The sequence below is a fragment of the uncultured Anaerococcus sp. genome (assembly GCF_963512375.1).
In the GTDB taxonomy this organism is placed as follows: Bacteria; Bacillota; Clostridia; order Tissierellales; family Peptoniphilaceae; genus Anaerococcus.
The window spans coordinates 1-47,077 of sequence record NZ_CAUPMI010000019.1 but is presented as its reverse complement, the minus strand read 5'-3'; the positions used below and the strand labels follow the sequence as shown (position 1 = coordinate 47,077).

Below are 47,077 nucleotides of genomic sequence, written 5' to 3'. Positions count from 1 at the left end.
GATCCAAAACCAGAAGATCCAAAGCCAGAAGATCCAAAACCAAATGATCCAGAAAAACCAGGCAAACCTGAAGAGCCAGGCACACCAGGCGAAAGACCTGAAAAACCTGTAGAACCAGGCAAGCCAAGTGAACCAGGTACACCAGGTGAAACTCCAGAAAAACCTGAAAAACCAGGTAAGCCAGGCCAACCTGAAAAACCAGAAGTACCTGAGACTCCAGGAGTTCCAGCAAGACCTGAAAAATCAGCAGAAGCCCAAGGAAATACAGAAAACCTAGCTGGAAACTTAGCTTTTGTTAATAAAGAAAATAAGACAAAGAATCCAAAAACTGGTATAGGCTCAGTTGCCCCAATCATAACAAGCATGGGTATATCAATAGCAGGACTTCTTGCTACTAAGAAAAAGAGAAAAGAAGACGAATAAGTTTTCATTAAAAAAAGTAGGTAGGCACTAAGCCTCCTACTTTTTTGCTAGGTCATTATTAAATTAAAAAGCTAAGAGCCTGCTGTCATTCCGACAGAAAAGCTGCCAGACTTTGACGAGGAAGCCCATAAACACAGGCCTTCTAGTTATAAAAGACCTAGCAATTACTAATCAAATCACAAAAAATCAGCCTCAAGCGCTTGCTTAGGGCTGATTTTTTTTTAGTAAGTTTTAAACCTATCAAATGGGTAGATCCTCATTAAGGCCTCTCCCATGAAATAATCTCTTGAGACAGGACCGAAGTTTCTGGAGTCATTAGACTTGACCCTATTATCACCTAGGAGGAAATATTGGTCTTCACCTACATACCAACCTACTATATCGCTTGTTGGCTCTGTGACCATACCCTTATCCAGGTAGTCTTCGTCTAGTTTTTCAAAGTCTATATAGACATCCCCATCCTTGATTTCAACGTTTTCACCAGGGAGACCTACGACTCTTTTGACGTAGAGCTTCCAAGGTTCGGTTGGGGAATTAAAGATTACTATATCTCCCCTCTTGTATTTTTTGCCAAAGTTTTTGGATATCTTATCTACTAGCATGATATCGCCTGTAGCAAGGGTGTGGTCCATGGAATGACCAGAGACAGCTGTAAGGTCGACTACAAAATATTTGAGACCATAGACTATTAGAAAAATTGCCGCAAAGGTCTTTATAAAATCCCAAAGCTTGGCCAAAAATTTGTTCTTATCTTTATTTTCTATCTTGTCTTTATTTTCTTCAAAATCCTTATTGTCCATTTTAATCTCCTATCTTTGAACAAAATGTACTAAGAGGTCAAAGAGGCCCTTGATTGCCTTCTCATGTGTCCTCTCATAGCCGTGGCTTGCTGCTACACCGCATCCTACTAGGGCGTGCCTATAGTCATAATCACTTGCCACAGCGGCAGATGCATCAGACCCATAAAATGGATAGATATCTACTCCATAGTCTATGCCGACCTTTTTGGCGGTGGCTATCAAATCATTGGTTAGGTCATAATTATAAGGACCTGACGAATCCTTGGCACAAATTGATACCTTTAGCTCATCGCAAGTTAGATCGTCGTGGACTACTCCCATATCTACTGCGACCATATCAGAGATACCAGCAGGGTGGCCTGAGCTTGCCCCATGTCCTACTTCTTCATAGACTGTAAACATCATATATAAAGGACGGTTTATCTTTATATCCTTATCCTTAATTTCCTTGGCTAGGGCAAGGAGGATGCCTGCTGATGCCTTATCATCTAGGTGGCGGCTTTTGACAAAGCCATTGTCTATCCTAAATCTAGGGTCAAGGGAGATGAAGTCACCATTTTCTATGCCTAGGGCCCTGGTTTCTTCCGCAGAATGGGTGATGGCATCTATTACTACTTCCATGGTGGTGTCATCACGTTTGGCCTCTCTTGGGTCGGATGAGCCATGGACTGCTGGATTATTTAGCCTGCAAACTCCAGTATATTCCTTACCAGATCTGGTGTGGATGGTGACATTTTCAAATTCTACAAAATTATAAGGAAAACCACCGATTGTGGTAAGCTTTAGGGCCCCATTGGCCTTTATTGACCTAACCATAAGGCCCAAAGTATCAACGTGGGCTGATAAGAGTAGGCCATTATCCCCTTCCATTTCATTTATTGGGACTATGACATTGCCCTTCTTATTTGTGTAAGGCTTATAGCCTAGCTTTTCAAACTCATCGCAAAGGTATTTTGTGGCCTTCATGGTAAAGCCTGTTGGAGATGGGGTATTTACTAATTCTTTTATATAATTTGTGATTGTATTCATATTATTCCTTTCTTTTCTCGGGTATAATCTAATATAAATACTATATTATAAATTGTGATAAAACCAAAGGAGTTTTATATGAAAAAATACTATTTTAAGGAAAAATTTTTCAAAATAACTGACAAGTACTGGATTATGGATGAAAAAAATGACAAGGCCTTTTATTTGGACCAGGATTTTACCTTTTTTGGCTATAGGTCAAGGGTTTATGATAGGGATATGAAGGAGGCCTTTAAGGTTGAGAGAAAGATCCTATCCTTTTTGCCTACTTATTTTGTAGATTTTAAGGATGGAAGCCAAATGACTATCAAGTCTAGGCTAAGTTTTTTGAGAAGGAAGGTCGATATAGAAACAGATTTTGGGACCATTAATCTTAAGGGATCTATTTGGGATTATGATTTTGATATTAGCCTTGATGGCAAAAAAATTGGGGAGATTTCTAAGGTGTTTTTCGCCATGACCGACCAATACGAGCTAAGGGTCTTAGATGAAGCTTATACTGAGGCAATGATCGCCCTTGTGATTTGCCTAAATAATATCAAGGATAGCGAAGCAGCCGCAGCTGCAAGTTCTGCTAGTAACTAGGAGGGGATATGATATTTATCTTAGCAGGGGTTTTTGCCCTTTTGGGTCTTTATAACCTCTATCTTTTTTCTGGAATTAAAATTAGGGTTAAATTTACCAAGGTGGACCTTGCAGTCTATCTTATGATGCTAGTCATGTTTGCCATCTACCAATGGGTCTTTAAGCCTTATATTATAAACACCCTAGCCATTGGCCTTGCCATAATTTTTTGGAACTATTCGGGCATAATTGCTAGGGGCTTTAGTAGGGATTTTCTTTATACCAATAAGCTTAACCCATTTTTAAATAAAAAGGTAAAGCTTGATGAGATTAAGTCTGTGACCCTATCAAGGGCTGAGAAAAACCTCCTTCTGATAGTAAATTTCAAGGAGGCCAACGCCCAGGATAATATGAGATTTGCTTATAAGAAGGAAAAGGACCTTATTAAACTTCTTAAGGGGCAGAAGGTCAATGTGATTAATTAAAAAATAGCTGGTAAAGGGATTTAGTCCTTAACAGCTTATAAAAAGACAAAATCCAAAAACGCTTTTCCGACTACGGAAATTTAGAAATTCTAAAACTCATAATCCTGTAATTCGCAAACTCGCTTACGCTCAAACAGTGCGAATTACGGTCGGATTATTTCGATTTGAATTTCTTGAAATTTCCTCCGAACGGAACGCTTTCTTTTGGATTTTGTCGATATAGTTATTTGCTGGTAAGGGATTTTGGTCCTTACCAGTTATTTTTTTCCTAAGTTTTAGCGGCCGCCGCCACCTCCACCACCGAAGGATCCACCGCCTCCACCAACAGATGTGGCACCGCCAAAGCCTGCGTTTGAAAAGCCTGTGGCCTCGCCATAAGATTGGTTGATGGATTTTGAAAAGCCTCTGGAGTTTGAAAATAAATATGGATAGTAGATGAAATTATTCATGTAATAATCATCCCTTCCTACTATTTTTTCAAAGCTTTCTCCAAGGCCTAGGATTTGGGCATAGATTAGAAAGTCCTTCCACTTAGGCATCTCTTCTTGGCTTTTTTCTCCAACAAGCTCGTAGTTTGCAAGGTAGGATTTAAACTTGCATAGGTCTTCATAAAGGCTTATACCCTTTTGGGTCAACCTTAGCTCAGTCCCTGTCCTTGATGAAGATAGGAAGGTCTTTTCGTACTCATAGTCTTCGATGTAGCCTTTTTCCTTGAGGGTCGCAAGAGAAAGGTCTTCTAGGTCCTCATAGAAATTATCGAGGGCGTCCTTATTTTTTTCTAGGTATTTTTGATAGGCATAATCTGTAAGGAAGCCATCATGGCTGCTTAGACTTGCCTTATAAAGGGTGTCGAAATATTTGCCCTCGAGGACTCCCATGTTGTCGGGTTTTTCTAGGATTTTGATTTTCTTTTCTGAAACTAGGCCATACTTATCCTCTCCAAGGTCGATTTTTTTAGCAAGGGCCCATTTGAGGATGAAGGCATTTACATAATCTTCAGCTAGATTTATAGAATTGATGTAGGTCTTTTCTATTATAAAGGCCAAGTCTTCGATGTGGCCATCATAAGGGATATCTTTTAAATATTCCCTGCCAAAGTCCTTTGGCTTTCTAAGGTCTTTGAGATTTGTTATTCTTTTTTCAGAAAATGCTAACTTAGCGGCACGGATGCCTGCAAAGGCTCCTGCAAGACCCGTGGCAGCTGCAAGACCTATTAGAATTTTGGCCCATATTGGCATTGGAGGTTTATAGGCCTTACCTTGGTTTTCTTCCCATTTAGACCCTTTCACAGCCTGGTCGGCATAATCTTTGAAATTCTTATCTTCCCTGTAGGAAGTAGCAAAGGTCCCCTTTGGGAATTTGATCATGACTGTGGCATAGTCAATCCCTCCAGTAGAATTAAGCTCTATGACTCCATCCTTATTTTCTATATGACCCCTAAGGCCAAAGCCCCAAAATTTCACATCCTTTCCTATTGGCTTGTAGGATGCGATTTTGATATTTACTTTTTCTGGCATGGGGTCAAAGTCATCTCCCACAAATTTGAAAAAGACCATGTCAGCATCATTTAGACCGATGGCTAGGGGACTTATCTTATATTTTAGGTCATAGCTATTGTCCCCATACTTGCTTATGCCCCAGCAAAGCTCGTATCCATCATCTTTTTGGACTGTGCCGTAGCGGTAGGCCTTTTCTTCAAAGGACTTGTCTATATCCCAAGGGTCTGCTTTTTCAAAATCCTTGCCAAAGGATGATACAGAAAAATTTTCGATTTTAAGGCCTCTAAGATTATTTATGGCCTTGTATCTTTCTGTATAGTCTGTGTCATTTTCATCTATATGCCAGCTTTCCTTTATAGAGCCTGTGCCCTTTTCATCTAGCTTTGCCTCTATATTTATTTCCTTAAATTCATCTGCCAAGGCCTCTTTAGGCAAGAAAATCATTAGGCTCATGGCAATTATTGTCAGTAGTTTTTTCATAGTCATCCTTTCTTTATATCTTCTTATATTTTATTTTACCCAGAATGAAAATTTTTGTATTAATTTTTAACAAATTGGCTTTGACAAATCGCTAAAAAACTGTAGAATTTAGCTAGTTACTCCCTTTCTTTTTGCGAAAAGGGGCATTGTTTTAGGAGTTAATATGGAAAAGAATTTTTTATCCAAAATATATGACAATATAACCCACAACCCGCCTATGGTCCTTACCCTGGGCTTTGCCATTGTAATCACAATTGGAACTTTGCTTTTAAGGATGCCATTTTTTTCTCGTAGTGGTAATGAAACGAGCCTTATTGATGCCTTATTCGTGGCAGCAAGTGCTTCTTGTGTTACTGGCCTTAGCCCTGTAAATACCCTCGAGCATTGGAACTCTTACGGTCATCTTCTACTTATTGTCCTTATCCAAATTGGGGGACTGGGGGTGATGAGTATTACCTCGATGATTCCTCTAATTTTGGGCAAGAAAATTGGCCTAAGCTCTAGGCAAATTTTAAAAGAACAGCTCAATGTCGAAAGTTTGGAGGGCATGATTGCCTTATTTAAGTATGTGCTTTTCTTCTCTTTTGGGGTGGAGCTAATTGGGGCTATGATTTTAGCTATTAGATTTGTACCGATTTTTGGCCTTGCTAAGGGGCTTTGGGTGTCTATTTTTCACTCTATATCAGCCTTTTGTAATGCTGGCTTTGATATTTTGGGCGATAGCATCTATCCTTTTAGGGATGATTTGCTTGTAAATTCCACCCTTTGTGGCCTGGTTATTATCGGTGGTCTTGGTTTTGTGGTGACAAGTGAGCTTTTTAAGAGGAGGTCTTTTGAAAAGATTTCAACCCACTCTAAACTTGTTCTAAGCCTTACAGCTATCCTTCTAGCTGTGGGTACCCTTGGATTTTTTATCCTTGAAAAGGATGGGGGAGTCCTTGTTGGGGAGGGCCTTGGGGCTTCTCTTACAGAATCCTTCTTCCAATCCACTGTAGCAAGGACGGCAGGCTTTTATTCGGTTAAGCTTGAAAATATCAAGGATTCTACAGCTCTTCTTTTGGCAGGCCTTATGTTTATAGGTGGCTCTCCAGGATCTACTGCAGGGGGGATTAAGACTACAACCTTTGGCGTCCTCATCCTTTCAACCCTTGCTGTTATAAGGGGAGAAGATGAGCCGGTTTTATTTAAAAGACACATAGGAGCTGATACTGTGAGAAAGGCCCTTGCTATCTTTGCAGTATCTGTGACAATTATCCTTTCTGTAAGCTTTATCCTTACTATTACAGAAAAGGCAGGCCTTGTAGAAATTTTTTATGAGACTGTATCAGCCCTTGCCACAGTTGGGGCAAGCATGGGAATGACCCCAAATCTTTCAAATATTGGCAAGATTTTAATAACTATTTGTATGTACCTAGGCAGGATTGGCCCAATGACCATGGCCTTTGCCTTTGGCATGAAGACTAGAAAATCACTAATCAGATATCCAGAAAGTTTTATATCTATAGGATAAAGGAGTAAATATGAAAAATGTTATCGTACTAGGCCTAGGCAGGTTTGGATCTGCCCTAGCCCGCAAGCTATCAGAAAAAAACATAGAGGTCATGGCTGTAGATATGGACTATAACAAGATCCAAAAGCTAGCAGACGATGTGGCCTACACCGCCCAAGCAGACATCACAGACCCTGATGCCCTAAAGGAGCTTGGAATCAAAAACTTTGACATAGCTATAATTGCTACAGGATCAAATCTTGAATCAAGTATAGAGGCGACCCTTCTTTGCAAGGATGCTGGTATTGAAACTGTAATTTCTAAGGCTACATCCCTTGTTCAGGCTAGGATTCTTAAAAAAATCGGGGCAGATAGGATAATTTTCCCAGAAAGAGACAGTGGGGAAAGGCTTGCAAGGCTCATTTCTGGATCAAATCTTATGGAATTTATCCAATTTTCAAATAAATTCTCCATGGCCGAGGTCAAGGCTCACGAGACTTGGGTTGGCAAGAGTCTAAAGGATTTGGACTTTAGAAATAAGTTTGACCTAAACGTGGTGGCCTTTGAGAGAAATGGCGATATGATCGTATCTCCTCGCCCTGATGAGGTCATAGAAGAATATGACCTCCTTGTAATAATTGGAGAAAATAAAGACATAGAAAAAATCGAAGAATGTGATAATTAGGAAAACGAAAGCTTTTATGCAAAGAGCATGGATTAAATATGAAAAAAAATTCATGAAATAGTTTGCATAAGATAAAATTTGTGTTATAATAATAGCAGCTATCAAATTAGCTAGGTTTTTCATTATTAATTCCTTGATGTTTTCCCTTATGAAAACAAGGACTAACTTATTCTTTTCTATGTGAAGGGGCCCTGCCGGGTCCCTTTTCATATTAAGTAATTCTTTTAAAAAACATTTTCTTATGTTATAATAATATCGTAATCTTCTATTAGGGGGAATTTATGAGGATACTTGTAATAGATGCCCAGGGCGGAGGTCTTGGCAAAGAGCTTATAACAAAATTAAGGGCCCGCCACAAAGACCTTGATATAACCTGTGTTGGGACAAATTCTCTAGCCACAAGCGCCATGCTAAAGGCTGGGGCAAATAGGGGAGCCACTGGAGAAAATCCGGTAGTGGTAAATGCTGCCAAGGCTGATATAATCCTAGGACCAATTGGGATTATGCTTACCAATTCCCTATATGGAGAAATCACAGAAAAGATTAGCCAGGCTGTATCCTTATCGCCTGCTATTAAAATCCTAATTCCCTTTAGGCATGATGACAATATAATTGTAGGGATTTCCGATTATTCGATCAAAAAACTTGTCGACCTTGCCATTATAGAAGTTGAAAAGAATTTATAAAATGCAGGAAGCATTTTAGGTCGCAGAAGTGGCCGGGATAAGAATATCCAAACTCCCTCGCTAAAGAGGGGCAAATATTTAAGCAATTATACTAAGAAGGTATAGGAAACTCAGACGGGTGACCTATGCCTATTTTTATTGCAAAAGGAGAATCTATGAAAAAATTATTAGGTAAAACTATAGCTATCTTGGCCCTAAGCCTTGCACTTACAGCTTGTGGGGCCGGGAAAGATGAAGCTAAAACTGAAACAAAAACAGAAACAAAGACACAAGTGGAAACTAGCCATCCAAAGGATGAACTAATCCTTGGCATTGGCTCTGAGCCAGAAAAGGGCTTTGACCCAATCCATGAGGCAAGCCATTCATCAAGTCTCATCTTCCATTCATCCCTACTTAAGAGAGACTTGGATTTAAATATAGTAAATGATTTGGCAGAAGATTATAAAATCTCTGATGATAAGCTTACATACACAGTCACCCTCAAGGACGACCTCAAATTTTCAGACGGAAGTCCCCTTACAGCTGATGATGTAGTATTTTCCTACACCAAGGCCAAGGAAGAAAATACTGCCGGCATCAACCTCACCCGTTTCGTAAAGGCTGAAAAAGTCGACGATAAGACCCTTAACCTTATCCTAGAAAAACCAGACATTTCCTTTACAACCACTATGGCATCCCTTGGAATTGTAAGCAAGGACAAATATAAGGACGGCTACGGGGAAAATCCTGTAGGATCTGGTCCCTTTAAGCTTGTCGAATGGAAAAAGGGTCAAGAGATGATAGTAGCGCCAAATGAATACTATTATGGGGATGCGGTTCCATTTAAGAAGGTGACCTTCATTTTCTTTAAGGATGATGACGCAGCCCTTGCCACAGCCAAGGAAGGCCTTTGTGATATTATTAGAATCCCTTACACAGCCAAGGATATGGAAGTAGAAGGCTTCCACCAGCTTTCAGTTAAAACTGTAGACAATAGAGGCATCTCCCTTCCAGTTGTGGCTAATACTGGAGAGGTCACAGATGATAAGACCCTAGCACCAGGCGCACCAATTGGAAATGACGTTACAAGCGATATAGCCATAAGAAAGGCCCTAAACATAGCCATGGATAGGCAAGAGATAATAGATCATGTCCTAAATGGCGAGGCCACCAAGGCTACATCCATAGCAGATAATCTTCCTTGGTACAATGAGGAAACTGCTGATATAAAGGATGGAGATACAGAAGCTGCCAAGAAAATCCTAGATGAGGCAGGTTGGAAAGAGGGCCCTGACGGCATTAGGGAAAAGGACGGCCTAAAGGCTAAATTTGACCTCTACTATGCCTACCAAGATAGGGAGAATCTCGCAGTATATTTTGCTGAAAAGGCTAAGGAAATTGGCATCGATGTAAATCCAATTTATGGAGATTGGGACTTTTTTGCAGATAAGATGTATAGCCAGGCAGTTCTCTTTGGTTGGGGAGGCTACGACCCACTAGATATGTACTATTCTTATGCTTCAAAATTTAGGGGCTATGACTATTACAATACCAATTTCTATGCCAATGAAAGGGTTGATAAATATTTTGAAGATGGCCTTTCAGCAGATAATTTGGAAGACTTTTATGATAATTTCAAAAAGGCCCAATGGGATGGTGAAGGTGGTTTTTCTTGGAAGGGCGATTGTCCTTGGGTATGGCTTGTAAATGAAAACCACCTCTACCTTGTAAGAGATGGTCTAGAGCTTGGCAAGACAAAGATTGAGCCACACTCATCTCGCTACACCCTTATAGATTCTATAGCCAACTGGAAATGGGAATAAGATGGGGAAGAAAATTTTAAGGGAGCTTGTCACCTTTATTCTTTTCATCCTGGCAGTATCCTTTATAAGTTTTTTGCTCTTGGACCTATCACCAATTGACCCCATAGCCTCCTTTGCCAGGGCTAAGGGAAGTGGGCTTGACCAAAGTCAAAAGGCAGCCCTCATAGCCAAGTGGGGCCTTGATAAGCCCCTTTTTGAAAGATATATAAGTTGGATTTCAAATCTTATTAGGGGCGACTTGGGGATTTCAAATATTTATAATAGGGAGGTTATGACCATAATAAAAGAGGGCTTTGCCAATTCCTTTATGCTGATGGCCCTAGCCTGGATTTTGCAAGGGGTCTTGGGGATTTTCCTAGGCCTAGTTGCTGGTGCAAATATAGGCAGCCTTAGGGATAAATTTATCAAGGCCTATGCCATTATTTTTGCATCGACTCCTAGCTTTTGGCTAGGCCTGGTCCTTATTATGATTTTTTCCCTTAAGCTTAAGATTTTTCCAGCCTCCATGGGCTCACCTGTGGGAGTTTTGACAGAAGATATCAGCTTTGCTGATAGGCTATACCATATGGTTTTGCCATGTCTTTGCATAAGTTTGGTTGGGACTTCAAACATAATCCTCCACACCAGGGCCAAGACCGAAGATATCCTAAATGAGGATTATATCACCTATGCCAAGGCCCGTGGCATGAGTAAAAGAGAAATTATTAACAAGTATGCCCTTAAGAATTTGATTTTACCAGGCCTTAGCCTGCTCTTTACTTATTTTTCGGAGCTTTTTTCTGGGACGATTTTAGTTGAAAATGTCTTCAACTATCCAGGCATTGGGTCCCTGACCGTAGAAGCTGGCCTTAGGTCTGATGCGCCACTGCTTTTGGGCCTGGTTCTCTTTTCTTCGATTTTTGTCTATCTTGGCAATAGGCTTTGGGATTTAATCCTGCCAAGGCTTGACGTAAGACTAGGAGGGGCCTATGAATAGGATATTAATCAAGAAATCTTCTATGAGCCTTAGGAAAAAGACCCTTATAGGGATTGGCCTTGCTATAGCTTTTGTGGCCTTTATCTTTATCAGAGGGGCTATGATTAATGAAAATGACCTTGCAATTGACTTTGCAAATAAATTACAAGGACCAAGTCTTTCTCACATATTTGGGACAGACCAGACCGGTAGGGACATGTATTTAAGGACAATCAAGGGCCTTGCCACTTCCATAAAGATTGGCTTTTTGGGCTCTCTTTCAGCCCTCCTTGTGGCAAGTGTCTTCGCCCTTTTCTTATCTTTTGGCAATAAGTATCTGGATAAGGTAATTAATTTTATAATTGACCTAAGCCTTTCCATTCCCCACATGATGGTCCTAATCCTAGTGGCAATTGCTGCAGGAAGAGGCCTTAGGGGAGTTATACTTGGAATAGGCCTTACCCACTGGACAGGCCTTACCAGGCTTTTGAGGGGAGAAATTCTTGCTCTCAAGGATGAAAATTATATAAAGATATCAAGGGCAATGGGCAAATCTAGGCTTTATATTTTTAAAAACCACATCCTGCCAGAGATTTTCCCCCAGATGCTTGTAGGCCTTATTTTGCTCTTTCCCCACGCCATCCTTCATGAGTCAGCCATTTCCTTTCTGGGCTTTGGCCTTTCCTTATCCAGCCCATCTATAGGAATAATCTTATCAGAATCGATGAAATACCTCATAGGTGGATCTTGGCATTTGGCATTTTTCCCGGGACTTTTGCTTTGCTTTTTGGTTTTTGCCATAAATAGGCTGGGCGAGGATATCAAACATTTGCTAGATCCTTACTCATATCACAGGTGATTTTATGAATATATTAGAAGTTAAAAATTTAAATGTGGCCTTTGACCAATACAGCAAGGGCTTGAGGCGAAGAAGGCTTGATATAATTAAAAATCTAAGCCTTGATGTCAGGGAGGGTGAAATTATGGCGATTTTTGGGGCATCAGGCTCTGGAAAAAGCCTCTTAGCTGCCGCCATCCTTGGTCTTTTGCCCTACAATGGCTTTTGCGAGGGAGAAATCCTCTATAAGGGGAAAATTCTTGACCAAAATCTTTTAGACAGGGTCAGGGGCAGGGAAATATTTTTCATTCCCCAGTCAATTACATCCCTTAATCCACTTTTAAAGACTAAGGACCAAGCCAGGATGACCCTTAAAAGGGAGGAGTATCATAAGCAAAGACAGGTCTACCAATCTTTTGGCCTGGGGAGTGATGTTGATGATATGTATCCAAGAGAGCTTTCTGGTGGTATGGCTAGGAGGGTCCTTGTAAGTGATGCCATCTTAAGTGGGGCAGATTTTATAATTGCAGATGAACCGACCCCTGGCATGGATAAAGAGGCTACGGATGAGATTGTCAGCTATTTTAAAAAGATGAAGGAAGCTGGCAAGACCCTCCTTCTTATAAGCCACGACATAAATATGGCACTTGCCTGTGCCGATAGGATTGGGATTTTTTATGAGGGAGAGATTATAGAAGTAGGGGATAGGTCTGCCTTTGCTAATAAGGGGGCAGGCCTTACAAATCCCTATTCTAAAAGGCTTATAAGGGCCCTGCCTGAAAATGGCATGAACTTAGACAGGATAGAAAATGATTGAAGTAAAGAATTTGTCCTTTTCCTATGATGGGAAGAGGGATATTATAAAAAATTTAAGCCTTAACTTAAAAAGAGGTGAGGTACTAGGTCTTGTGGCCCCATCTGGTTACGGCAAGTCGACTCTTGGCAAACTTATGGCTGGTTTCATCAAGGCTCCAAGGGGGACTGTCCTTGTAGATGGCAAGGATATTAGAGACCTTAAGGGCTTTTTGCCAGTTCAAATGGTTCACCAAAATCCAGAAAAGAATGTAAATATCACTTGGAAGGTGGGAAAGATTTTAAATGAAGGTTGGCTTGTTTCTGATGAAATAAAAAAGGCCTTTGGCATTAGGGAAGAATTCTTAGAAAAATTCCCTGTAGAGCTATCAGGCGGTGAACTCCAAAGAATTTGCCTGGCAAGAGTCATGGGAGATTCTTGCAAATACCTTATAGCAGATGAAGTCACAAGCATGCTTGATACTATAAACCAGGCTGAGATTTGCAAGATTTTGCTAGACTTTGCCAAAAATAAAAAGGTCGGCATCCTCTTTATTTCCCATAACAAGGCCCTTTTGGACCTCATAGCTGATAGGATAATCGACCTTAGAGATATAAATAAGGAAAGCTGCGACAAAAAATAGCTTGTTGTGGCTTTTTTGTTTGAGTATAGCCTGCTGGCTCGTGGAGGCAAATATTTTTAAAAATATACTGCAAAGTTTTTAAAAATATGTTAAAATATAGTTAATAAAACTTTATGGACATAAAAGGAGTAAATTATGGCAAAAAATTTCAGAGGTAAATCATTTCTAAAACTTCTTGATTTCTCATCAGCAGATATCAGATACCTTTTAGACCTAGCAAAAAACTTCAAAGACATGAAAAGAGCTGGTGTTCCTCACAGATATCTTGAGGGCAAAAATATAGCAATCATCTTTGAAAAAACATCCACAAGAACCAGATGTTCTTTCGAAGTAGGAGCCTATGACCTAGGCATGGGAGTAACCTACCTTGACCCAACAGGTTCACAAATGGGCCATAAGGAATCTGTAGCCGACACTGCCAGAGTCCTTGGCAGGATCTATGATGGTATAGAATTTAGGGGCTTTAAGCAAGAACACGTAGAAGAGCTTGCAAAATACTCAGGTGTACCAGTTTGGAACGGCCTAACAGACCAATGGCACCCAACCCAAATGCTAGCCGATGTCCTAACAATCGAAGAGCACTTTGGTTATTCTAAGGGCCTTAAATTCGTATATTTCGGCGATGCTAGAAATAATATGGCCAATTCCCTAATGGTAGTTTGTGCAAAACTAGGTATAAATTTCGTAGCCTGTGCTCCAAAAGAGCTCTTCCCAGAAGAATGGCTAGTTGAAGAATGCAAGAAAATTGCCAAAGAAAACTTCTCAACAGTAACCCTTACAGAAGATGTCAAGGAAGCAGCTACAAATGCCGATGTAATCTACACAGATGTGTGGGTATCAATGGGTGAGCCAGCTGAAGAATGGGAAAGAAGGATCAAGATCTTAAAACCTTACCAAGTTAGAAAAGAAATCATGGACATGGCCAACAAAGAAGCCATCTTCCTCCACTGCCTACCAGCCTTCCACGACAAGGAAACCAAGGTTGGCAAGGAAATCTTTGAAAAATATGGTCTTGACTCAATCGAAGTTACAGATGAAGTCTTTGAATCAAAACAATCCCTAGTCTTTGACGAAGCAGAAAACAGGATGCACACCATAAAAGCAGTAATGTATGCAACTTTATGCTAGATAGCGAATATCACCTGGCCCTAGGATAATCCTAGAGCTGGGTTTTGTTTTAAAAAACTTTTTAGGAAAGGCTCTTTGATAAGCCTTGCCCTAGTTTTTAGCCATATGATTGGTATGGTAAAAGTAGTCTAATAAATTTAAAAGAAAATAGGCGATAAGAATCGTTAATTAAATCTCTACATAAGGAAATAAGATGGACAAGCTTGATGTAAATAAAAATCTAAAAAAAGATATAAGCGCCGAGGTCTTTATATTTTTGGGCCTCTTTTTGGGACTTTTTATCTATATGGCAAATATTATGGGTGGGACAAACATGGTCAAGACCATGATGCTCACCTCCTTTGACCTCTTGATGAATGTTTGCTTCTACCTGATGGCGGTGGCAGTTCTTGCGGGAGGCCTTTCTGCAATTTTTTCAGAATTTGGGGTAATTGCACTGGTAAATAAGGTTCTTTCTAAGCTCATGGGCCCTATCTATGACCTACCAGGAGCAAGCTCTCTAGGAGTTTTATCCTGCTTTATGTCTGATAACCCAGCCATCCTCACCTTGGCTAGGGATGATAATTTTAGGATGTATTTTAAAAAATACCAGATGCCAGCCCTAACAAACCTAGGCACAGCCTTTGGCATGGGCCTTATTACAGTCACATCTATGATGGCCCTGCCTGTTGAGGCTTCCCTAAAGGCGGCCATAGTTGGCCTAATGGGAGCAGTCTGCGGATCTATCGTATCAGTAAGGCTTATGATTAGAAAGACCAAAAAATATTACGGGACAGAAGAAATGGTAGAAACCAAGTCTGTAAAGCCTATCCCTGCTGGCTTTAGGCAGGTAAGAGAAGGCTCTGTCGGCTCTAGATTTATCACAGCCCTCCTTGATGGGGGCAGGGTCGGAGTAGACATGGGAGTGGCCATAATTCCTGGGGTTTGCCTTATTTGTACCTTTGTAATTATGCTAACAAATGGGCCAGGAGCAAATGGCTATACAGGAGAAGCCAACCAAGGCATAGCCCTCCTTCCAGTAATCGGTGAGAAATTATCCTTTATAATAAATCCAATTTTTGGCTTTAAAAGCCCAGAGGCCATAGCCGTTCCAATCACAGCCCTAGGCTCAGCAGGAGCTGCCATAGGCCTTGTGGCAGATATGGCAGGCAGGGGAATAATTTCAGGCAATGACATAGCAGTTTTCACATCTATCTGTATGTGTTGGTCAGGCTATCTATCAACCCACATAGCCATGATGGATGCCCTAGATACCAAGGAAATGACAGGCAATGCCATAATTTGCCACACCATAGGGGGTCTATGTGCAGGATTTTTTGCCCATTTGCTTTGGACTTTGCTTGCCTTCTTGTAAGATTGATGTTAAATTTTAAAAATAAAAAGGAGTAGACATGGAATTTAAACTAGCAGAACTTGCCTTGCCAGATTTTTCTAAGGAAGAATTTACCAAGGCGGAAAATATTAAAACTTGCCCAGCAGAAGCTGATGGCATAGCCCCAGATGGCTTTTACCTTACCCACCACAAGCCTACATTTTATAAGGTTGATGGCAAGTTTACCCTACCAGACCACAACAGTCTTAACTGTGTGGCAAGCCTTGTTGATGGGGAAATTATAATCAAGGAAATTAGGGAAATTAAAAAGGGCGACCAAATAGTATTAGGCAGGGAAGGAAATCTAGAAGAAGGGATTTTTTTCGATGAAAATGCCTTTGGAGCCGATGCCTACTCCAAGCCAGGCAGGTCAGTTGAGACTTCTTCTTCAAGAGACTATGACTATTTATTTGAACTTTTAAAACACGAAAGAGATTCTGAAGATGGCTATATAGTTTGGGTCCTAGGCCCTGCAGTTGTCTTTGACTATGATACAAGAAATGCCTTAAATGCCTTGGCTAAAGAAGGTTATATAGATAGCCTTCTTGGCGGTAATGCCATGGCAACCCACGACCTTGAGGGAGGATATTTAAATACAGCCCTTGGCCAAAATATCTACACCCAAGAAAACCAACCAATGGGTCACTACAACCACCTAGACCTCTTAAACGAAGTAAGGATAGCAGGCTCTATCAAAGAATTTATCAAAGAAGGCCATGTCAAAGACGGCATTATCAAGACCCTAGCAGGAATGGACGTGCCATTTGTCCTTTCAGGGTCAATTAGAGATGACGGCCCACTTCCAGAGGTCATCGGCGATACAGATAAGGCCCTTACAGAAACTAAAAAAGAGCTAGATAAGGCCACAGTTATAATTTGTATAGCAACCATGCTCCACTCACTTTCAGTGGCAAATATGGCCTCATCCTACAGGAAGAGAGCTGACGGCAAGGTTTCTCCAGTCTACCTATATTCTGTCGATGTTACTGAAAATGTCGTCCACAAGGTAGAAGCAGCCAGGGAAAGCCTCGCAGTAGTGCCAATGGTGACCAATGTCCAAGACTTTGTAGTCAACCTCCAAAAGGCCCTAGTAGATGATAAAAATAGCCAGAAAGGAGAAAAGTAATGAGCCTAGAAATGCCAAAATACCATCATCCAGATTTTGATCAGGATTTTCTAAAAAATGCTCCAAATGTGACCCTAGAGGAAGTTACAGTTGATGGCCTAAGCCCTAGAAATTACCACGCCTTATCAGTTTATCCTGAATATTTCAAGATAAACGGCAAATGGGTCCTAGCCGGCCAGTCAAGAATGGATACAGTCTGTGTAGCAAATGACACAGAGGGCGGAGAGAGCGTGGATATTGTCGAATTTAGAAATCTAAAAAAAGGCGATAAGGTAGTTATCGGCCGCACCGAAGACGCTTCTGAGGGAATTTATGTGTGGACAGAGGGCTTTTTAGAGCCAGATGACCACGTTGATACCTTCGCCTTTAGGGCAGGCAGGTCTCGTGAAACAGCCTTTTCCATGGACTATGACAATCTTTATGAAGTTCTCAAACACGAAAAGGAAAATGGGGGCTATGTGACCCTAATTGTCGGCGCTGCCCTAGCCTTAGACCGTGACTCAAGACTTGCCCTAGAAAGGCTAATAAGAAATGGCTATGTAAATGCCATCTTTTGCGGTACAGAAACAGCTGCCTTTGACCTAGAAAAGGGAATCTATGGCACATCTTGGGGCCAAGAACATTTTGAAAAAGAGCAAAACACCACAAGAAACCTCTTTGAGACCATCAACCTTGCCAGAAAATATGGGTCAACTAAGGCCCTTGTAGAAAGCGGTCTTGTTAAGGATGGCTTTATGAAGGCAAGTGTGGAGATGGATATACCAGTTGTAATTGCAGGCACCATCAGAGATAGGCTTGGCCTACCAGAGACAATAAACAATGTCTACCAGGCCCAAAATGAGATGAGAAAACACGCAAGAAAGACATCCACAATCATAATGATGTCTGCGATTCTTTACACAATTGCCACAGGCAACATGACCCCATCATATAATATCTTTGATGAAAAGGTCAGACCTGTCTATATGTATACCATCGACATCCAAGAATTTGCTGTAAACAAACTCTCAGACAGGGGTACAGTCACAGCAGTATCTATGGTAACAAACGTCCAAGATTTCATCAGAAATGTGGACAGGGCCCTTAATTTATAGAAATTTAGCCGGTATAATCCGGCTTTTCTTTTGGCCAAAATTTTCATAAAAACCTTTGCATTATCATGCTTAACAATGCTATAATTAATATAAGAGATAATATTTATAAATTTTTATCATAATTAAGATTTATAAATATTATTCAAATTTTATGAAAGGAATCATCTATGAACAATCAAGAATTGGCGAAAATTATCGTCGACAAGGTTGGCGGCAAGGATAATATCACATCCTACCAGCACTGCGCCACAAGACTAAGGCTAGTCCTAAAGGACTTTGATAAGATTGACAGGGATTTTATCGATGACCTAGAAGGCGTTCAAGGCACAAACATTGCCAATGGCCAATATCAAGTAATCCTTGGCCCTGGCAAGGTCAACCTAGTTACAGGAGAGGTAGGAAAAATCGTTGGAGAAAGCGGAGAAGCCCAGGCAAGTGATGCGCCAAAGGGCAATATCCTCCAAAGAGGGGTCAAGGTCTTATCTGATATCTTTGTCCCAATCATTCCAGCCATAGTTGCTGCCGGTCTTTTGATGGGTATAAACAACATCTTAACCAGTCCATTTTTTAATGGCAGGACAGATTCGATTATTAGCCTTTATCCACAAATAGCAGACCTGGCTAATATGATCAATGTCTTCTCATCAGCAGCCTTTGCCTTCCTTCCAGTCCTCATAGGCTTTTCTGCGACTAAGAAATTTGGAGGCAATCCATTTTTAGGAGCTGCCATGGGTATGATTATGGTCCACCCAGAGCTTTTAAATGCCTATGCCTTAGGTACAACAGCCCCTGCTGATGTGCCAGTTTGGAATATTTTGGGCCTTGCAATTCCAGCCGTTGGCTATCAAGGAACAGTTTTACCAGTTCTTGCCGTATCTTGGATACTTGCAAAGATTGAAAACTTCCTCCACGATAAGACCCCAATCTGGCTAGATAACCTTACAACTCCACTTCTAGCGACCCTAGTAACAGGTTTTATCACCTTTATCCTAGTTGGTCCAATCATGAGAAGCGCTGGTGATATGCTTACAAACGCCATCACCTTTATCTATACCAAGCTTGGTTTTGTGGGCGGGGCAATCTTTGGTCTGCTTTATGCACCAATTACCCTTACAGGTATGCACCATTCCTTTATACCAATTGAGACCCAACTTATTGCAAATCAAGCTGTGTCAGGTGGATCCTTTATCTTCCCAACAGCATCAATGAATAACGTTGCCCAAGGAGCTGCAGTTATAGCTGTCCTTCTTACAACAAAGAATGAAAAAATGAAATCAACCGCTGCTGCATCAGGTGTGTCAGCCATGCTTGGAATCACAGAGCCTGCTATGTTTGGTATCACCCTAAGGCTAAGATATCCATTTATAGCTGCGATCATCGGTTCTGCAGCAGGTTCTGCCTACATTGCCTTAAGACATGTTCTTGCCGTTGCCCTAGGCGCTGCAGGTATACCTGGTATCATCTCAATTAGACCAGAAAACTGGCTTGACTTTATAATCGGCCTTTTAATTGCAATGGTCGTAGCCTTTGGCCTAACAATTTTCTTTGGCAAATCAAATATGTTTGCAGCAAAGGAAAAATCAGCCCCAAAAGCAAAAGAACAGCCAAAAGCTCCAGAAAAGCCAGTTGAAAAACCAGCAGAAAAAGAAGAAGTAAAGGCAGCCACATCTAAAAAGGAAATAATCGAAATCTTTAACCCTGTAAAGGGCGAGGTCTTTAATGTCAGCCAATCAGTTGACCAAACCTTCGCATCAAAGATGATGGGCGATGGAGTTTGCATCAACCCAAGCGAGGGAAGAGTTTACGCCCCATTTGACGGTGAAGTTGCATCAATTTTCCCTACAGGCCATGCTGTAACCCTAAGTTCAGAAGATGGAATAAATGTCCTAATCCACGTCGGGGTAGACACAGTTTCCCTAGATGGTCAGGGTTTCACCAAGCATGTAAAAGATGGGGATAAGGTAAAAACAGGCGACCTTCTAATCGAATTTGACTCAGACCTTATTAAATCCAAGGGCCTATCTGACCAAACCATGGTAATAATCATGGATTCAGATGGTATGGATATCAAATTTAAGCAGGGCCTAAGAGATAAGGCTGCCAAGATAATGGAGATTAAAAATGCTTGATAGGAAAATCTACCAAGAAAATTCCGCAAAATTACAAAAAATGAAGGAAGAAGTGGAAAAAGATCCACTTCTTCTAGCTTATCACATCTATCCAGAGACAGGTTGGCTAAATGACCCAAACGGCCTTTGTCAGATGAACGGAACCTATCATTTTTATTACCAAGCTTCACCTCTTGATGAAAATAGGGGCGATATTGGATGGGGCCATGTCTCAAGTCCTGACCTTATAAATTATAAGAGAGAAGATTTTTTCATCTTTCCAGATAGTAAGTATGACAAGAATGGTGCCTACTCAGGTTCAGCCTTTATAGAAGATAATAAGCTTTCATTCTTTTACACAGGCAATGTCAAATATCCGGGCGACTTTGATGGGATTAACGAAGGCAGAGAACACAACACCCTAAGAATAGATTCTGATGCCTATACCTATGATGAAAAAATCCTCATAATGGATAATGACGATTATCCAGCTGACATGACCAAGCACATCAGAGACCCTAAAATCTATAAGAAAGACGGGACCTACTATATGTTTTTGGGAGCCAGGTCCAAGGTTGATAAGGGTATGGTCCTAGTTTTCAAATCAGAAAATTTAAGAGATTTCACCTACCACATGAGAATAGAAACTGCCTATGATTTTGGCTATATGTGGGAGTGCCCAGACTTTTTTGACCTAGGTGATAAGCAAATCCTAATTTGCTGCCCACAGGGCCTTGCAAGTGAGAAATACAAGTATCAAAATATTTACCAGTCAGGATATTTTTTCATAGACCTAGATTTAGAAAATAAGACCTACAAGCTAGGAGAATTTGAAGAGCTAGACTACGGTTTTGACTTCTACGCCCCACAGACCTTTGAGGATGAAAAGGCAAGAAGAATCCTTGTAGGCTGGATGGGAATCCCAGATGCAGACTACACCAACCCATCAGTCAAATACAAATGGCAACACGCCCTAACTATCCCAAGAGAGCTAAAAATCAAAAATAATAGGCTAATCCAAGAACCTCTTGAAGAGCTTAAATCCCTAAGAGATGAAAAAATAGACCTAGAAAAGGGAAAGCTTTACGAAGAATTGACCTTTGAAGCCTGTGCTTACAATATAAAGGGCGATTTTAAGATTTATTTAAGACCTGATGCAACTCTAGCCTACAGAGACGGCATCTTATCCCTAAAAATGGGCAAGTCTGGCTCGGGAAGAGATGAAAGGTTTATAAAAATAGATAAAATCACAAGCTTAAGAATATTTTCAGATAGGTCATCCCTAGAAATCTTCATAAACGGAGGCGCCTACGTCATGACCACTAGGGTCTACGCCGAGGATGGATATTTCAAAGCAGAAGACCTAGATTTTGAAATCTACCGACTAGAATCATTTAAATTTTCTTAAAAATAAAGTAAAAGCTCTCAGCCGGGAGCTTTAATTTTTTAAAGGAGACCTATGGAAACCTACACAAATAAATTTCACTCAAAGAACCTCTACATAAAAATAAAAGACATGAGTCAAATAAAGCCAGAAGACTTTGATAAGCTCATAAAAAAATCCGGCAAGGCTTTGCAAATAGGCCTTTATTCGGATCAGGAAGATGTCATAGCTTTTATAAAAAAGTGCGGCTTTAGCCTAAGGCGAGTAACCTACGAATTAGAAGTAGGAAAAGCCGACCTAAAAAATCCCCTCATCGATAAGGGACTAAAGCTTAAAAAAACCACAAAGGGCCAAAAATCCTACCATACTTGTCTAAAGCTTCTTTATGATTATTACAAAAAAACCCACCAAAGCATAAACCCCCTAAGCCTGGGCCTAGAAGAATTTGCATGTACAATCCTAGAAAATGCCCTATATTATGAAGAAAAAGGTCAAATTATCTTTGCAGCCTTCCTAGAAGCTGACGAAATAGCCTATTTAGCAGGCTTTGACCTTAAAAATCCAAAAGATTTAATAGGGGCCACCCTTCTAGAAGCTTACAAAACAAATGATAAAATCTTCTTCGAAGCAGACACGACAGACCCCTTGGCAAGCATGATGAAAGACTTCTTCAAAGAAAACTCAGAGCCTACTTATGAAACTTATGTAAAGTGTAAATAAAAATCTCCAAGCGAGTATTTACAATAAATTCGCTTGGAGATTATTTTATTTAAAGATATCTTTAGATATTTCTGCCCTCATGGTCATATTTGGGTTTACCACTTGGCAAGAAATTAGGTCTACTGCCATGGTCATGAGCATATTTGTGTCATAGAAATCTAGGTCGGTTTTTTTCATGATTAGGTCAGCCATGTTTGCAAGAGCAAGGTCGCTTGCCTCATCGATAGACTTTCTAGAGCCAAGGGTGATATATTTATTATCCACATCTATCATTGGTGTCTTGTAGGCAAAATCCTTCACCACTTCCACCTTAAGCTCAACAGCTCCATTGATTTCAAGGGCACAGCCGCCAACTTCACCATCACCCATAGCAGCGTGGAGGTCGCCTAGGGCAAGGAGAGCTCCTTCTACATTTACAGGTAGGTACAAAATAGCCCCTTCCTTAACCTGGGTACAGTCCATATTTCCACCGTGATCGTGTGGTGCACCTGTTGGTATGGCTTCTCCTGCTGGAGCTGTTCCAATTACACCAACCATCTTATTTAGAGGAAACTCTAGTCCCCTAAAGTAAGCCCTATCTCCCTTTACATCGACCATCCTAGCCTTAGGCATGTCAATCTTATCGCCAAGCCTTCCAAGGCCCTTTTCAACCATGGATAGACCTTGGTCCACCACTTCTATTTTTTCAATAGTCACCTTTAAAACATCACCTGGCATGGCTCCTTCAACAAAAAGTGGACCTGTGGCAGGATTTACCTTGTCAAAATCAACCCCACTAAGCTCTTGGTCTTCGCTAGTTACCTCGCATGAGAAACAATCAAGAGTTTCAAAACGAACCTTATCCCCATCCTTGGCCCTAGCAGCTTCCTTATTATTTTTATCCATGGCATAAATTACCATATTAGTATCAATTTTAATCATGCTTTCTCCTTTGAAAATAATATAGAAAATATTATACCACGTTAAAGAATAAAATCAAAGAAGGAAATGTATATACAAATGATTTACAAAAATAACATTTGTCATATAATAAGAAAAAAGGAGGAAATCATGGCCAAGACATCAAACCTAGTTGTAAGACTTGAACCAGAAGTCAAAGAAAAGGCTGAGGCAATCTTTAAAAAGATGGGGATTTCAGCATCTACAGCTGTAGATATGTTCTATAGGCAGGTAATAGTAGACGGGGGCATGCCCTTTGCAGCCAAGATCAAAAAGCCAGTAGACATAGCTGACCTTAGTAGGGAAGAAATAGATGATTTAATTCTAGAAGCTATAGAAGCTAGCAAAAGAGGAGAGTATACTGATTTAGACACAGCCTTTGAAGAAATCTTAGAACATGCTAAATAATTTTAATTAATTAATAAAAATAGAAAGAGAGAAAATTATGTATCCATATGGCTTATATTTTGACAAGACTATGATATTAGTCCTCATAGGTTTTGTTATTTCAATGCTTGCCCAGGCAAATATACAAAGTAAATATAGAAAATACGAGAAAATCAAATCAAAAAGAGGAATAACAGGAGCAAGGGCAGCTCAAATGGTCCTAGATTATAACAATTACAATGATATCACAATCAAAAGGGTAAGGGGGTCACTTTCTGACTACTTCAACCCAGTCACAAAAGAAGTAGCCCTATCAGATGGGTCCTTTACCGATTCCTCAATAGCAAGCCTTGCCGTAAGCCTACACGAAATAGGCCACGTTATCCAATATAAGGAAGGCTACTTGCCACTGCAAATCAAATCCTTTATAGTACCAGCAGTAAATCTAGGCTCAAAACTATCCATGCCAGTTTTGATAGGAGGCTTAATACTTTCAAAGCAGAAACTAGTAAGCCTAGGCCTAATCCTATTTTCGCTAACACTTATATTTCAGCTAGTAACCCTACCGGTAGAATTTAACGCCAGCAAAAGGGCCCTAGTTGTCCTAGAAAGAGCAAACATCCTAGAAGCAAGCGAAATACCAGGAGCAAAAGAAATGCTGGGTGCAGCTGCGCTTACTTATGTGGCAGCTACTATAACAACTGCTTTGCAGTTTTTAAGATTGATAATACTATTTGGTAATAACAATAGAAGGGGAGATTAAGGGAGAATTCCCTTAATAATCCCTTTTTCTATATATTAAATATAATATTATTATTTATTTTAATTCTTCGTAATTTTATCTTTTATTAAATGATTATTATATACTATTGAATCTTCGTAATAAGGGGGAACGCTAAGGGGGCGGCAGAGGCCCCCTCCAGCTTTCCCCCTTACACCCCCATTTCCCTCACCCCCTCTGCTCCTTAGGCGGAGTGCGAAACAGGAAGATTTTTTTCAAAAATCTTCTTTAGTATGGTGGATTACTTCGTATTTAGGTGGCCTTGTCTTTACTGATTTAAAATCAAAAGCCCCCTAAAAATCACAATCTAGCCTAACTGGGCTTTTGGTTGTTACTAGTCGTCTTAGTAGTTACAATATTTTTATTTAAATGTAGTTGTCAGTGTGATTTTCTTTACGGGTACTTTTTATTTTAAATCTCCCGACCTTGGGATAGTTATTCTGTTTTCTGAGAGAATATTAACGTCTAATTAGTTCTAAAGCTCGTTTTCCTCTGGAAAACATTGCAATAAGTGCAGCTAAGGAAGAAGGTAATAAGACATACATAATTAAAATTGTCAATTATTTTAAATCGAGGAAGCGTTAAGAAAATTTTGTTGAGCGAAACGAAGTGAAGCGAATCTAAATTTTTAGCTGACGAGATTTGAAATAATAGATTTTGCTCCAGGATGAATTGCAGTCAGGTCTAACAAAGAAGATTGCCAGAGGCAATCTTCAATTTGCCCTCTGCAAGAGTCGCTTGCGGGGGGTAACGGAGTGGGGGTGTAAGGGGGAGGCCGATGGGGACCCATGCGAAAGGGTCCCTGGGCCTCCCCCTTTGTACGAAGGGATATGTTTATAATAATAATTTATTTTGAGAATAAGTTACGAAGGACAACAGTTAATAATAATATGATATTGTATAATAAAAAAGGGGATTATTAGGGGGCCAAGCCCCCTAAAATATTTTTATCTTGGATAAAAAATTGTAAATTCCTACTTATCTAGTATAATTTACCTAAGAAGCAAGTGCTTCTTTTATTTAACAGATGATGGTCAGGGATAGTCAGTATCTTTTGACCTTTACTAGAATCTTAATTTAGCCATGATTAAGATTTTATTATAGAATATTAGAAAGATTGAAGGTGATTTTATGGCAGGTCTTACTAATCAGATTGAAAGATTTTTGAAACTCATGCTTGAAGATAGCGTCGATGGGGCTCTTGAGATTGGGCGAAATGACTTGGCAAGCAGGTTTGATTGCTCGCCTAGTCAGATTAACTATGTCTTATCTACTAGATTTACCCCTTACAATGGCTATCTTATCGAAAGTAAGCGTGGTGGTAATGGTTTTATCAAAATTATTACCATTGTCGAAGAGGATGATTATATAAGTTATTTGTCAAAGAATCTCAAGAAGGAAATGAGTCAATCCAATGCTTATAGCTTGTTTGATGATCTTTTTGAGAGGGAGTATTTGACTGAAAATGAACTTTTGATGGCAAAATATGCCACTAGCGATAAATCTTTGGCCGATATCGAGCCAAGGGGTAGAAATAAAGTTAGAACAAGTATTGTAAGAAGCCTTCTTCTAAGTATACTAGCGAGGAGTTAATTATGAAATGTGATAAATGCGGAAAAGATGCGACTGTAAGCCTTAAGGTGATTTTTAATGGCAATAGTCATGACATCCACCTCTGCCAGGATTGCGTCAAAAAATACGCCAAGCTTCCTAAGGATGAGGATGTTAGCCAGATTCCTGCTGAAAATCTTAATTTTGATCCCAAGGCTCTTGAAGGCCTTATCAAAAATTTCGTCCCTAGCCTTGATGAAGTGATTAATTCTTATTATGAATATAAATTTAATCAAAATAACAAAGATTTAGAATATATTATGAACCTTGATGACAAGTCCTGCCCTTATTGTGGCAATCTTGAGTCAAATATCAGGGAGGGAATCTTTGGTTGCCCTCATTGCTATAATCTGAATAAAAATTTAACTGAAAAGGTCCTTAAGACCTACAATAATTTATCAGAATACAAGGGCCGCTTCCCAAAGGCAGAAAGAGAATTTAGGCAGGTCGCCCAAAGGATTAAAGACCTTTCCCAAAAGCTTGCTGAATCTGTTGAAACAGAGGATTACGAGCTTGCAGCTAATATAAAAGAAGAAATTGAACAACTAAATATGAAGGTGAAAAATTGAAAGAATTTAGCAAGGATATAATAATTTCTTCCAATCTTTCTCTAAGGAGAAACCTCAAAGGTTATGATTTTCCAACAACTATGACCTATGATGAGAGCCTGGTTATACTTGATATATTTAAAAATATCTTTGATGACAAGCTCCTTCTCCTATCTGATCTTGACGATGAAACAATCGATAGCTTAATTGACCAGATGATTTTAAGCGAGGATGCTACAGACAAGCTTGCCCAAATAGGCCTAGTTTTTGAGGGGGATACGACCCTGGTTATTAATGACAGAGACCATCTTTCTATAAACATTTCAGGCTTTGACTTGGATCTTAACTCAGCCTATATGAGGGCAAGTGAGATTGAAAAGGTCCTTGATGACCACTTGGATTTCGCCTTTTCTGGTGAATATGGTTACCTTACCAGTGGGGCGAGAAATTCTGGAAATGGTCTAGAAATAGCGCTCAAGGCCTTCCTTTTCGGATTGATTGACAATTCAAAGACTTACTTTGGTTTCAAGCAAGCCATGGTATACGCCGGCATGTTTCCAAGACATTACATCCCTAAGGGCCTAAAGTCCTACGCAGATAAGGTCTATCTGCTCAAAAATTATGGCAATTATAGGGAAGATGTCTATTCATATCTAGCAAGTGTGGAAAATGACCTGGCGACTATTGTCAAAAATGAGAGAAGATTTAGAAGAGATTACAAGGTTTTAAACAACATAGACGATAGAAAAGTAAGAGAAGAAATAAAAATAATTGAAAACCAACTAGCAAATAATTTGGTAGATTCAAGGGAAAATCTAGCCCAAAATCTCTATGACCTTAAGAAATATAGGATTTTGGACTATGAGACATCTTTTGACAATGACCAGATCGATTATTTGCTAAGAAATATAAATAGTCATAAATACAAGGATAATTTCGACCAGGCAAGGTCAGATTTTATCAAGAAATATATGGGAGAGCATTATGGAAAACAATAGACTTAATAGACTTACCCAGCAAGCAAGACGTGAGTCTTACGGCCTAAACCATGATTATATAGGCACTGAACACCTCTTGCTTGCCCTAATGAAGACAGGTTCGAATGCCAATAAGGCCCTTGAGGCGGCTGGCGCTAATTACGACCTGCTTCGCTCAATAGTCATAAATAATATAGGCAAGGGCACAGCCATAAGGCCAGCCACAGAATATAGCAAGAAGGTAAGAAAAACCTTGGAAACTGCGAGGTTTTACGCCAAGCAAAGAAGGGATTTGACCACAAGCGAGGAGGATGTCCTCCTAGCTATCCTAAATGATGAAGATTCCTTCACCAATATCATGTTCCTCCTATCTGGAGTGGACAAGGAAGAAATCAAGAAAAACCTAAGGGATTTAAGCAAACAGGCCAAGCAAGGCGAAAAATCAAAGGCAGCCTTTAGCGAAAATATAACTAAATTTACCACCAGTCTCAACGAAATGGCAGAAAATGGCAGGATTGACCCGGTTATAGGTAGGGATGAAGAAATAAAAAGAATCGTCCAAATCCTGATGAGAAGGACAAAAAACAACCCAATCCTAATCGGCGAACCAGGTGTAGGAAAAACAGCCATCGCAGAAGGCCTAGCAGCCCAAATTGTCGAAGGCAAGCTTCCAGCCATCATGAAGGGCAAGACAATCCTATCCCTTGATATGGCAAGCATGATTGCAGGCACCAAATACAGGGGAGACTTTGAAGAAAGGCTTAAAAAGCTCTTTGAAGAAGCCGCCCAAGCTGACAATCTCATTCTTTTCATAGATGAGTTTCACATGGTTCTTGGGGCAGGAGCTGCGGAAGGATCAATGGATGCAGCCAATATCCTAAAGCCAATCCTTGCCAAGGGCGATATCCAGATAATAGGGGCTACAACCATCGATGAATACAGAAAACACGTCGAAAAGGATTCAGCCCTCACCCGTCGTATGCAGCCAATCCAAGTCGATGAGCCAAGCGTGGAAGATGCCAAGAAGATAATACATGGTCTAAAGGATAAATACGAAGACCACCACGATGTCAAAATCACAGATGCGGCAGTAGATGCGGCAGTTGACCTATCAGATAGGTATATTACAGATAGGTTCCTCCCAGATAAGGCCATCGACCTCATAGATGAGGCAAGCTCTAAGGTGAGAATTGCAGCCTTTAAGGAAAATCCTGAAAAGGAAGACCCAGAAGATACCCTAGAAGATTTGAAAAATCAGAAAGACCAAGCAGTAGCTGACCAAGATTTTGAAAAGGCAGCCAAGCTTCGTGATATAATCAACCAAAAGAAATTCGACCTAGAAAATAAAGAGGAAGAAGAAGTCTCAGAGGCCCTAGCTATAGGATATGAAGATATAGCAAATATAGTCGCTAGCTGGTCCAAAGTCCCAGTAGAAAGGCTAACAGAAGATGAAAAGGCCAAATATGCAAAGCTTGATACAAATCTAGCAGGCACAGTCATCGGCCAAAATGAAGCCATAGAATCTGTAGCCCACGCCATAAAAAGGGCAAGAGTCGGGCTTAAAAATCCAAACAAACCAATAGGGTCCTTCATCTTTGTAGGTCCAACTGGTGTAGGCAAAACCTACCTAGCCAAAAGCCTAGCCAAGGAGCTCTTCGGTTCAGAAGAAAACCTAATCAGGATGGACATGAGTGAATATATGGAGAAATTCGCAGTCTCAAGACTAGTGGGATCTCCTCCAGGCTATGTGGGTTATGAGGAAGGCGGCCAGCTTACAGAAGCAGTCAGGACCCACCCATACTCAGTAATCCTCTTTGATGAAATCGAAAAGGCCCACCCAGATGTCTTCAACCTCCTCCTCCAAATTCTAGATGACGGAAGGCTCACAGACGGCCAAGGCAGGACAGTAGATTTCAAAAACACAATCATAATAATGACCTCAAATGTCGGTGTAGCAAGCCTTAACAAGTCCACATCCATAGGCTTTAGTCTAGCAGAAGATGAAGAGGCAGCTGACAATGAAAAGGCCAAGGAAGTAATTGGCCAGGCTATCAAAGATTCCTTTGCCCCAGAGTTTTTAAATAGGCTAGATGAAGTAATCATGTTCAACGCCCTAGGTAAGAAGGACATCAAGGAAATCACAGGCCTCATGCTAGAAAAAACCAGGGCAAGGCTTAGGGAAATCGGCATAGAAATAGTCTATGATGACAAATTAGTCGACCTTCTAGCCAAGGAGGGCTTTAACAGCGAATACGGAGCAAGACCTCTAGAACGCCACATCACAAAGATGATTGACGATAGGCTAGCAGAAGATATCCTAGATAATAAGCTAGATAAGGACATGACAATCAGAATATCAGTCAGAAACGGCTCCCTAGTCTTTATAAATATAAGCAAGACCAAGGTCGCAGAAAAAATCAAAAAAGAGGCCTTAGGGGTTAAATAAGAACAAGAGCAGACCTAATCTTTAGGATCTGCTTTTATTTTGCCAATATAGGGGCCAAATCCTTTAGTTATGGGCCCTACTTGTGGTATAATAATAAGAATGAGAGGCTTTTATGATTATTAATAACTTAGAAGAATTAAAGAAATTTGCAGATAAGCTTGCCCCAATCCTTGAGGATGGGGATGTTATAAATTTGAAGGCTGATATGGGAGCAGGCAAGACCACCCTAGTTACAGCCATTTGCAAGAATTACGGGATCTACGATACCTCATCACCAACCTTTGCCTTGGTCAATATTTATGAAGGCGATAGGACAGTTTACCACCTAGACCTCTACAGGTTTGAGGACCCTGATGAGATTCTTGATATAGATTTTGAGACTTATTTTTATCCAGAAGGCGCCATCACCTTCCTAGAATGGGCAGAAAATGTAAGCGGATACCTGCCAGATGATATGATTGATATTGAGATTAATAAACTTGATGAAAACAGGAGAGAGATAAGGATAGCTGATTCGACAGAAAGGGCGAGGAAGATTAATGAATTACTTAGCAATTGATACATCTACAATGATTTCAACTGTGACTATAGCAGATGAGAAGGAAATCTTGGGAGACTTTAATGTCAACCAACTAAAGACCCACTCAGAAAGCTTGGTACCAATGATTGAGACCCTTCTTGACCTGCTTGGTATGAAGGTTTCTGACATCGACACCTTTATCATTGCCCAGGGTCCAGGCTCTTTTACAGGCCTTAGGATAGGGATGACCATTGCCAAGACCCTAGCCCAGGTGGAAAATAAGGACCTACTTACCATTTCTACCCTAAGGGCCATGGCAGCAGGCTCTAGTTCAAATAAATTTAGGGCACCAATGATAGATGCCAGGTCTACCAGGGTTTATGCGGGTCTTTTTGATGAAAATCTTAATGAGATCATCAAGGAAGACCTCTACGAAATCGATGATTTTGCAAGGCTTGTAAATGAAAAGGGCCTTGAAGTAGAGCTCATTGGCCTTCTTAATGATAAATATTTTGATAAATTTGAAAGGGCAGTTAAGGCTCCAATCAACCTTAATACCTGTATTGGTGGTGGCCTTATAAGGCTGGCCCAGACTGGTGAATATAAGCCAAGACCTCTTTTTGAGATTAGTCCTAATTACCTCAGAAAAAGCCAGGCGGAAAGGGAATTTTTGAAAAATGATAAGAGAAATGACTGTAAATGATACAGATAAGGTTTATCAAATAGAAAATGAATCCTTTTTTGAGCCATGGACCAAGAAACAGCTCCTTAAAGAATTTGAAGACAACTCATTTCTAAAACACATAGTCTATGAAAAGGATGGGGAGGTTGTTGGCTTTTACATAATAAGCCATATCCTCGATGTGGTTGAAATCTTCACCATAGCGGTAGATAAGGATTTCAGATCAGAGGGCATTGGTTCAATCCTTTTAGACGATATTATAAAAAGAAGCGAGGCGAGTAATGTAAATGAGATTTGGTTAGAAGTTTCTACCAAAAATACTGCCGCCATCAAACTTTACAATAAATTCGGCTTTGTTAGCCAAAAAATCAGAAAAAATTACTACCAAAAGACAGGCGAAGATGCCTACAACATGATAAGGAAGATACATGAGTGATTTTTATACCTTGGCCATAGAGACATCTTGCGATGATTCCTCTGTAGCCATCCTAAAAAACGAAAGAGAATTATTAACCAACCTCATCTCAAGCCAGATAGATATCCATGCGCTCTTTGGTGGGGTTGTGCCGGAGATTGCCTCTAGGAAGCACCTAGAAGCCATCAATCCCCTCATAGAAAAGGCCCTAAAAGATGCGGCACTTAGCTATGATGATATAGATCTTATTACAGTAACCAAGGGCCCAGGCCTAATAGGGTCCCTTCTTGTTGGAATATCAGCAGCCAAGGCCCTAGCCCTAGCCACTGGTGCACCCCTTGTAGGAGCCAACCACATGAAGGGTCACATCTGCGCCAACTATCTTTCAAACCCAGACCTTAAGCCACCTTTCATCTGCCTAGTCGTATCAGGCGGCCACACCTACCTTTGCAAGGTAAAAGACTACACAGACATAGAAGTAGTCGGTACCACAAGAGATGATGCAGCCGGCGAATCCTACGACAAGATAGCAAGAAAGATTGGCCTAGGCTATCCAGGCGGCCCAAAAATTGACAAATTAGCTAAGGAAGGCAACGGGGCAGCCATTGATTTTCCAAGGGTCATGCTAGAAAAAGACTCCTATGACTTCTCCTTCTCAGGCCTAAAGACAGCAGTCCTAAACTACGCCAACCAAGAAGAGCAAAAGGGAAGAGAGGTCAACAAGGCAGACCTTGCAGCAAGCTTCCAAGAAGCAGTAGTAGATGTCCTAGTCGCCAAGTCTCTAAGACTTTTAGAAGAAACAGGCTACAAAAACTTCGCCATATCAGGAGGAGTAGCAGCCAATTCTAGATTGAAAGAGAGATTTGAAGAAGAACTAGGCAAGAGAAATATAGGTTTTTATCATCCAGAACCAATCCTATGTACAGACAATGCAGCCATGATTGCCATGGCAGGCTATCTGGACTACCAGGCAGGTATAAGGGATGACAACTTCATGAAAGTCTATCCTAACCTAGAATTATGATATGAAAAGAAGAAAGAAAAATTCGTCATTAAAAAAATATAATAAACTAAACAAAATTTCAAGCCTAATCTGGGTCCTAGCCGGTTTAGGCATACTTGGCTTTGGGATCTATTATAAGGAAATCTTTGAGAAAATCTTTGGGCCAGTGGCAATAATTTACGGACTAGCAACCCTATCTACTAGGCAAAACCAAGTAGCAATCAAAAAAAACGAGCAAGGAAAGCTAGCCATCTTAAGTCTGCTTTTAATAATCTATTCCCTAGTCAATCCTTTGGGAAATATCGCCATCCTCTTTGACATCTACAAGAGAGATTGGGTCATAAGAGGAGGCCTAGATGAGAAAAAGTAAAGAGCTAATTTTACTCTGCCTACTCATATTAATAGGCCTAACCAGTACATCTTGCGTCAAAAGAAGGATAACGAGCCTTGAAAAATCAAAGATAGAAAGAGACATGCAGGAAAATATCAGCCCGCTTACAGAAAGTTTCTATCCAGACAAAATAGCAGAATTCAACGAAGAAAAATACCTAAAGTGGTTCAAGGCCCTAAAAGCTCCGGCCAAGCTCAAACTCCCAGCCCCACAAGAGCCCAAAAAGCTCACCAAGGCCGAAATGGTCGAAGACTTTGAATATTTATTTGAAGAACTAAAGGAAAATTATCCCTTCTTTGGAGTCCTAGATAGGAAATATAAGATAGATTTTCTAAACAATCACGATATTTATCTGGCAAGGATCAAATCTTGCGAAAATGACCAAGAATTCATCGACGCTATAACAGACATCATGGGAGAGCTCCACAATTACCACGCCAAAGTCGCAGACAGGACCTACGTAAAAACAACCCTCGACTATTATTCCCAAAATTGGAATCAACCATCAATTTATTATGAATTTATAAATTTGAACAGACAAGCAGTCAGAAATAGGTACGACCTAGAAGGCGTCCAATCCAGGGCCAACTCAGGCAAAGTGCGCAGGAAAAAGTCAGGAGAAGCAAAAACTGCCGCCAACCTCAGCCTAACAAGCGAAGGCGACCTAGCCATCCTAAAAGTAAGCCAAATGCTAGATGACAAGTCAATCGAAAAAGACGAGGAAATCCTAGACGAATTCCTAAGAAACAAACACATGTACAAGGGACTTGTCATAGACATAAGGGACAACGTAGGCGGCAACATGGAATATTGGAAAAACTTCCTCATACCAAAGCTAGCCACAGAGCAAAAACAAGTCATAAACCACATGTTCTTCAAAGACTCAGCCAAGGCCAGAATCCTCCTGTCAGATGACACCCTAAATGTAGAGAAACTCTCAAACGTAGACATCACAGGCATAAAGCTAGACCACGCAGAAGACCTAAAAGACTTCACCTACTACATCAAAGACGTCGTAACAATAAACCCAGACGAAAGTAAAAAAGACAACGGCTACGAAGGCAAAATCTTCCTCCTAGTAGACAAAGACGTCTTCTCAGCGGCAGAAGGCTTCGCATCCTTCATCAAACACACAGAATTTGCCACCATAGTAGGCAGCCAAACCGGAGGAGACGGGATAACACTCGGAGTAATCAACTCAGTCCTCCCAAACTCAGGCCTAGTCTTCACCTATACCAACACCCTAGGCTACGCCCCAGACGGCACCATAAACGAAGAAAACCCAACCACCCCAGACATAGAAACAGGCACCTACAGACAAGCCCTCCAAAGCATAGAAAGCCAAATACAAAACTAAGAGACCGAAAAGGGTCTCTTTTTTAATGGAAAAAGCTAATTATAAAGATTAATTATCATTATCAATTGGTGTTTACTAGTTAGCTTTATTTGCTAGCTTATCATTAAATAGTTTAATTAAAATAATTGTGATCTATTGTAATTATAATGGTTATTATAGTCTAGAAAGCTGCTTATATATGATTTATTTCTTAATTAGATTGATCTTATTAAATTCCCCACAACAAAAGCCCGAGTTTAATCCTCAGGCTTTGAATTTATTTTTTGTCTTTGTTTTTGTTAAGAAGAGCCTAGGCGCTGGTTGCTACTAGTAGGATTATTCCTACGTAGGCGATTGCCTTTATACTTGTCATTACATTCTGCTCGGAAATACAGCGGTTGGGGCGTTTTTTTGTAGAGTCTAAAAATACTGATTATTATTATCGATTGGTGTTTATTTGAATATATTTAAGATGAACTGTATTTGGAACAGTCTATAGAAAAAAATATAATTCTAGATTATTCATATGATTGTAGATTGTCGATTAGATAGATATTTTGTAAAATCTGGAACAACTCGTATTCAATTTCCCCACACCAAAAGCCCGAGATTTGAACCCCGGGCTTTGATCTTATTTCTTGTCTTTGTTTTTGTTAAGAAGAGTGTAGGCGCCGATTGCTACTAGTAGGATTATTCCCACGTAGGCGATTCCCTTTATACCTGTTTTTACATAGGATGTAGATGTGGTATTGGTTGGGGCATCTTTCTTGTCGTCTTCTTTTTTTGTTTGGTCTGCTGATTTATTTTCTGCTCCACCTATGGTGACAGTCTCTGGTGTGCCGCCAATTGGACTTTGGGCGGTAGTTGTAGGTGTTTGGCTACTAGTGGATGTCGTTGTGCTAGGTGTGGTAGTTTGGCTAGTGCTTGACTGGCTTGTGCTTGACCCGCTAGTAGTTGACTGGCTTGAGCTTGTATCAGTAGAGCTAGATGAGCCGCTTACATTGGCTGTAAATGGCTTAAAGTAGTGGTCATCAGATAGGGGAAGGGTGAATTCACCGTCTGCCTTTAGCTCGTCATCTGATAGGAGGTCATCGTTATTGGTGTTCATCTGGTCAAGTTTTTTCCTTTGATCAGCTGATAACTTCTCGTAAGCTTCCTTAATTCCAGTCTTTGCTGACTTGTAGAAGGCAGAATTTTCATTGATTTTATTCTCATCGTCTTTATTTTCGCCATCTTTATTCTCGCTCACATTCATCTCGTTGGCACTAGCTAAATAGATTCCATTTCTAAGAGATGTGGTCTCATTTTTAAGAGGCTTAGAAGTTTTTTCCTTCACCATTTGGTCAAGCTTATCAAAAGAATCTTTAAAATTAGCCTTTTCTTCATCAGTGAAATCCTCACTGACTTCGATTTTTTCATTAGCCTTAGTCAAGGTCTCATAAATTCCCTTAAGGGTCTCATCATAAGACTTCCTGCCCTCTTCATTGGCATTTTTGTAATAAAGTGAACCAACAACTGCCTCATAATAGGCATGAAGGCTTATCACATCAGTCTTATCAAGCTTATCAGCATAGAAAAGCATACCCTTTAGGATATAATCATTGACCTTAGCTTTGATAGGTGCAATATCAAGGTCTGCAGCAACCTTATCGCCACTTTCCTCGATAAGCTTATTCAAAGAATCAAGCCCTGCTTTTAGCTTATCCTTATCAGCAGCCTTGGTATTTAAAAGCTTGATAAATTCAGTCAAATCAAGACCTTCGATATTTCTAGCCTCTTCAATCCTAGAAAGAAGGGCGAATCTAGCATCAAACTCCTCCTTAAAGGCAGGATCATCCGCATAATCCACCTTAATCTCAGAAGTCGCCTTATCAGCAACCATATCACCGGCAAGGATTTCAAATAAGCTACTTGTTTGTTTGTTTTCTATATTTTCATCACTAGCAAAAGATTGGCCACAAAGCCCTACAAAGAGCCCAAAAGCCATAAAAGTCGCTAGAGTTTTCTTAAAATTAATTATCATAATACTCCCTTTACTCATATAGATATATTATATAGAAATTAAGGGAAAAATCAACAAGAAAAGCCTCAAAAAGCTGGCCTATTTGTGGGAAATTGGGCCTTTTGTAAAGAAGTATAAAAAGAGCAGACTATTTGAGCCTGCTCTTTGATATTTGTAAATATTTTTTTGAACTATTAGGAAATTCCTAAGAGTTAGGGGCAACTATTAAGAAATACTTAATGGTTGAGTTTTTTAAATATACAGTCTATTAATTGATAAAGCTGGTATGTATATTTCAGAATGTAGAATCTTAGATAATAAAATTTAAATATCCACATTTGTAAACATTCAAGTAAAAATTTTTTCTAGAAATAATTAGAAAAGTTAGACTTCTAAATTGCGATTTTTTCTAGATCTATATCAAAAAATGAATTGACATTAAAGAGAATCTGAATTATATGATATAATTAAATAAATATAATTAGTAATACTAGAAGATGATAAAAATAGGAGCACATAATGGATAATGTTACTGGAGCCAATCTTGGTTTTGAAAAAGAAATTTTTGATGCAGCTGATAAGCTTAGGGGCAATATCGAATACTGGCAGAGATTTCTCATGCCAAAATTATCCAAAAACCCAAAACAAGTTGTAAACCACATGTTTTTCAAGGATTCGCCAAAAACTAGGCTTTTGCTCCAGGATAATACCCTAAACATGGAAAATCTGTCAAATGTTGATATTACAGGGATAAGGCTTGACCATGGCGAAGATATAAAGGACTTTGCCTTTCATATCAAGGATACAATCACTATAAATCCAGACGAATCCAAAAGGGACAATGGCTATGAGGGAAAAATCTTCCTCCTAGTCGACGAAGACGTATTTTCTGCAGCAGAAGGTTTTGCATACTTTGTCAAAAATACTGAATTTGCAACTATTGTTGGAACTAAAACCGGAGGTGACGGTATCACCCTCGGAGTAATAAACTCAGTTTTCCTAAACTCAGGCCTAGTCTTTACCTGCACCAACACCCTAGGCTACGACCCAACAGGCCAAATCAACGAAGAAAACCCAACCACCCTCGACATAGAAATCGCTGCCTATAGGCAGTCTATAGAAATAATTGAAAACATGGTAAAAAACTAAAAGCTCCAGTAATGGGGCTTTTTTACTTGTGAAAATTTTTCGTTTGTTATAAATGCAAGATTAATCTTTTTCACAAATGTCATTTAGACCAAAGCGAAGAATCTCCAAAATCAGTGACCAGAATGACCGAAGCAACCCCATGCGTCGTCCCTAATGGGTCTGGCCACAGTGAGCGAATCGAACTGATGGAAGCCCTTAATCGAGGCTTTTCGAGGTGAACTCTTTATCTGGAACGGATAAGGGTGATCCCGTAAACTGCCGTCGAACTATGCCGCAGGCAGAGGAGGGATTTCACAAAGCAAGGATCAACCATGCCGAAGAAATCCTACAAGCATAGTCATTACCCAAATCAATCCTTTTGTGTTATAATTACAATAGCTATACTAGTATAAATGGATTAAGCTATAAAATAAATTTGATGAAGTCAAGAATGATAGAAATTTAATAGACTATATAATAACGGTGTACAAAAGAATTGATATATAATTTGAAATAGGCGGTAAAATTTGAAAACAAGATTATACTGGAATATACGAAAGAGGATACTTAATCTGATTTTTATAATTAAAAAGACGATTTATAAAGTTAGTACTAGGAGACATTCATCAAAAGAATATAGTTCATTTCTTAAAATTCTTTTAGAAAAGTTTGGTTATAGAATTATTAAGGCAATAGTATTATTCGGGATTTTAGAATTTGGTGATAGCATTCTTTATAAACATGGTATTACAAAGAATATTAGTAGTGAAATATTGATTAATGTCATAATAGGACAGTTGGGTGTTGCTGGAGTAATTTTAGGATTGTATTCTTCTAATATTTCCAATATATACTCTACAAGATATGCTAGTGCCCCTAAGAAAATCGCGATTGCTTTTCAATATGATGGGTTAACGGTTAGAGGTTTAAACTTCATCACTAATTTTATTATTTATGGAACAATAATCCTGTCTAGATTGTTACTAGGATACAAAGTTGGCTTATTACCAGGGAGTTTGTTAATAGTTTGGGCAATACTTGTTGTAATTTCTTTAGGTATAACGGGAAATAGGATCTATCAATTATCGGATGTATTTAGAGTTGCAGATGATGCTTATGTCATTCTAAATAGGGTGGTTTCTAAACAACTTAAACAAGAAATATATATTTCTGATGCTAATTATCAGAATCACTTTATGAAGATTACTTCAGATAAAATTGAATTGTTAAAATCTATTCAAAAATATGGATGTAATCCTGAATTAGTGAACAGTTCCTCTGTGCTTGAATTTATGTGTTCTAATCTAGCACTAATGGAACAGTACTGGTTAATAAAAAATGAGCTTATTAAAGATTCATTTTGGTTTAAAAGAAAAGGAGTATATCAACAGTGGCATTTTATAAATTATGAAGAAGCATTAACGGCATTAAGCTCAAAGACTGCACTAAGACGTAAAGAAAAACCAGATAATTATTGGCTTGAAGATGAGTTAATGTCTATAAATCATAATTGTATTAATTATTTGATAAAGAAGAATGACTTTGGCACATTGTATAATTATTTTGATACCTTAAGGTCAGTTTGTAAATCTGCAATTGCAAATAGAGAAGCTAATTATTATATAAAAGAAATAGATTGGTTAAAGACAACAATCCAAAATTCGGTAAATAACATTAATTCAGATGATAACTTAATATTTGCAGGATTAGTTGAACTAATTTCTTTATTATATCTAAATATAATAGTAGAATCGAGCAAGTATTTTAAAAATTTTAATATTGATGAAGTATTTAAGTCAGTAATAAAAGGCATTGATACTGGAAAAGCATACGATTCTATAAGTGCAATTAGAGGACGAGAGAACATAGAAATTTATAAAAAAATATTAACAGAGGTACAAGTTGAAGGACATCGACTTACCCCAGACTGGTTAATGAAACAATTTATAACTAATGAAGAATTTATTTATGTAAATTCACTATTTGATGTAGTTAGGGAAAGTATTGATCATGCATATTCATTGGGAGAATTTTTTGTAGACAATCAAATGTATTATGAAGCTTGTATTTTATTTACAAGATTCTATGAATATGAATCAAAGTTATCATATTTTTATATATGCTCTAGTGACATTGAGAAAAGTTTAAAAAAATATCATAAGGATAATGAAGATAAGTGGGATGATAGTAGATTAGAATTGGTGAAAGAAAAATTCTTATATTATAAAAAGGAAATACCTGATAAACTTGTTAAATGCTCAAGTAATTTTGCGATAAAAAATTGGGACAGGAGGGAAGAATATCCAGACTTTTTAGGTGAGAGTTATAATCACATAGCAGAGGATACAGTTGAATCTATTATCAATAATGATATAGAACAATTTGAAAAGACTTATAATAATCTTACTAGGATGATACTTTTATATCAGGAATATATAAGATCTGATTTTATCAAAAATAAAGATTTATATAGAATAGAACATGCGTTTTATGCGTTCACATCTCCTATTGTTGAATGGGCACAAATAGGTGGACTTGGAATATTGTGGGGAGAATTTTTTAAAGATAAACAGTGGAGTGGCATTGTAAAGGGGGCCTCAAAAATAATATTTAATATAGAAAAAAGCGAAGAAAAAGCGAAATCCTTAGCTTCCCAGATGATTGAATTTGCATCACAGAGAGAAAAATTTATATTTAGTATCGGAAATAGAGGAATTTTAAAAACAAGCTGGAATCTTAGTGTTCAAAATGCAATAATGGAAGCTAATGTCATAGAAACTGAATATGTAAAGTTTGGGTCTAGAATAAAAACTGATAGCAAATTAATAAAAGCATTCTGCCCTAATTTTTTGAGTATAGGTTTTTCAAGTGATCCTTCTGAAGTGTTTTGGGTTATTTGTGTAAATCCATTGCTTTCTGAAAAAGAAAAATTCCATTCTAAATATTCATGGGAGTCTTGCATTAATGAATAATATGAGAAGTATAAAAAGAAAAATTAAAAAGTTGTACGGAACTCCGATTAAAAATATTTATTCAAGTAGATTTTTAACTGATTTATTTACAGGTTACTCGTATTCATTAAGCAAAGATTCGAATAACAGAATAGATTTCTTTCAAATTATACCAAATGATAAAGAAATTTTGGAATTATTTATAAATCAAGATACTTATAATTTTTCATATAAATTAGGACAGATCATCGACAGAGTCCTTTATAGTATGGCTGTTCATGGTAAGTCATATATATTTATAAAACCAGAATATATAGAAAAAATTGATGAGGAAGGGAATGTTAATAAGGTAGTTAATGCTTTAAAAATGGATGAAGTAAAAGGGGTGCTCCAGAAAGAAAAATTTTATTATATGCCGTTTGATGATGGGATACATGATATAAGTATAAGCGAAGGTACTTTTATTACATTTGATTTAAAGGAAATGGGTTATAAAAGAAATTATTTTAAAAAGATAGCAAAAAAAATTGGCGAAAATGATCTAACATCTATATCTTGGGAATTAATTAAAAATGAACCAACATATGATTTTAAATTACATCTAGAGAAAAATATAAATACCAATCTTAAATTAGTAAAAGGTTTAGGTTGGAGTTTAATCACGGAAGGACTTTCTGACAGCTATATATTGTATAATCAAATACAGATGAAATTATTTAAAATAAAAATGCTTAATTATGTGCTTGAAAAAATTAATAAAGCATTGGTAGATAAATATATAGACAATAAGGATTTTAAAATAGAAGCATCAATAGATAATTTAAATTATGAGGATACTCGGGAAAAGTTTCAAACTGGAGAAATTACAAAATCAGAGCTTAGTAAAATTGTTTGGGGCTGAATCTATAATTAAAATTTAATATTAAACAAAAACCTGGCACAGCCCCATAATCCTTGAAGGATACTAGCTTAAATGCCAGGTTTTCTTATCAGTGCACATTCTATCTTAAACACTTGTATATTTTTTATAATTTTCAGTCTGTTCCATGACCTTTTCGAATACTTCTTCATTCCATTGAGGCGGATAGCCGTTTTTGCTTAGGAGAATTACTATGTCGTAGTTTAGTTGGGCTTTTATATCTGCTCTGTTGGACCAATCTGTGTACTGGGCTTTATCGTCTACTAATTCTCTTATTTTTTGGGCTAGGATGATGCATTTTTTATCTTCATATGGGAAATTATGCTTATCTCTTATATTTACTAAGATATCATAAAAGGCCTTTTCTTCATAAGATATGCCCATATCTTCAAAGGATTTTTTATCTTTTTCTAAATCCTTCATTATTTTTATTAGCTCTTCTGAAAGATCATTTACAAAATCTTCTGTAACTTCATTTACAAATGCTAGATTATCTCTATCGTTGTATTCTTCAACTACTCTTTTTAGCCTTTCAGAAAATTCTACAGCTTTGATTTTATTGGTTAGGCCATATTCTCTGATAGCTTTTTCCAATAATAATACAAGAGCATTATATTTAGTTATTGGGAGTTCAACTTTTTCAAGTTCTTCTAAAGCCTCATCTCCAAATAAATCCAAAGACTTATCGGAATCAATTATGTTTTCGACACCAGTGCACTGGATAGCATCTGCGACCATTTTTTCTACTATCATATTCATGGTTTCAGCATCTGGAGCATGACCCTTGGTTTGTTTAAAGATAATAGATCTCACTGCCAAATAAAATTGAGCAAGACTTGTTTCTTCATCAGTCAATAAACCTGATGGAAATACAATGTTATAGGCAGCCTTAAGCCTCTTTGAAAATCCCATGAAATTAGTTAGTTTATCCTTACTTTTTTGGATAAATTCAGCTGCTTCGTTAAGACACATCAGTCTGTCAAGTGGTTTGCCATAGAGGTAGGCATTCATGTTAAAACCAACAAATAAATTATTAATTAAATCCATATAATTTTTAAATATTCTCATACTTGCATAGACATCATTAATTGGATTGCCACCATTAGTACCATATCTTTTAAGTGCTTCTAACATATTTTTCTTAATGCCTATATAATCAACAACAAGACCTGCATCCTTGCCTTCAAAAACTCTATTAACTCTAGAAATAGTTTGGATTAGGGTATGCTTTTGTAAAGGCTTATCTACATACATAACAGCAAGTGAAGGTACATCAAATCCCGTAATCCACATATCTACCACTACAGCTATTTTAAAATTGGAATTATTATTTTTAAATTGCCTATCTAGCATCTTGCGGTATTCTTTTGTGCCACAAGCCTCGTACAAGTCTTCATCGTCGTTGGCGCCTCTAGTAGCAACTAAGTTTATTTTTGGAAGACTGACAAGCTTATCAAGCTCGCTTTTATCAAGGAGACTTTCATCATCAGCCTTTCTAGCTTCGGTCCATTCTGGTCTTAATTTTGTAATCTCTTTAAGTAGTCTAAAGGCAATTTCTCTTGAGGAACAAACAATCATAGCCTTTTGGACAATTTTTGGTTTTTCATTTACTAAATTTTCGTAATGTTCTACTATATCAGCGGCCATCATCTTAAGCCTGTCTGGATCACCAAGAATGACAGACATTTGGGACATAGCCTTCTTGCTTGCCTCAACTTGTTCTTCGTTAGACCCTTCTTCTAGACATTGGTCGTAATATTTTTCAATTTCCTTGGTTTTTTCATCAGAAAGAACAACCCTAGCAAGTCTTGGTTCATAGGATATCTGTTCGGTAATCCCATCATCTGTGGCTTCCTTCATGGTATAGGAGTCTATAACTGGCCCAAACACAGCAATTGTTTCGTCAATAGGCGTACCGGTAAAGCCTACATAAGTCGCATTAGGAAAGGAATCTCGTAAATATTTAGCAAATCCATATCTGGTAAAGACACCTTTTTCATTTTTTATAAGTTTCGAACCTACACCCGTTTGGGTCCTGTGGGCCTCATCAGAAATACAAATAATATTTTCTCTTTGGGACAAAAGTCCTATATCTTCACTAAATTTTTGGATAGTTGTTAGATATATGCCACCTGAAGGTCTGTTGTCTAAGGTGGTTTTGAGGTCTTTTCTAGATTCTATACTCCTAACATTATCGTCATGGAAGAAATTTTTGGCAGTTACAAAAAGTTCTGAAGATTGGGTATCCAAATCTTCCCTGTCAGTAATAATTAAAATGGTTGGGTTAGATAAAATATCTTGATTTCTATTCATAAGTAAGCGGCAAAGATATAACATAGCATAGGTCTTACCAGAACCTGTTGCCCCAAAATAAGTGCCGCCCTTGCCTGAACCATTTGGCTTCATCTCTTTTTTAATATTATCAAAAACCTCAGTAGCCGCAAAAAACTGTGGGTACCTACACACTATTACTTTTTCTTCTTTGCTATCATCAGGATAAAATATAAAATCTCTTAAGATTGCAAGAATTCTTTCCTTAGAAAAAGCACCCTTTATCATTGTATTAAGGGAAGAGATACCGTCCTTTGCTTCTTCGTGAGCATTGACTTTATTCCATGCATAGTAGAACGGATAAGGGGTAAAGATGCTGGCAAGCCTAGTATTAACCCCATCACAAATCATAGATAAAAAATTATATTTCAAAAGAGCTGGTATATCCCTTCTGTACCTCTTATGAATTTGATCCCAGGCATCATAGATTGTTGTATCTTCTTCAATAGCAGTCTTAAACTCAAAGATGGCTACTGGTATACCATTGATAAAGAGTAAAACATCAGGCCTTCTTTGCCTTTTATCTATAACTTCATACTGGTTTACCACCTTAAAAATATTATTATCTAGATTTTCAAAATCTATATAAGAAATGTGTAGGGCAAGCTCGGATTTATCCTCTCTTTGGAGGTCAAAACCATTATTGATAAGAGAAAAAGCTTCTTTATTTCCCTCATAAAGAGGAAAAGATGGAATAAATTTAAGCTTGTTAATAATCATTTGGATTTCAAGGCTGGTAATATTATCTTTGCTATACTTGCTTTCTAAAAATGATTTAAGATCATCTTCTAAAAGTATATCTGTATATTTTCTGTGAATTTCTTCTCCATTCACATAATCATAACCTTGGTCTATAAAAAGCTCAATTATAGCTTCTTCAAGCTGGGCTTCGGTAAACTTTTTATTCATAACCTTATCTTCCATCCCTTAAGCCTCCTTTCGCTTAGCCTCCTCAACAGCTCCCTTGATAAGGATAGGGCAGATATTCTTGAGTCTTTCTTTGAGTTTCTCGTTTATTTCCTTGCGCTCTGTGTAAACTTTGTAGATGTCGGCAATGGAATTTTGTACTTCAATTGGTGGCACAGGTATTAAATAGTTGCTCAAATTTTCATAACTTAAAAATTCATAAGCACTACCTTCTGATGCCCAATACACATATCTTCCAAATTCTGGTCGTATCAACCATAGCATAAGATAATTTGGAAGAATTTCATATTCTTTAGTGATTTTAAAAACATCATAAACGGACGAAACTACACAATCCTCATCTTCTCTAAGTGCAATTGCTACATTTTCATTATTAAGCTGAGTACAATAGGCAAATTGTCCTGTTCTTACTATTTTACGTCCCTTCAGATTTGAATTTGGTCTCTGTGGATTTATAAATCTTTTTTCGATATTGATTCCTTGTTCTAATTTAATTGCACCATCAGAGTTTTTTTCATTTATAGGTTCAATATAGTTACCAATCGGAAATAGTTCTGAATTTTTTCTAATGTGTTCAATGTGAGCAAAACAAATAAGCTTCAAGTCCTCCAAGCCCTTTTCGTAGGCTGCTTGGTTTGCTAACATGGCCTTGTAGATGGCGACGTATTTCTTTTGGATATCAAGGGGAGGGAGGTCGATTTTTATATCACAAAAATCCTCCCATGATAAAGTTTCCCTGGCTGACCCCCAAGAGTTAATTCTCGATAATCTATCAAATTCAGTTCTATTTAAAGTCATAAATAAATAGTCTTCTATTATTTTATTATCAGATTTAACTTTAAAAGTGATATAAGATGAAGATACAAGGTATGTTTCATTTGTGTTATTAAAAGCGACTGATAATTTATCCCCATTTCTTGAGGTTACTGTCATATATACAAATTCACTTGGTTTAACTAATTTGTAATTATCAAGTGAAACACCATTCATTTTTGCTTTTGTTTCAATAAATTCCTTTTTGTTAGAAATACCGCGTACTTCACTAACTGTGTATTTATTATTAACATCTTTATTTCTAGTATTTACTTGTTCAATCAAGTCGCCAAGTCTATACCTAGTCAAGGTCATAACCTATCCCCCTGAAGGCTTCTTCTAGCATCTTTTGAGACTCTTTTTCTTTTTTGAGGACGTCTCGCATCTCTTCTTGGATTCTAGTCATTTCTTTCTCGTAGTCTATATCTAGGTCGTGGTCGATGAAATCTATATACTTACTTGGAGCAAGGGAGTAGTCTTCTTTCCTTATGTCATCAAGGGTGGCTGATTTACATAGTTCTGCTATGTCTGTGTAGTATGCATCCTCACTTTGCCAAGCTTGGTAGATTTCTCTGACTTTTTTTATGTCTTGGTCTGTGAAGGCAACCTTTCTCTTTTTCTTACCCTTATCTATTTGGATGGTTTCTATATTTTTATCCCAGGTCCTTAGGTCCATGAACAAGACCTCGTTTTGTCTGTTTCTTAAGGTCCTATTGTTGCCTAGCTTAGATTTTTTGTTTTTATTTATTATCCAAAGGGTGACAGAGATGTCTGTTGTATAAAACATATCCCTTGGTAGGACAATGATAGCCTCTACTAGGTCTTTTTCGAGGATTTCTTTGCGGATTTTCCCTTCATCGCCACTTGCGTTTAGGGCACCGTTGGCAAGTAAGAACCCAGCTATACCGTCAATTTCGTCTAATTTTGATATCATGTGTAGAATCCAGGCGTAGTTGGCATTGGATACTGGTGGCATAGGATACCCATCAAATCTAGGGTCATCTAAGAGCTCGTCTTCATCTCGCCAATTTTTGAGGTTGAAGGGTGGGTTAGCCATGATATAGTCTACCTTCCTATTTTTGAAAAGGTCATTTTGGAAGGTAGAGGCGTTTCTATCTCCTAGGTCATGGGCTATACCTCTGATAGATAGGTTCATCTTGCAAAGTTTCCATGTATCAGGTACTGACTCCTGGCCTATGATGGATACTTTTTGTCTATTTCCTTGGTGCCTATCAATAAATTTCATACTTTGGACAAACATTCCCCCTGAACCCTCTCATGTCAAGCTTATGACAAAAAAGAGGTTATTGTTATGTAATTTAAAAGAGAGTGATTGCTCACTCCCTTTGCTACTTCCATATTATGTTCAACACTTCGTTTCCTTCACAGAATACTGAATCTATATATTTTTCCATCAATTCTCTGGTAAGTTTAGTGTTGTCTATTACTTCTTTTTCTTCTTTTGCTTTTTGTATTTTTTCTTTTATTGCTTGTATTTCTTCATCTATCGAATTTTTAGAGTCAATGAATTTTTGTCTATTCATCTTGCCTAATTTATACTTCTCAAAATTTTGCATTTTCTTAGCTTCAAGATCTTCGATAGATTTTTCCATAGGTTTAACTTTTACTTTTTCATCCTTGGTTGGATCTTCTAAACCATATTTTTCTTTTATTGCTTCAAATACTTGCTCTTCAAGGCTTCCTGCTCTTGAGTTTTTGTGTTTTACATTATTACACTTACATATCCTACAAGTAAAATATGTGTGTACCCTAAGACTTCCATCAGATCTTTTGTGTTTCGATTGAATACAACCTAGAATGTGATTACAAGTTGGACATTTTGCAAAACCTTGTAGCGGAGATTTCT

Annotated in this window: 41 protein-coding genes and 1 pseudogene; 33 read left to right on the top strand and 9 right to left on the bottom strand. The window is 38.5% G+C overall.

Annotation, left to right across the window (positions count from 1 at the left end; all coding sequences use genetic code 11):
• A partial coding sequence (locus RRB46_RS08465; RefSeq protein WP_311538209.1) for an LPXTG cell wall anchor domain-containing protein occupies positions 1 to 423 on the top strand: 423 nt, incomplete at its 5' end.
• Between the two features lie 221 nt (positions 424 to 644).
• On the opposite strand, the gene lepB is transcribed toward RRB46_RS08465, so the two are convergent.
• Both lepB and RRB46_RS08455 read right to left on the bottom strand, forming a co-directional pair.
• Positions 645 to 1,223 carry a signal peptidase I gene (gene lepB, locus RRB46_RS08460; protein ID WP_311538208.1) on the bottom strand — a complete coding sequence of 193 codons (579 nt, stop codon included), beginning with the start codon at positions 1,221 to 1,223 and terminating at the stop codon, positions 645 to 647.
• Between the two features lie 9 nt (positions 1,224 to 1,232).
• The gene (locus RRB46_RS08455) at positions 1,233 to 2,252 is read right to left on the bottom strand and encodes a M42 family metallopeptidase (RefSeq protein WP_311538207.1); all 1,020 of its coding nucleotides are present in this window, start codon (positions 2,250 to 2,252) and stop codon (positions 1,233 to 1,235) included.
• Positions 2,253 to 2,330: 78 nt separating this feature from the next.
• Here RRB46_RS08455 and RRB46_RS08450 point away from each other — a divergent pair, with 78 nt between their 5' ends.
• The gene (locus RRB46_RS08450) at positions 2,331 to 2,837 is read left to right on the top strand and encodes a hypothetical protein (protein WP_311538206.1); all 507 of its coding nucleotides are present in this window, start codon (positions 2,331 to 2,333) and stop codon (positions 2,835 to 2,837) included.
• Between the two features lie 8 nt (positions 2,838 to 2,845).
• Complete coding sequence (locus RRB46_RS08445; protein WP_311538205.1) at positions 2,846 to 3,301, top strand: hypothetical protein; 456 nt, start codon at positions 2,846 to 2,848, stop codon at positions 3,299 to 3,301.
• A 275-nt stretch (positions 3,302 to 3,576) separates the two neighbouring features.
• Here RRB46_RS08445 and RRB46_RS08440 read toward each other — a convergent pair whose 3' ends face one another.
• A complete protein-coding gene (locus RRB46_RS08440) occupies positions 3,577 to 5,280 on the bottom strand; it encodes a DUF2207 domain-containing protein (protein WP_311538204.1) in 1,704 nt (567 codons plus the stop codon).
• A gap of 163 nt (positions 5,281 to 5,443) precedes the next feature.
• Between RRB46_RS08440 and RRB46_RS08435 the strand changes: the two genes are divergently transcribed.
• From RRB46_RS08435 to RRB46_RS08365, 15 genes are all read left to right on the top strand, one after another.
• Complete coding sequence (locus tag RRB46_RS08435; protein ID WP_311538203.1) at positions 5,444 to 6,790, top strand: TrkH family potassium uptake protein; 1,347 nt, start codon at positions 5,444 to 5,446, stop codon at positions 6,788 to 6,790.
• 10 nt (positions 6,791 to 6,800) lie between these two features.
• Entirely contained in the window at positions 6,801 to 7,454 is a 654-nt protein-coding gene (locus RRB46_RS08430) for a TrkA family potassium uptake protein (protein ID WP_296128771.1), read from the top strand.
• 281 nt (positions 7,455 to 7,735) lie between these two features.
• Positions 7,736 to 8,140 carry a DUF3842 family protein gene (locus RRB46_RS08425; protein WP_311538202.1) on the top strand — a complete coding sequence of 135 codons (405 nt, stop codon included), beginning with the start codon at positions 7,736 to 7,738 and terminating at the stop codon, positions 8,138 to 8,140.
• A gap of 155 nt (positions 8,141 to 8,295) precedes the next feature.
• A complete protein-coding gene (locus RRB46_RS08420; protein ID WP_311538201.1) occupies positions 8,296 to 9,942 on the top strand; it encodes an ABC transporter substrate-binding protein in 1,647 nt (548 codons plus the stop codon).
• Position 9,943: 1 nt separating this feature from the next.
• The gene (locus RRB46_RS08415; protein ID WP_311538200.1) at positions 9,944 to 10,918 is read left to right on the top strand and encodes an ABC transporter permease; all 975 of its coding nucleotides are present in this window, start codon (positions 9,944 to 9,946) and stop codon (positions 10,916 to 10,918) included.
• Positions 10,911 to 11,756 carry an ABC transporter permease gene (locus tag RRB46_RS08410; RefSeq protein WP_311538199.1) on the top strand — a complete coding sequence of 282 codons (846 nt, stop codon included), beginning with the start codon at positions 10,911 to 10,913 and terminating at the stop codon, positions 11,754 to 11,756. The genes RRB46_RS08415 and RRB46_RS08410 overlap by 8 nt, the downstream gene beginning before the upstream one ends.
• Before the next feature lie 4 nt (positions 11,757 to 11,760).
• A complete protein-coding gene (locus RRB46_RS08405; protein ID WP_311538198.1) occupies positions 11,761 to 12,552 on the top strand; it encodes an ATP-binding cassette domain-containing protein in 792 nt (263 codons plus the stop codon).
• Entirely contained in the window at positions 12,545 to 13,171 is a 627-nt protein-coding gene (locus tag RRB46_RS08400) for an ATP-binding cassette domain-containing protein (protein WP_311538197.1), read from the top strand. The genes RRB46_RS08405 and RRB46_RS08400 overlap by 8 nt, the downstream gene beginning before the upstream one ends.
• Positions 13,172 to 13,306: 135 nt before the next feature.
• Complete coding sequence (gene argF / locus RRB46_RS08395; protein WP_311538196.1) at positions 13,307 to 14,299, top strand: ornithine carbamoyltransferase; 993 nt, start codon at positions 13,307 to 13,309, stop codon at positions 14,297 to 14,299.
• Positions 14,300 to 14,492: 193 nt separating this feature from the next.
• Positions 14,493 to 15,653, top strand: a complete 1,161-nt coding sequence (locus tag RRB46_RS08390) for a hypothetical protein (protein WP_311538195.1) — start codon at positions 14,493 to 14,495, stop codon at positions 15,651 to 15,653.
• Positions 15,654 to 15,690: 37 nt separating this feature from the next.
• The gene (locus RRB46_RS08385; RefSeq protein WP_311538194.1) at positions 15,691 to 16,797 is read left to right on the top strand and encodes a hypothetical protein; all 1,107 of its coding nucleotides are present in this window, start codon (positions 15,691 to 15,693) and stop codon (positions 16,795 to 16,797) included.
• Positions 16,797 to 17,891, top strand: a complete 1,095-nt coding sequence (locus tag RRB46_RS08380) for a hypothetical protein (RefSeq protein WP_311538193.1) — start codon at positions 16,797 to 16,799, stop codon at positions 17,889 to 17,891. The genes RRB46_RS08385 and RRB46_RS08380 overlap by 1 nt, the downstream gene beginning before the upstream one ends.
• Positions 17,892 to 18,058: 167 nt before the next feature.
• Positions 18,059 to 20,020: a sucrose-specific PTS transporter subunit IIBC gene (locus RRB46_RS08375; RefSeq protein WP_311538192.1), complete on the top strand. Its 1,962-nt coding sequence runs from the start codon at positions 18,059 to 18,061 to the stop codon at positions 20,018 to 20,020.
• On the top strand, positions 20,013 to 21,407 hold the full coding sequence (locus tag RRB46_RS08370) for a glycoside hydrolase family 32 protein (RefSeq protein ID WP_311538191.1): 1,395 nt from the start codon (positions 20,013 to 20,015) through the stop codon (positions 21,405 to 21,407). The genes RRB46_RS08375 and RRB46_RS08370 overlap by 8 nt, the downstream gene beginning before the upstream one ends.
• Before the next feature lie 51 nt (positions 21,408 to 21,458).
• The gene (locus RRB46_RS08365; protein ID WP_311538190.1) at positions 21,459 to 22,103 is read left to right on the top strand and encodes a hypothetical protein; all 645 of its coding nucleotides are present in this window, start codon (positions 21,459 to 21,461) and stop codon (positions 22,101 to 22,103) included.
• Between the two features lie 45 nt (positions 22,104 to 22,148).
• On the opposite strand, the gene RRB46_RS08360 is transcribed toward RRB46_RS08365, so the two are convergent.
• Entirely contained in the window at positions 22,149 to 23,024 is an 876-nt protein-coding gene (locus tag RRB46_RS08360) for an acetamidase/formamidase family protein (RefSeq protein ID WP_311538189.1), read from the bottom strand.
• Positions 23,025 to 23,153: 129 nt separating this feature from the next.
• Between RRB46_RS08360 and RRB46_RS08355 the strand changes: the two genes are divergently transcribed.
• The 12 genes from RRB46_RS08355 to RRB46_RS08300 all read left to right on the top strand — a co-directional run bounded on the left by RRB46_RS08355 (position 23,154) and on the right by RRB46_RS08300 (position 34,160).
• Positions 23,154 to 23,450, top strand: coding sequence for a type II toxin-antitoxin system RelB/DinJ family antitoxin (locus tag RRB46_RS08355; protein ID WP_311538188.1), 297 nt, complete (start codon positions 23,154 to 23,156; stop codon positions 23,448 to 23,450).
• A 37-nt stretch (positions 23,451 to 23,487) separates the two neighbouring features.
• Entirely contained in the window at positions 23,488 to 24,192 is a 705-nt protein-coding gene (locus tag RRB46_RS08350) for a zinc metallopeptidase (RefSeq protein ID WP_311538187.1), read from the top strand.
• Between the two features lie 1,149 nt (positions 24,193 to 25,341).
• Positions 25,342 to 25,803 carry a CtsR family transcriptional regulator gene (locus RRB46_RS08345; RefSeq protein WP_311538186.1) on the top strand — a complete coding sequence of 154 codons (462 nt, stop codon included), beginning with the start codon at positions 25,342 to 25,344 and terminating at the stop codon, positions 25,801 to 25,803.
• Between the two features lie 2 nt (positions 25,804 to 25,805).
• The gene (locus RRB46_RS08340; RefSeq protein WP_311538184.1) at positions 25,806 to 26,390 is read left to right on the top strand and encodes a UvrB/UvrC motif-containing protein; all 585 of its coding nucleotides are present in this window, start codon (positions 25,806 to 25,808) and stop codon (positions 26,388 to 26,390) included.
• Positions 26,387 to 27,367 carry an ATP--guanido phosphotransferase gene (locus tag RRB46_RS08335; protein WP_311538183.1) on the top strand — a complete coding sequence of 327 codons (981 nt, stop codon included), beginning with the start codon at positions 26,387 to 26,389 and terminating at the stop codon, positions 27,365 to 27,367. Before RRB46_RS08340 ends, RRB46_RS08335 begins: the two co-directional genes overlap by 4 nt.
• On the top strand, positions 27,354 to 29,792 hold the full coding sequence (locus tag RRB46_RS08330; protein ID WP_311538182.1) for an ATP-dependent Clp protease ATP-binding subunit: 2,439 nt from the start codon (positions 27,354 to 27,356) through the stop codon (positions 29,790 to 29,792). Before RRB46_RS08335 ends, RRB46_RS08330 begins: the two co-directional genes overlap by 14 nt.
• Positions 29,793 to 29,904: 112 nt before the next feature.
• Entirely contained in the window at positions 29,905 to 30,351 is a 447-nt protein-coding gene (tsaE, locus tag RRB46_RS08325) for a tRNA (adenosine(37)-N6)-threonylcarbamoyltransferase complex ATPase subunit type 1 TsaE (protein ID WP_311538181.1), read from the top strand.
• Positions 30,332 to 31,015, top strand: a complete 684-nt coding sequence (tsaB, locus tag RRB46_RS08320; protein WP_311538180.1) for a tRNA (adenosine(37)-N6)-threonylcarbamoyltransferase complex dimerization subunit type 1 TsaB — start codon at positions 30,332 to 30,334, stop codon at positions 31,013 to 31,015. The genes tsaE and tsaB overlap by 20 nt, the downstream gene beginning before the upstream one ends.
• A complete protein-coding gene (rimI, locus tag RRB46_RS08315; protein WP_311538179.1) occupies positions 30,990 to 31,430 on the top strand; it encodes a ribosomal protein S18-alanine N-acetyltransferase in 441 nt (146 codons plus the stop codon). Before tsaB ends, rimI begins: the two co-directional genes overlap by 26 nt.
• The gene (gene tsaD / locus RRB46_RS08310) at positions 31,423 to 32,433 is read left to right on the top strand and encodes a tRNA (adenosine(37)-N6)-threonylcarbamoyltransferase complex transferase subunit TsaD (protein WP_311538178.1); all 1,011 of its coding nucleotides are present in this window, start codon (positions 31,423 to 31,425) and stop codon (positions 32,431 to 32,433) included. The genes rimI and tsaD overlap by 8 nt, the downstream gene beginning before the upstream one ends.
• 1 nt (position 32,434) lies before the next feature.
• On the top strand, positions 32,435 to 32,782 hold the full coding sequence (locus RRB46_RS08305; protein ID WP_311538177.1) for a hypothetical protein: 348 nt from the start codon (positions 32,435 to 32,437) through the stop codon (positions 32,780 to 32,782).
• Positions 32,769 to 34,160: a S41 family peptidase gene (locus RRB46_RS08300; RefSeq protein ID WP_311538176.1), complete on the top strand. Its 1,392-nt coding sequence runs from the start codon at positions 32,769 to 32,771 to the stop codon at positions 34,158 to 34,160. Before RRB46_RS08305 ends, RRB46_RS08300 begins: the two co-directional genes overlap by 14 nt.
• Positions 34,161 to 34,770: 610 nt before the next feature.
• Here RRB46_RS08300 and RRB46_RS08295 read toward each other — a convergent pair.
• On the bottom strand, positions 34,771 to 36,162 hold the full coding sequence (locus RRB46_RS08295) for a hypothetical protein (RefSeq protein WP_311538175.1): 1,392 nt from the start codon (positions 36,160 to 36,162) through the stop codon (positions 34,771 to 34,773).
• Positions 36,163 to 36,660: 498 nt separating this feature from the next.
• Between RRB46_RS08295 and RRB46_RS08290 the strand changes: the two genes are divergently transcribed.
• The 3 genes from RRB46_RS08290 (at position 36,661) to RRB46_RS08280 (ending at position 41,121) form a co-directional block, all read left to right on the top strand.
• On the top strand, positions 36,661 to 37,290 hold the full coding sequence (locus tag RRB46_RS08290; RefSeq protein WP_311538174.1) for a S41 family peptidase: 630 nt from the start codon (positions 36,661 to 36,663) through the stop codon (positions 37,288 to 37,290).
• Between the two features lie 506 nt (positions 37,291 to 37,796).
• Positions 37,797 to 40,241: a hypothetical protein gene (locus tag RRB46_RS08285; protein ID WP_311538173.1), complete on the top strand. Its 2,445-nt coding sequence runs from the start codon at positions 37,797 to 37,799 to the stop codon at positions 40,239 to 40,241.
• A complete protein-coding gene (locus RRB46_RS08280) occupies positions 40,234 to 41,121 on the top strand; it encodes a hypothetical protein (protein ID WP_311538172.1) in 888 nt (295 codons plus the stop codon). The genes RRB46_RS08285 and RRB46_RS08280 overlap by 8 nt, the downstream gene beginning before the upstream one ends.
• A gap of 105 nt (positions 41,122 to 41,226) precedes the next feature.
• Here the strand turns inward: RRB46_RS08280 and RRB46_RS08275 are convergent, their stop codons facing one another.
• From RRB46_RS08275 to RRB46_RS08260, 4 genes and pseudogenes are all read right to left on the bottom strand, one after another.
• Positions 41,227 to 44,394 (bottom strand): HsdR family type I site-specific deoxyribonuclease, encoded by a 3,168-nt coding sequence (locus RRB46_RS08275; RefSeq protein ID WP_311538171.1) that lies wholly within the window; start codon positions 44,392 to 44,394, stop codon positions 41,227 to 41,229.
• Positions 44,395 to 44,397: 3 nt separating this feature from the next.
• Positions 44,398 to 45,525, bottom strand: coding sequence for a restriction endonuclease subunit S (locus RRB46_RS08270; protein WP_311538170.1), 1,128 nt, complete (start codon positions 45,523 to 45,525; stop codon positions 44,398 to 44,400).
• Positions 45,512 to 46,471, bottom strand: coding sequence for an N-6 DNA methylase (locus RRB46_RS08265; protein WP_311538169.1), 960 nt, complete (start codon positions 46,469 to 46,471; stop codon positions 45,512 to 45,514). The genes RRB46_RS08270 and RRB46_RS08265 overlap by 14 nt, the downstream gene beginning before the upstream one ends.
• Positions 46,472 to 46,559: 88 nt before the next feature.
• Positions 46,560 to 47,077: pseudogene (locus RRB46_RS08260) on the bottom strand (recombinase); the annotation flags it as partial.

What these genes read in the sequence shown, in the direction of transcription:
- lepB (WP_311538208.1), bottom strand. Translation starts at nt 1,223, where the DNA reads ATGGACAATAAGGATTTTGAAGAAAATAAAGACAAGATAGAAAATAAA.
- RRB46_RS08455 (WP_311538207.1), bottom strand. Translation starts at nt 2,252, where the DNA reads ATGAATACAATCACAAATTATATAAAAGAATTAGTAAATACCCCATCT.
- RRB46_RS08450 (WP_311538206.1), top strand. Translation starts at nt 2,331, where the DNA reads ATGAAAAAATACTATTTTAAGGAAAAATTTTTCAAAATAACTGACAAG.
- RRB46_RS08445 (WP_311538205.1), top strand. Translation starts at nt 2,846, where the DNA reads ATGATATTTATCTTAGCAGGGGTTTTTGCCCTTTTGGGTCTTTATAAC.
- RRB46_RS08440 (WP_311538204.1), bottom strand. Translation starts at nt 5,280, where the DNA reads ATGAAAAAACTACTGACAATAATTGCCATGAGCCTAATGATTTTCTTG.
- RRB46_RS08435 (WP_311538203.1), top strand. Translation starts at nt 5,444, where the DNA reads ATGGAAAAGAATTTTTTATCCAAAATATATGACAATATAACCCACAAC.
- RRB46_RS08430 (WP_296128771.1), top strand. Translation starts at nt 6,801, where the DNA reads ATGAAAAATGTTATCGTACTAGGCCTAGGCAGGTTTGGATCTGCCCTA.
- RRB46_RS08425 (WP_311538202.1), top strand. Translation starts at nt 7,736, where the DNA reads ATGAGGATACTTGTAATAGATGCCCAGGGCGGAGGTCTTGGCAAAGAG.
- RRB46_RS08420 (WP_311538201.1), top strand. Translation starts at nt 8,296, where the DNA reads ATGAAAAAATTATTAGGTAAAACTATAGCTATCTTGGCCCTAAGCCTT.
- RRB46_RS08415 (WP_311538200.1), top strand. Translation starts at nt 9,944, where the DNA reads ATGGGGAAGAAAATTTTAAGGGAGCTTGTCACCTTTATTCTTTTCATC.
- RRB46_RS08410 (WP_311538199.1), top strand. Translation starts at nt 10,911, where the DNA reads ATGAATAGGATATTAATCAAGAAATCTTCTATGAGCCTTAGGAAAAAG.
- RRB46_RS08405 (WP_311538198.1), top strand. Translation starts at nt 11,761, where the DNA reads ATGAATATATTAGAAGTTAAAAATTTAAATGTGGCCTTTGACCAATAC.
- RRB46_RS08400 (WP_311538197.1), top strand. Translation starts at nt 12,545, where the DNA reads ATGATTGAAGTAAAGAATTTGTCCTTTTCCTATGATGGGAAGAGGGAT.
- argF (WP_311538196.1), top strand. Translation starts at nt 13,307, where the DNA reads ATGGCAAAAAATTTCAGAGGTAAATCATTTCTAAAACTTCTTGATTTC.
- RRB46_RS08390 (WP_311538195.1), top strand. Translation starts at nt 14,493, where the DNA reads ATGGACAAGCTTGATGTAAATAAAAATCTAAAAAAAGATATAAGCGCC.
- RRB46_RS08385 (WP_311538194.1), top strand. Translation starts at nt 15,691, where the DNA reads ATGGAATTTAAACTAGCAGAACTTGCCTTGCCAGATTTTTCTAAGGAA.
- RRB46_RS08380 (WP_311538193.1), top strand. Translation starts at nt 16,797, where the DNA reads ATGAGCCTAGAAATGCCAAAATACCATCATCCAGATTTTGATCAGGAT.
- RRB46_RS08375 (WP_311538192.1), top strand. Translation starts at nt 18,059, where the DNA reads ATGAACAATCAAGAATTGGCGAAAATTATCGTCGACAAGGTTGGCGGC.
- RRB46_RS08370 (WP_311538191.1), top strand. Translation starts at nt 20,013, where the DNA reads ATGCTTGATAGGAAAATCTACCAAGAAAATTCCGCAAAATTACAAAAA.
- RRB46_RS08365 (WP_311538190.1), top strand. Translation starts at nt 21,459, where the DNA reads ATGGAAACCTACACAAATAAATTTCACTCAAAGAACCTCTACATAAAA.
- RRB46_RS08360 (WP_311538189.1), bottom strand. Translation starts at nt 23,024, where the DNA reads ATGATTAAAATTGATACTAATATGGTAATTTATGCCATGGATAAAAAT.
- RRB46_RS08355 (WP_311538188.1), top strand. Translation starts at nt 23,154, where the DNA reads ATGGCCAAGACATCAAACCTAGTTGTAAGACTTGAACCAGAAGTCAAA.
- RRB46_RS08350 (WP_311538187.1), top strand. Translation starts at nt 23,488, where the DNA reads ATGTATCCATATGGCTTATATTTTGACAAGACTATGATATTAGTCCTC.
- RRB46_RS08345 (WP_311538186.1), top strand. Translation starts at nt 25,342, where the DNA reads ATGGCAGGTCTTACTAATCAGATTGAAAGATTTTTGAAACTCATGCTT.
- RRB46_RS08340 (WP_311538184.1), top strand. Translation starts at nt 25,806, where the DNA reads ATGAAATGTGATAAATGCGGAAAAGATGCGACTGTAAGCCTTAAGGTG.
- RRB46_RS08330 (WP_311538182.1), top strand. Translation starts at nt 27,354, where the DNA reads ATGGAAAACAATAGACTTAATAGACTTACCCAGCAAGCAAGACGTGAG.
- tsaE (WP_311538181.1), top strand. Translation starts at nt 29,905, where the DNA reads ATGATTATTAATAACTTAGAAGAATTAAAGAAATTTGCAGATAAGCTT.
- tsaB (WP_311538180.1), top strand. Translation starts at nt 30,332, where the DNA reads ATGAATTACTTAGCAATTGATACATCTACAATGATTTCAACTGTGACT.
- rimI (WP_311538179.1), top strand. Translation starts at nt 30,990, where the DNA reads ATGATAAGAGAAATGACTGTAAATGATACAGATAAGGTTTATCAAATA.
- tsaD (WP_311538178.1), top strand. Translation starts at nt 31,423, where the DNA reads ATGAGTGATTTTTATACCTTGGCCATAGAGACATCTTGCGATGATTCC.
- RRB46_RS08305 (WP_311538177.1), top strand. Translation starts at nt 32,435, where the DNA reads ATGAAAAGAAGAAAGAAAAATTCGTCATTAAAAAAATATAATAAACTA.
- RRB46_RS08300 (WP_311538176.1), top strand. Translation starts at nt 32,769, where the DNA reads ATGAGAAAAAGTAAAGAGCTAATTTTACTCTGCCTACTCATATTAATA.
- RRB46_RS08295 (WP_311538175.1), bottom strand. Translation starts at nt 36,162, where the DNA reads ATGATAATTAATTTTAAGAAAACTCTAGCGACTTTTATGGCTTTTGGG.
- RRB46_RS08290 (WP_311538174.1), top strand. Translation starts at nt 36,661, where the DNA reads ATGGATAATGTTACTGGAGCCAATCTTGGTTTTGAAAAAGAAATTTTT.
- RRB46_RS08280 (WP_311538172.1), top strand. Translation starts at nt 40,234, where the DNA reads ATGAATAATATGAGAAGTATAAAAAGAAAAATTAAAAAGTTGTACGGA.
- RRB46_RS08275 (WP_311538171.1), bottom strand. Translation starts at nt 44,394, where the DNA reads ATGGAAGATAAGGTTATGAATAAAAAGTTTACCGAAGCCCAGCTTGAA.
- RRB46_RS08270 (WP_311538170.1), bottom strand. Translation starts at nt 45,525, where the DNA reads ATGACCTTGACTAGGTATAGACTTGGCGACTTGATTGAACAAGTAAAT.
- RRB46_RS08265 (WP_311538169.1), bottom strand. Translation starts at nt 46,471, where the DNA reads ATGTTTGTCCAAAGTATGAAATTTATTGATAGGCACCAAGGAAATAGA.